This window comes from Psychrobacter sp. TB67 (assembly GCF_000511065.1).
GTDB classification, from domain to species: Bacteria; Pseudomonadota; Gammaproteobacteria; order Pseudomonadales; family Moraxellaceae; genus Psychrobacter; species Psychrobacter okhotskensis.
In genome coordinates this window covers 230,685-288,355 of sequence record NZ_AYYA01000055.1, presented here as the reverse complement: position 1 = coordinate 288,355, position 57,671 = coordinate 230,685, and the positions used below count along the sequence as shown (strand labels likewise).

The following is a 57,671-nucleotide window of genomic DNA, read 5'->3' as shown; positions in this document are numbered from 1 at the left end:
ATCTTTACAGCCATAATTGGGCTACCGCAGGTAGTATAAAGTTAGTAAGCTCAAATTAAAAAACAGTTCTCTTTGCCTTAAGCTTACTCTGAATAGCGCGTTTAGTCTGATAATTTTTACTTTATTTATAGCGTTGCTGTACTGGCTAATATACTAGGGTATATCCTCATAAAATGAGGGTTCAGTTTAAAAAATAATCATTTGTTGATCAAGTAGTTGAATCATACTTATCGATTATTTATAACGGCTTTTAAATTAAGACAAAGTCGCAAAAGACTGCCAAATGCCTTGCTGTTCAGGGTGCAATACCGGTACATCACCTATACGTCGCCACGGCATATTACTACCATGGAAGTCACTCCCTATCGAGGTAACGAGCTGGTGCTCGGCTATGCTGCGATCCACCATTCTACGAGTACTAATCGGCTCACTATTGGCAGGCAGCTCACAAGCATCGCCGCCCAACTGAGCGAACTCTTCGATAAGCTTACGTACTCGTGTCGCCGAGAGCTGATAGCGCGTTGGGTGCGCTAGGACTGCTTTGCCGCCGCAGGCATGGATCAGCTCAATCCCATGCTGCATCGTCAATGCCTCGATTGCCACATAAGCGGGTTTATTGTCCGCCAAATACTTATCAAAGGCTTTTTGTACCGTCTTTACGTCACCGCGCTCAAACAGCACTTGACCAATATGCGCGCGTCCAACCGCTTGTGGATTGCCGCCAGCTTTATCCAGTATCGCTTGCCATAGCGTATCAAAATCAATCTCTAGCAGCGTACTGAGCTTTTCGGCGATACGCTGACCACGAGTCGCACGACTGTCTTGTAATTGCTGCAATGTTGCGTGCATTTTATCAAAATCGGTAAAATCCAATCCCAGCACATGAATGATCTTGTTGGTAGATTTGTTTTTGCCATAACCACCGCTCAGCGTATGTTCACAGCTGATTTCAACGCCGTTAATAAGCGTCATGCCGTAGCCCGTGGCGGTTGCCCTCGCCTCATCGATGCCGGCTAGGGTATCGTGGTCTGTCAATGCCAATACATCGACACCAGCCGCATGAGCACGCTGCACCACTTCCGTTGGCGCATAGGTGCCATCAGAGCAAGTACTGTGACAATGTAAATCGATTTTCATAAAAATAGCCTTAAGGTTTTGAATATGGTAATGCTCATGAGTATGGTATCAATAAAATGCAAGAAAATGGCAAAGGCAGGTCATATAAAACGATTATCGTGTTGATTGCTTTTTTTTGGTGCAGTAGACGTGTAAACTACCCTATACGTTTTGTTGGACATGCCACACGCTATGAAAGCCCTATTAGACTTTATTCCCTTAATTGCTTTTTTTATTGTCGCCCGTACCCAAGGTATTTTGGCGGCAGCAGGCGCTTTACTGATTGCCACGATTGTTGTCTATGCTATTCACTTTATTCGCCAAAAAGGTAAATTTGATAAGCAGCAATGGGTGGTTTTATTATTGACCATCGTATTCTGTGGCGGCACGCTGTTGCTACGCGATGACATTTACTTGCGCTGGAAGTCACCGATTATTAACGGCATCTTTGCCTTGACGTTATTTGTCAGTGCCGCTATTAACAAGCCGTTGATGCAGTTGGCCATGAAAGAGGTCTTTACCCTTACGCTCAGTGGTTGGAAGAAGCTAACCGTCGCTTGGGCGCTGTTTTTTGCCATGATGGGTGTACTACATTATATCACGGCATTTACCATGTCAGATGAGGCTTGGATTAACTTCAAAACTTACGGCTGGATTCCCATTATGTTGGTGTTCGTGGTCGCGCAGTTTGCAGTATTAAAAAAATATATCAATCCAGCGCTGACCGATAAAGCGGCTAAATAAGCACTGGTTAGGTAAATAGTCGCTAGATAAGTAAGCATAAGAATAGTCCAACACTCGCCATTTGGTATGCAAGTTTATTATCTTATAATAACTGATTACTGCTAAATTCTAATATTGATAATGATTAATCAGTAACGATGGTACGGTTTATTATTACTGTTTATTAAGGAATTATTATGTCTTTATTCGCCATTATTGGTCATGACGTTGCTAATAGCAGCGCACAACGGCAGATCACCCGTGCTGAGCACGTCGAGCGTCTGCAAGCATTAGACCGCGAACAACGGTTAATTATCGCAGGTCCGACCCCTATTGAGCATGGTAAAAGCGAGATGTCAGGCAGCTTAATCATCGCTGACTTTGACTCACTTGAGGCAGCACAAACATGGGCAAACGCTGAGCCCTATCTTCGCGATGGTGTGTACAGTCACGTCGACATTAGACCCTTTATCCATACATTGCCCAAGCCAGATGATAGCGCCTCAGACAAAGTAGTCAAATCGTGAATCAGTGCGTATCCTGGTCAAAAAACCGCTACTATCAACGCAGTCTTGCTAGCGTCATGCTAATCACGGCTATGTCAGCAATGACAGCGTACGCTGCGCCAACGGTCACAAATGTGAATACCGCTACGACAGATCCGTTAGCTACAGCGCCGTTAGATGGACAAGCGGCTACCACGCCAGCAATGAATCCTAATTCAAGCCTTGATATTAATAATACCTTGGCAGCACAGTTGCAACCTTCCAACAAGGCGCTAAACGCTGCCAATCAAGAGCTGCTCAGTCGCAATGCCCAACTACAACGACAGGTCAATGACTTGCAGACCCAAGCCAATGTGTTGGTTTATGAGAGTAAAGGTCAGCTGTTTTTATATGGCGCGTTCACGGTATTGATCAGCTTATTGGTAGGTATTTTTGTGTCTTGGTTAGTATTTGTGCGCCGTGAACGCTGGTAATAGCTGCATATCTATACTTAACGGCACTTAACGGCATTTGATGGACTTAAATTTCTCTGATGCTTCCCATATATCGTCAATCCAAAATAATATCAATACAATGAAACCGAGTGCAAGCTATACATGAGTATGGTCAGTGAGGTGGATGCTGTCGTGATATTATGGTTGACATATAGTCAAACTATTCTAAAACGCGATGGTATTGCTGATATCAATTTTTTGTCGCCTCTGTCTACGCGGGCACAGCAAGCAAGAAAAATGGATATCAGCAGTGCCTGATGTGTCGATATTATTCCTCACTCACTATAGCTAAAAACGCTCCTAAGAACTTTGCCATGTCTAACGCTCAAATTAAAAATGCTGAACAGCCCAATATTATTACGCCTGCCAACATCGATTGGCAAACGGATGATACGGGCAATAGAGTGCCGGTATCAGGCGAGTTTGGTGATGTCTACTTCTCACACGCCGATGGTCTAGCAGAGTCGCGCCACGTGTTTTTAGCGCACAACCAACTGCCCGCGCGCCTCGCAAACCTTGCCCCAAAGCAATGCTTTACAATCGCTGAGTTAGGCTTTGGGACAGGACTGAATCTTTTAGCGACTTGGCAACTATGGCGACAGCTGCGTGATAAGCAGCCACACTTAGCCACTGCTCGCCTGCATTTTATAACGACAGAAAAATATCCTATTCCCCTTGCAGATTTAACGCAGATACTCACCTTGTGGGGGCAGCGCGCGCCTGAGCTTACCGAATTCATTGAGCCTCTACTAACGGCATACCCACCCCTTATCGCGGGCTGTCATCGTTTGAAGTTTTTTGAGGATAATCTGACCGTTGATATATGGCTTGGCGATGCGGCCGATAGCTTGGGCAAATTAGCAGTAGATACATCCCTTAAGCCTACGCCCTACATCGATGCTTGGTTTTTAGACGGCTTTGCCCCTTCTTGCAATAGCAGCTTATGGGCTGACGCTATCTTTGCACAAATGCAGCGTTTATCACGACCAATGACTACCGCCGCTACCTATAGCTGTGCCGGTATCGTCAAACGTGCATTGCAAGAGTGCGGCTTTCAGATTAAAAAAGTAAAGGGCTTTGGCCGTAAACGCGAAATGCTAACGGCAGTCATGAGTGATCCTAAGCTCGCAGATGATAACCATAGTATAAATGGTAATGCTGCGCTGCCTAGCGAGCGTGAGCAGAGCCATACCGTCGTTATTGGTGCAGGCGTCTCTGGGCTGCTAACGGCTTGGTCACTGGCCAATCGCGGCATTCAAGTCAGCTTACTAGACAAATCAGCACCTTTGGCGGGTGCCTCAGGCAATCCACGCGCCCTACTCGCGCCCAAAATGACACCGCTTCATCATGTCGACGAGCATCTGCATAGCATAGGCTATCTCTACAGCAGTCGGCTCTATCGCCTATTTAATACCAGGGCTGAGAAAGAAGGCATAGCACCGATAATTGAGCCAACTGGCGCGCTTGATTTGTTAATCAAAGCCAATATCGGTACAGAGCAAATCGCTGATTATCCTGACGATATGGCAACCACACTTTCCTGTGAACAGGCACAAAACGCGAGCGGCTTAAAAGTGCAGAATTTATCAGAGAACTTGTATTTGCCCCAGTCTGGCTTAGTCAATCCGCAGGCTTTAAAAAATATCATACTCATGCATCCGCTCATCCGTTTTCAACAATTAGACGTTAATAGTATTAGCGAAGCGCAGGAGCATGTTTGTATTGAGGGCATTAACCAAGATAAAGGTTTGCTCTCTATTACCGCTGATAATGTCGTCATTTGCGCAGCTTATGAAAGCCATACGCTGGACAAGCGTATTTTTGATTGCCGTAAAATTCGCGGTCAGCTCTCGTGGTTTGTCCCAACCGCTGAGCAGTACGCGAAGCTACCCAAAATACCTTTGAAATATAGCGGTTACTGCGCCTCATTTACCGGGCAAACGGGTGATGAACAATTAAATAAGGTAATAACAGGTGCACCGCATTTATTACTGGGGGCTAGCTTTATACGCGATGACACAGCCACGGATATTCGTCATGAAGAACACAGTATTAGCCGTGAAAAACTAATCACTGCCATACCTGAACTCGCGTCCATTATTCCATCAGATACTTTGCTTTGGCAAGGACGAGCGGGCATTCGCACCCAAACGCCTGATTATCATCCAATCGTTGGACAGTTAGCCCAAAGCAAACGGATGTGGCTTATGAGTGCGATGGGTGCTAAGGGTTATGCACTGGCACCCATATGCGCTGAGGCCTTGGCAGATATGATGTTAGGGTCGTTTCCACCCTTATCGACAGCGATGCTTGCGCGCCTGTCGCCAAATCGTACACGCTTGCAGACGCCGCTCATTTAAGCAATTTGAGCATAGCGAACAAATTTAGCTATACTTTTTACCTATTTTGTTTAGCTGTCTTTATCACTACTGTCCATTCTTGACTTAACCGCACCAAACAATGATTTGCCGGACTCTGATGTATTAGAGTGTTGATTAGATATTCGCGCCGTACTATCACTATCTACGTTTAACGTTGGGGCAATAAGCGTACGAATTTGCGCTTCATCTCGAGTGTTTTTTTGAATCGTCACCGCTGCAAATAGACTCATAGTAAATGCCATCATATAAAAGCCTTTTTCACTTAAGCTCAAACCCCCTGCATTCATGAGCCCAACGGCAATAAGAAAAATCGATACCGCTAGCGCCGCCCAACTTATTAAATAGTATAAGTTGGTGGTTGGAATACCCTCAGCGCGATCACGAATCGTTTTTTGTAGACTAATCGCTGAATATAGCCCAAGTGCCAAAACGGCAAAGTAGTAGCCTTTCTCATTAAGTAGCATACTTTGTGCATTCCATAATCCCAGCAGATAAGCCAATACGCCTACCAGCATCACTGCCCAAGAAGTACCGACATAAGCAATGGTTGGCTTATAAGCCGCTAGCTGACTTTTCGTAATTGTGTCATTATCCATTATCATCCTTAACTACTTATCAATTATTATTTATTAATCGCATCGCTAATAAATAGAGTAATACTTGCCGACTAGTGTTGTACCTTCAGGTAAAATAGCACAAATGTGTTATGTTGTAATATAGAAATATTTTAAATATAGCGATACTCTTATCATCATCGTTTTTATCACGACAGAGTCTAAACATGTCTTTTTTTAGTTTACTGATTTTGCTAAGCCTGATCCTTATTGTGCCGATATTCTTTGTGATGAAAGAAAAGTCTCGACAGTTGCAAATTGATTCAACACAGCGCCATCGCGAGTATCTGGCGTCCGCGACCAAGGCCTCATTAGAGAATAATACTAAAATGGCTACAAGTGAGGTCGCGAATGGACTTGCCGTTATTAACTTCTCATCGCAGCATCCTTTTATAAAACGGCTGTATGATGAGCGCGTACCGTCCGCTTTTCGAGCAATCATGGACGATATTGGTCAACAGTATGAAGGCACCCATCATCAGCAAATAACCGAATCACAATTATTTACTCTCAATAAATTAATAGAAACTCGGATTCCTGAATTGATTGATGACTATCTCAGCCTTGATGCAAACTATGCAAAAACCGTCATTATTGATAGTGATAAAGCAGCGACCAGCTACACCATGGTATTGGAACAATTGCGCTCTATTTTGGACTTTGCACAAAAGCTCAATACCCAAAGTCAAAGTGGCGTCGTCGATAAGCTTCTTGCCAGCCGTCGCTATTTGGATGACGTATATCAAGAGAGCGGAACGACAGCTGATATATTAAAAATAAAGTGAGACCTGCCAATGGCTTATCAACAAACCACCCTAACCCTTCCTGCCTACGCGCGCGGCATTCACATCATAACGCCGCTGATTGAAGAGGCCATTAGTCAGCTCTTACCGAATTCGGCTAAAGCAGGGTTGATGCATCTATTTTTACAACATACCTCCGCAAGCCTAGCCATCAACGAAAATGCTGACCCGGATGTCAGATTAGATACCGAAGACTGGCTGAATAAAATTGCCCCAGCCGATCAACCGGAATATCGCCACATCTTAGAAGGTTCGGATGACCTACCAGCGCATTTTAAAAGCATGCTGTTTGGCGTAAGTTTGACTGTGCCGCTGGTAAATGGGGCGCTAGGACTAGGAACGTGGCAAGGCATTTATTTATGTGAACATCGAGACCATCTTGAAACGTATGGTGGCAATCGCAAAATTATCATTACCGTCAATACTTAATCAATGGTCACCAATGGTAGATTGTTCCTTACCCTTTACTGTGCTTAAATAACCCTCTCTTTACCAATAGTCATCTGCTTATGAAAACCCATCTATTTACGCCAGCCAAGCCTACGCGCTATCTTCGTGTACTGCCTGTTATTTTTTTGAGTATGTTTTTAGTCACTGCTTGTGAAAAGTCATCAGAATCTGAGACAGTTAACGGGACCACCACTGATGCAGCAGTCCAAACGACACCTGTGACCTCTAACATCAATGTACCTGAAGTGACGGATAGAGAGGCAAATGCCGCTGAGACTACTGTAGACTCAGCGCAAGATGTCAGCTTAAACGAGCTTGAGAAAGATCTTGAGCCAACGGATAGCGCAGCAAACAACGCGGCTGTTGCGCCCAATCCAGAGCAAGCCATTAAGGGCGCTCAAATCACTGATGTTCGCTATAAAAGCGCGGCAGGTGAATCGTTATCTGTCGTTTTTGAGACCTCGGCAGCAGGTGTGCTCAATGCTATCGTCACCCTACCCAACAAACCAAAAATGACCCTAAGCGCGCCAGAGGGTCAAGGCAATAACCCGACTTACCGCTCAAGCGATGGTAGTATTCAGCTGGTCAGTCATGCGGGTGGTGGTAGTATTGATTTTATTCGTAATAATAAAGTTACCAGCTTTGATGCGGTCAGTGCTGAAGCGGAAGTCATTACAGAATAACGATGGCAAAAAAACTAGCATTAATAAATAGACACTAAAAAAGCATGCAATAAAAAAGGCGGCAAATATTATAGATATTTGCCGCCTTTTTTAGGCTTGTGGAGCTTTAACCAAAGCCAGTTGTGTTGCCAAACAGACTTACCAGCCAGCCAATCATTGCCCACAGTCCCCAGCCAATCACTACAATGACGAGTAAGCCGAGCATATCGGGAATATGTAGATACAACCATGCAACGACTGGATTACGCCAAAAGAAAGCAAAGCGGCTTTGCTGCTGCTTATCTTCTAATGACTGATGCAAAAACGGTCGATCCATATGCATCGTTTCCGTGATGCCATACTCATCGTGTAGATGCTCATGGACGATGGTCAAGGTTTTGCGACTGGGACGAATAAAGATATCAAGCAACGTGCCAATGCCCGGTACGATACCCACGACCATATCAATCAGTGCCAATCTAACCGCTGGCGTCATCTTATGCGCAGGGACGCCCAACTGCCGACCTAATATAAAAGCATAGCTGGTCAAAGCCAATCCAGCCAAATCTCCTGCCAGCGGAATGGTCGAGAGCGCTGCATCAGCGCCCATGCCTTGCTTGGTAAAAGGCACACGTACCAGCGAATCCATCGTATTGGCAAATTTTGCCAGCTTACGCTCGGTCGCGATGACTTGTGCGCGTGTTAGGCCATGCGCGGCTAGCTTTGCCTGATAATCGATAACTGGCGCATTAATATCAGCGCCCTTTTTCGCTTTTGACTTTGAGAGCTTTTTGAAGTTATCCATTAAAAGTCGTCCATAAACAAGCGATGGCGATAAGAGCAAAGACGTAACGCCCTACCCATATGTTGGCTAAAAACGCCTGAAAACAAGCCATAGCTTGACGACTGGCACAAGCGCTGTTTTGCTTGGCGAACATCATTGCGACTAGTGCCAAACCAAATACGGGTATGACACCTAACGTCGTCGGTGCGAAGTAATGCCACATAACCATGCCCATGATCAGCAAAAACAATGTTTGTAGCAGCGAGATAATAATCACATCGTAGCGACCGAATAATATCGCCGTTGATTTTACCCCAATTTTTAAATCATCTTCACGGTCAGCCATGGCGTACTGGGTATCATAGGCCACTGTCCAGCACATATAAGCGATAAATAACAGCCAACCCCAGATATCAGGTGCGCCCTGTATCGCCACATATGACATCGGTATCGCCCAACCAAAAGCGGCAGCTAAAAACACTTGCGGCAAATGGGTAAAACGCTTCATAAATGGATAAATGAAGGCCAGTATGAGAGCGCCAAGCGACCAATAGAACACTTCAACGGGCAGGAAAAATAGCAAACCAGCACTGAGTGATACCAGTACTAAAAAGGCCGCAATGGCTTCCTTGCCAGACAAGCGCCCATCGGCAAGCGGTCGCCCTTTGGTGCGGCTGACATAACCATCGACCTTGCGATCGGCAAAGTCATTAATCGCGCAACCTGCCGCCCGCATAAAAATCGCGCCTAGCGCAAAAAGTACAAATATCTTGAGGCTTGGCAAGCCTGCTGTTGCCCCTTGCTGCTGCGCTTGACCCATAGCAGCCAGCATCACGCCCCATAGCGTTGGCCAGAGTAACAGCTCAATACCAACGGGCTTATCAAAGCGCGTCAGCTGCAGGTAAGCGTGTAGCTTTTCTTTAAAACTTAAAGCTGAGTGATGGTTGGTCATAGAACCCTTACCTCTAAATATACCTTTTTTAAATAATCAGCATTTCAATGCATTGTCTCTAAGTTTGCCATTTCTTCGCAAACAGTCTCTAAACGTTCTGCCACAGTCGATTTGCTTCGATGAGTGATATCTCAGGATATTGTTTGCGTAAGGCTTTAATCGCAAGGACTTTATCTTTTTGTGCTGCCTGCTTACGCAAAAACGCCAATTGCTCTTGCGGATTGCCTAACTCTTTAAGACGTGCTTCCAGCCGTAGAATTCGGGTGCGCAGGATGATATTTACCAATAGCAAGCCGGCACCCATGATCCATATTATCAACGTTGTCATCCCTGCTCCTAAACTTAATAGCCTTAAATTTAATACATTTAAAGTTAGCAATCATAAAGTTAACGATCGGAAACCTGCTCACTAAGCACATTTATGATAATCAAAAACAGCTATTAAAAAGCAGTGATCAAAAAACCATGTTTGAAAATAACAGCCATCAAACAAAATAACCATCAAAGCGTACGGCTTCGTTATGCCAGCTTTCACTGGGTTGTTGATTAGCGAGTAACGGTGCCAACTGCGGGCGCTTGACGACTACGCGACCCCGTAGTTGTGTGTGTTGCCCATTTTGACGAACGACTGCTTGCGCAGATTGTAGCAATTGTAGTTCTTCCTCTGAGGTCGGCGGGCTAGCCAACTGATGCAATGCTTGCATATGCTTGCCCACTTTAGCACCTTTACCTGTTTTACTATCTTGGTAACTGTCCTCTGGAAACATCGGATCCAGATATACCACATCGATTGCTTTCGCATCGACTTCTTTAGCGTTATCCGCATCAGCTTGTAGGCTTGCAAAATAACTATTTTTAAAATAACTGAGCGCATCAGTATTGATAATCTGTAGCCGACTCATAAGCTTTTGCCAATTTGCTAGCGCACTCATACGCTGCTGTTCTGCTAGCAAAAGCAGCGCCATCAAAGGCTGCTGCTCGAGCATAATGACCTGTGCACCCGTACTGGCCAATATCAAGCTGTCATGACCAAATCCCGCTGTGGCATCAATAACCTGACTATCCGATGTAATTTTTGCCGCTTGTAATAATAGTTCAGACTTACGCCCCGCACTCACCACACGGCGTTGCAGCTTATCCCATTCGGGTGCAACACTCAGTCCATCGCTCAGCCATGATAGCTTGTTTTTGTCATCTAATAGTAAGATAGGTTGGGTGGCTGTCTGGCTTAATTGCTGGCGACGTTTTTGATTAAGCTTAGCAGTAAACAACTCAAGGTGTAAAATAATGGGCAGCTGATGAGCAATTATCAACGCTTGTATATCTGCAACCTGACTATGCTGAGACTCGCTAACGTAGACAAGTTGGCAATGTGTAAAGCTATTAGATACTGGTTGCAAACTGCTCATAATAGCCCTTCCTTCTTACCACTCAAAACCGCATGTATTATCATAAAAGCCTATTTCATCATAAAACTTAGACTGCCATTTGATAACCAAAACCCCAAGCAGCGACCAAGACGATGACGCCAGTGACAATACGTAGCCACGCAAAGATTTTGAAATCACGACGACTTACCCACGCAACCAACAGGCGAATACATAATAAGGCAACGATAAATGACACCACTGTGCCGATGCCGAGTACTAACCAATCTTCACTGTTGGTTAAGACGTCATGATGCTTGAGCAAATCTAATAATGCTGCACCAACGATGACAGGAATACCCAAAAAGAAAGAGAACTCAGCGGAAGCTTTACGCGAGACACCGAGCCATAATGCACCGATAATAGTGGCACCCGAGCGCGATGTTCCGGGTATCAATGCCAGACATTGCAGCAGACCTATCATCAATGCTGTTTTTAAACTGACGTCTTCTGCTTCTTGCGCAATAATCGTCTTAGGGCGATTTTCGACATAGAATATCAGCAGACCACCGATAATCAGCATAATTGCTACGACGATAGGATTAAACAAATAAGCCTTGATTTCGTCAGCGAAGGTAAAACCAACGATCATCACTGGAATAGTCGCCACAATTAAGCTAAGTCCTAGCTGTCTTGGATTACTCATACCTTCTGCTTTACCTGTCAGTAAGCCCATCAGTGATTGCCACAGTCTGCCCCAATAGTCATAAATGACCGCCAAGATAGCGCCAAGCTGCACGACTACCACAAACAAATCGACTTTTTCTTTGGTCCAAAAGCCCATCAAATCGGCTGATAAAATCAAGTAGCCAGTGCTAGAGATGGGTAAAAATTCAGTGATACCTTCAACGATACCCATGATGACAGCTTGAATTAATAAAATGATATCCACGATGGCTTTCCTAGATACGGACCGGTTGGTTAATAGCGTTTTTAGAGTATTGTTATATGTTATATAGCGCTGATAATGGCTGGCATTAATATGATGGTTACGCCTTACCTTGCTCTTTTAGCGTTTTCCACGCTTGATTGCGAAGATACTTTGGTAAAGCTTGTGAGGCTTCTGTACCACCTGTCGCCATGAACTGAGCAATACCAAGCTGCCCTATCACAGTAGCGTCAGGGTGAATATCTGCCTGAATTATCTGACCGTCACGTAATGCTAATAGCGACGCCCCATTACCAGCGATAGGAATATTAAGCATCGTCTGGCTGTCATAATCGAGCAACTGCTCGGTATCTTCGCCATTTTCTTGATTAACCGCCTGCATCAGGTCATCTGTTGCAGCATATTGCCCAAAATAAACTTGCTGCATACGGGCGTCAAGGGCGCTATAAACGTCGGTCTGACCGTATTTCTGATACGCACATTGAGCAATCGCTTGTAGGCTTGAGACACCCACACAAGGAATGTCATGAGCAACAGACAATGCTTGCACGACTGCCGTATTAATGCGTATACCGCTAAATGCACCAGGGCCACGGTTGAATATCAAGGCTTGCAAATCAGCAAGATTGAGCTTAGCTTCGGACAGTGCCGCATCAATCATCGGCAGGATTTGCTGCGTTTGCTGGCGTTTACCCGTCTCAGTATGACTCGATAGCACTTGACCACTGACATCTAAAATCGCGATCGAACACTGATCGAACACGGTATCCATTGCTAAAAACATCATAACCTCGGCTTATTCGCTTGGTATTATAGAACAGCGCCTATCATAGCATTTAGGATGGGCAAATTTTATTAATTTCAAAATTTTCATACTTAATCCATCGATATTCATTTAAGTATGACAGACATGAAAACCCCCAAAGCGACTGGCACCTTGGGGGTTTTATTAACAACTACTTATTTAATCAACAACCATTTAAAAACGTTTTTTGAAGCCCTTCGGCGCTTGGTTTTGCATCTCCGCCATTTGCTTTTGCATCTCTTCGGTACTTGGCATATTGTTTGGATCCAGACCCATCTGTTTGGCCATCTGCTGTGGGTTCACGTCTTTAGCGCCGCCTTGTTGACCGCCGCCGAATAAAGGACCGCCGCCACCTGCTCCACTGCCGCCGCCCATCAATCCTTGCATCGATTTCATCATCTTACTGATGCCTTCAGGCTTGGAGATCATTTTCATCATTTTTGCCATTTGCTTGTGCTGCTTGAGCAAACGATTGACGTCTTGAATCTCGCGACCTGAACCTGCGGCAATACGGCGTTTACGGCTTGGATTAATCTTATCAGGGTTTTTACGCTCAAACGGCGTCATTGAATTAATCAATGCTTCCATTTCACGCACTTTTTCTTCTGGCTTAGCATCTTCAACCGCTTTTTGCATGTCAGAGCCGCCCATACCTGGCATCTTATCCAAAAAGCCTGCCATACCGCCCATACTTTTCATTTGTTGGAACTGAGTCAAGAGATCTTCAAGGTCGAACTCGCCGCCCTTTTGCATCTTTTTCGCCATTTTTTCGGCTTTATCACGATCGATTTTTTGTTCAACTTCTTCGACTAGGCTTAAGACGTCACCCATGCCAAGAATACGCTGGGCGATACGCTCCGGATGGAACAGCTCTAGCGCGTCTAGTTTTTCACCGCGACCTAAGAACTTAATCGGCTTACCAGTGATCGCGCGTACAGACAGTGCTGCACCGCCGCGAGCATCACCATCCGTTTTAGTCAGGATAACACCCGTTAATGGCAGCGCATCGTTAAAGGCTTTGGCAGTATTGGCCGCATCTTGACCGGTCATCGCATCGACGACGAATAAGGTTTCAGAAGGATTGACCGCAGCAGTTAATGCTTTGATCTCCTCCATCATCGCTTCGTCGATAGCCAGACGACCGGCAGTATCAATAATCAAAATATCTTGATACTGGATTTTCGCTTCTTCAATAGCGCGTCGAGCGATATCAATCGGGTTTTCGTCGCTACTTGAATTGACGAATTTGGCATTCACCTGACCTGCCACTTGCTCAAGCTGGGCAATCGCTGCCGGACGGTAAACGTCAGCAGAGACTAGCATCACCTTTTTCTTATGACGCTCTTGTAAAAACTTCGCCAATTTACCGGCCGTGGTGGTTTTACCCGCCCCTTGCAAGCCAGCTAGTAGATAAACAACTGGCGGTTTACCCGTCATCTCAAGCTGCTGATTGGCACTGCCCATCATTTCGGTCAGCTCGTCATGGACAATTTTGACAAATGCTTGACCCGGTGCCAACTCTTTGAGCACTTCTGCACCAAGCGCTTGCTCTTTGACGCGCTTCACAAAATCACGGGTGACCGGTAGCGCCACATCCGCCTCTAACAATGCCATGCGCACTTCACGCAAGGTGTCTTTGATATTGTCTTCGGTCAGTTGCCCAGTCCCGACAATATTGCGCAGACTCGACGATAAGCGTTCTGTTAAAGTATCAAACATAAATAACTCTCAGTTAAAGTGATTCGCAGTTAAAGTAATTCGCAGTTAAGATAGTTGTTGGTTAAAATAATTGTTAGTCAAACCAGTTCTTAGGTAAACCATGAAAATGGCTTATAAATAATATTAGGATGCATGCTTAGGTTTGGGTGCAATGCTGGCAAATAAAACTGCCTATTATCAATACTATAGCATTAAGACGGCTAAAAATTTATAGACGTTTTGCAAAATGCTTGCTTGGTTAACTTATCAGTGACCGATACAAGGTCTTATTTATCCTGCCATCGTTACGCATTTATGAGGAATAAATAAGATGATACTCAATTGACTGCCATTTTATGATAAATTGGACGATTATTCTAATCCTTCTGTCACAACCACTTTAGCATTATATTGAGCGGCTATTTTACGCTCATGATGAGATGAGGCTTTTTACCTGTGCACTTTGCATTCTTACTTGCTAGTATGGCTTATATCATCGTCAGCTTCCACATCGGTTGGGCGCTGATTCAGGACAAACCTATCCATAAAGGCGTGAGCTTAGGCTTATTATTGGTCGGTATGCTCGCGCATGCGACGCTACTCTACCCTTACGTCGTGACCTTATACGGGCTAAATTTTAATCTGTTTAATGTGCTGAGCCTCACCAGTTTGTTTTTCTTATTCTTTTATGTACTGTTCTGTCTCTATCGCCCTATTCTGAGCCTCGGTATTTTGGCCGCACCGACTGCCCTGATAGGATTGACAGTCGGCTATGTCGGCCGCGCGCCTTATCAACCACTTACGGATATCAGCGTTGGCCTTGAAGCACATATATTGCTATCGCTGGCCGCCTATTGTGTGCTGCTGATGGCAGCGGTGCAAGCGCTATTTTTGCGGCTGCAAATTCGTGAGCTTAAGCATCAAAGCATTCACCGCTTTTGGGTCAATAAACTGCCCTCACTACAAAGTATGGAAAGTCTGTTATTCGACATGCTGTTGGTCGGCTTTGTCCTGCTTAGCATCGCGCTGGGTATCGGCTTTATTTACGTAGAAGATCTCATGGCGCAGCATATCGTGCATAAGACGGTGTTTAGCTTGCTATCATGGTTATTGTTCGGTGCGCTACTGTTCGGTAATTGGCGCGCTGGATGGCGTGGCAAACGTGCTGCCAACATTACTATTTATGCCTTTATCTTATTGGCCATTGGCTTCGTCGGTAGCAAGTTTGTGTTAGAGATGCTGTTATAAACTTAGATTTACCGTAGTAATGTGATTAAAAACGGAGCCGCCAATAGTATTATCTAATACTATTGGCGGCTTTTTATTAGCTCTGTATTCAATGCATACCTTTCACTTTAAAAATGCTCTAATCAAAAGCTAATTAAAAACCACTGTTTTATTGCCAGTCACAATCACGCGGTTTTGCACATGCCAGTTAACGGCACGTGCCAACACATTGCGTTCGATATCACGACCAATAGCCCGCAACTCTGTCACACCTTGACGATGGGTCACACGGTGTACGTCTTGCTCAATGATAGGCCCTTGATCTAATTCAGCAGTGACATAATGCGCGGTCGCGCCGATAAGCTTGACGCCTTTGTCATAAGCTTGACGATACGGATCAGCCCCGACGAAGGCTGGCAAGAACGAATGATGAATATTGATAACTTGCATCGGCCAACGCTTGACAAAATCAGAGGACAGTATCTGCATATAGCGCGCTAATACTAGCAAGTCATTGCCTGCCATCAATTCGTGAATCTGCTCTTCCGCCTCTGCCTTATTGTCCTTGGTCACTGGCACATAATGAAAATCAATGCCAAAGTTTTCTACCGCTTGGCGTAAGTCTTCATGATTACTGATGACCGAAGTAATCTCACAATCAAGCAATCCACGCTGATGCCGCCACAATAAATCCAACAACGCATGATCAAACTTGGAAACTAAAATACCGACTTTGGTTTGAATGGCATTATCGTGCAAGCGCCAAGTCATATTGTGACGCTTGGCAACCGTATGCCCAAAGCTGACTTCGAAACTTTCGATAATCTCACTTAACCCTGATAGCGCAAACTCTAAGCGCATAAAGTATTGTCCGCCTTCATGAGCGGTTGAATACTGATCAAGGGAGATTATATTACCGCCATAGCGATGGATAAATTCTGATACGGCTTGGACAATACCAGCCTGATCCTTGCATTTGATCAAAAGCGTGGCAGTATCAATAGCAGGATTAGCGCCAGAGGTTTTAGAAGATGAAACCGTTATTGTAGTGTCTGATGTTGTATTACTTAACATAATGTGCCCAATGTAAAAATTAAATCAAAGCTTACTACTGATTGTAGAATCTATTACCAGTATAAGAAGACAGCTATTTTAATCGCTTTTACGATATTTTGCTGAGCGAGTTGGTTGTTTTTGGTTATTCAGTATACTAATGCAAAAACCCCCAACGCGTGGTTGGGGGTTCGTTCTAAATGCTAATCTTCTGAATAAGGGTTATGAGCCATTATTCAACCTTAATGACTTTAGAGAAACCGAAACCATTATTATTTACAGTAACGGTTGAACCAAGTTCAAACGCTTTGTTAAAGTCTATGATATAGGTATTAAAGCCAGCACTTGGAGCATTGGCCGTTCCCTGACCGTCAATAGTCACGTTATAGTTTGGTGAATATGGCGATAAAGTAACTCTAGTACGTGGCGTATTTTCGTTAATTGTAACATTTAGGCTGTTTGTACATGTAGCACCACCAGTACCAAATGGACTTGCATTACCAATCCAAGGAGTTATCAGAGTCGTATCATTTATTACTAAATCATCCACTGATGTTGGTAATTGATAGTTGATACTCTGAGTGTTTTCACTACCATTTACAAAGGTGGAAGCATCAAAGCGCACCTTCACCCAATTTGAATAACGCAACGGGTAGCGAATTTCAAAGTCAGCGCGACCTTCCTCATCTGTGATAAATGAATAACCATCATCTGAAACTTCGCTACCAAGAATAGTCACTGGATTAATAGCTTCAAGCTTACCACTAGAATTCTTATCTTCGTTTAATGTAGGATCAGAATCTTGATCTAGCGTGTAGTTGTAATTAGCATCCTCCGTAGGATACCAGTCAGATTTTAAAGGTACTGGCGTTTTTTCAGAGAAGACTTTCGGTTCTGGTGTGGTAGTCTTTATCACATTGCCAAACTCATCAAGCTCATCAATATCAGCAGCTTGATAAGTAGTTGTACTATCTAGTAAACAATATACACCTTGAGCATATTCCGTTGCATAAGACTTAATTGACACTTCTTGATTCGCTACAGCACGACCTGAGCCATCCATGACAGATATCGAACCCCGTACCGTATAGTAAATATCATCAGAAGATAACTTATTAGAGAATGCTAAAGTGGTGTATACAGCCTCTTTCGATACAGTGAGATTAGTGGTCTTACTACCAATATTTGCATTATCTTGTAATAAACGCGCATTAATAATTACTCCGCCGATAGGAGAGCTAGCATTGGCTTGATAGACCACACGCGCCTCACCTTTACTATCAGTAATAGCCGTTGCCGCAGACAAGCGTCCTGCTGACGAGTCTGACGCACGGCTAAATACGACGGTTTGACCTTCGACTGGCACATCATTTTTATCTTTTACCGTAGCGACAATTTCAGTGCTACCACCCGGGGTAATGACAGATTTCACCGCTTGAAATAACATTTTAGCAGGTGTTGTAGCACGGAAACGTGCATCAACTGTCGCACGATAGCGCGGCTCACCGTTTGGTTGAGTTTCACCCAGTATAGTTGCCTGTAGTGCAGTAATACCAGCAAGCTCTGATGTCAAGGTAACTGGTATCGTAATAACATTACCACTTATATCGGTGGCAGCAATGGTTTTAGTAACGATGACATTGTTACTAGCAGCACTACCATTAGTAAACTTACCTAGTGTCGTTTGTACTTCAACTTGCTTACCGATTAGTTCTGCTGCTTGTGCAGCTGTATCACGACGGATCTGAACATTGATAGTCTGCGCTTTATTAACATCGTAGACATCTTTAATATCTATAAAGCTAATGCCTGCCTGCGAGACTTTGATTAGCTCAATACTATTTAGACTACGCTGAGTATTAATGCTATTTTCACCCAAGGCGCGGGCAAATACACGTAAGTTACCATTATTATCAAAGAATAAATCGCTTTCACGGACATTAAAACTGGCATTACCATCTGCATCGGTAGTCGCAGTAGCACTGGTGGCAATAATATCACCGTCTTCGCCTACTAGTTCCATACTAGCATTGGTAATAGCACGTCCTGCACCATCTACCAACGTGGTCGTGATAGTAGTAGAAGCATCATCTTTCAGATTGGCTTCTGTAGCTGCAATAGTAATTTCTGTACCGATAGCTGATAGGCTTAATGACTTCTCTTCACGCACTTGCATGCTGACATTGCCATCTGCATCGTATTGCGGTGTCACGATTTTAGCATTAATCACTACGCTATGATTCAGACGGGAATTGATAGAGTTGGCTGCTAAGATGACGCCGACATCGATCTGACCATTAGCATCAGTGGTTACCATACTTGGTGTGGTTAACGCTGCACCACTTGCCTCTAAGTCTTCAATACTTAGCTGTACAGGTACTCCTGCCAAGATACCGCCTTTGCTGTCGGTCACACGGAAAGTAGCATTGGTCTGATCACCACCAGTATTCAACGTAGACTTGTCAGAGGACGCTATGAGCTGATAACTATCAATCGTAGCAGTATCTACTGCAACGATATAGGTCTGTGGTAGCTCGACACCTTCTGCAGTCGTCGTGGTAGCTGTCAGCTTGATGCCTGCTTCTAAGATAGCTTGGTTGACGTTAGCACCATCTGTAAGTGTTAAGTCAAAGGTTGCTAAACCATCACCGTTAGTCGTAGCTGTGTTGTTGCTAACAGTTACGCCAGTTTTGATAGGGTCATCGACATTTAAGCGAACTTCACGATTGGCGATAGCGCCACCTTTATTTTCTAAACGCACGAATACTTTGAAGGTATCGCCTTTAGTATTGACGACTTTATTTGCGCCGATGGTTAGGCTTTCTTGTGTACCGCTTGGATCTGGAGTGACTGTCTTAACAGTACTGGTTTTTGTGGCAATGTTAGTATTCTCATCCGTTGCTGAGAATACAACTGCAAAGCTACTACCAATGGCTGATTTTTGCTCATCAGTAAGACCAGCTGGCACAGCAAGCGTAAAGCTAGCTCTGCCCGACTCATTCGTGGTTTGTGTACCACTGGTTACTAAGCTAACACCTTGAGCAGCAATCGCAGCAGGAAGCGCTAAGTAAACTGACTTACCTGCAATGACATTGTCTTTGCTGTCTTTGGCTATCACTTCAACTTGAGTCTCACCACCGTTTAGATTCAGTGCTTTCGGTGTGATGGCTATTAAATCAATAGCAGCTTTGGTTGACTGTACATTAAACTGAATTTCTTGTTTTTTACCTGTTAATGTTTCCGTCAAAGTAGCTGTCAGCTTTTGGTTTTTTAGAGCAGCTTTTTGCGCTGCCGTTAAGCTACTCGGTACAATAATCGTGAAGCCTGCTGTGCCTGTAGCGTTAGTACTTACAATATTGGTAGCTGAGCCTGACTTACCATTTACAAGTAATAACGCTGATAGTTCTTTGTTAGCAAATTCCAGCTGGATAGGCTGATCACTGATACTGATGTTGGTGTTTCGGGTACTTAGTGCCGCATTCACAACAACGTTACCACCTTCACCATTCAATGTGTAGAAAGGACGATTATTAATAAGGTTTGGCGGATTTAGTACCGTCAAATCAACTGCTGGGGTTAGAATATCTACTTGTTTTATAACAGAGGTATAAGTCTCTCCTTTTTCTACATAAGACAGCTGATAGTTAATACCTGTACGCTTAAGCTCAGAACGCTCTTTTGCTGTCAACCCTTCTGGGATAGTCACTATAAATGTCGTCTCACCACTAAAGTCAGTAGTCGCTGACTCTGCATTGACAGTAACGCCGTAATCGAGCGCTGCTTTACCCAATTGGATAGCAACTGCTTGCCCTTTAACTGGTGTTTGGTTTCCTTTGGTCAATAGCTTGATACTGATAGTACCCTTACCGCCAAGTTCACTAACAGAAGGCGTGAGAATAGAGGCAAACTCTAAGCTCGTTGCTGGTTGTGCTACCTTAATAACTGCATTTTCAATTTTTGCTACTGTTCCATCATCATCTGTTAAAGTGGCATTATATTTAATACCTGATTCGATTAGAGCTGTACGTTGTGTTGCTGTTAGGTCTTGACTAAGGTTGACGGTAAATACCGCATTACCAGCTTCGTTTGTTGTTAATTCATTCCCTTGAATGCTGACTCCTGCCACATCACTGATTTCAAGCTTTACTTTTTTCCCGACTGCGACATTACCATTAGGACGTTTAGCAGATATTTGAATAGTAAACTGCTTATCTGTCACAGTCACTACTTTAGGTGAGCTAGTCGAGGTTAGTTTGATATCGCTTTTTGCTACTTCTGAACTGATTTTTATAGCTGAACTGCTGATGCTACTACTCGCACCTGAGGCTTCAACTGCTTTAGCAGTTAGCCTAAAGTCTGGTTTTGCTTCCAGCGCATCTCTCTGTGACTTAGTCAAACCTGCTGGAACGCGAACCGTGTAGCTCACCATCCCTTTACTATCAGTTACTTGCTCAGAGCTACCTTCAATACTCAACAACCCCTGTTGAGTTAAATTACTAGGTAGGCTTGCTGTGACCTTCTGACCTTCAATAGCACCACCATTTTTGTCATTTACACGGAAGCTAATGATGGCGCTACCACCTGAACTTGACAACTGAACTTTATCACTGGCACCAAAATTAATTTGATATTGTGCCGCCGGAATAATGACAGAGGCGTTATAATCACTGGTAACCACACCATCGTTATCAGTTAAACTGGCTGTATAAGTAATACCTGACTTCACCAATGCTTCACGTTGAGCTTGGGTCAAGTCTTGGCTTACATTTACGATGAATGTCGCGTTACCTGAGGCATCAGTCTTCTGTTCGTTATCTTTAACTGTAATGCCTGCTACTTTATTAAGCTCTAGCTTGACAACTTTATCAGCTGCAGCGCTACCATCTTTGCGCTTACCCGATACTCGAATCGTAAATTGATCTTTTAAAACGTTCACTACCTTAGGATTGGTCTCTGAGGTTAAGACCGTCAAACTTTTCTGGATTTTATCGCTTATGCTGATAGGCGCACTATTGGTACTAGTACTGGCTCCAGATGCCTCAATCAGGTTGGCCGTCAAGGAAAATCCGCTGGCTTTTTCTAATGCTGATTTTTGTGCAGTCGATAATCCAGTAGGGATACGAACGGTATAGCTCACGATACCTTTGTCATTCGTTGTCTGAGTAGTAGCGCTATCTAGGGTCAATAGCCCAGCATCAACTAAAGACTTCGGGAGACTCACTGTGACTTTTTGATTGCCTATAACGCCACCGTCTTTATCATTCACTCGGAAGCTAACGACAGTACTGCCACCTGAGCTTGATAATTGCGCATTGCTGCTGCTACCAAAATTGATTTTGTACTCGGCGTTAGGGACAGATGCTTTCACACTGTAGTTTTCAGTGGCAACACCATCGTCATCAGTCAATGTGGCTGTATAAGCAATGCCTGTTTTTTCAAGCGCTTTACGTTGCTCTAAGGTCAATGCTTGGTCTATATTTACGGTGAACACCGCATTACCAGCACTGTTAGTGGTTTGTTCACCACCTTCGATACTAACGCCCTTGACGTTATTAATCGCAAGCTTTACAGATTTACCTGCAGCAGCACTACCATTTGGACGCTTGGCAGATACTTGAATCGTAAACTTGTCTTTTAAAACGTTCACGACGCTAGGAGTGGTTTTTGCCGTGAGGATAGTTTTACTTCTACTAGGGTCAGCAGTCACTGGGATACGGTTACTACTTACATTGATACTTGCACCTGATGATTCAACCAGACGAGTATTTAGCACGAACCCACCAGCTTTTTCTAACTCTGCTCTCTGTGTAACAGACAGCCCTGCAGGAATGCGAACCGTGTAACTTACATTGCCTTGAGCATCAGTTGCTTGGCTTGCGGCATTTTCAAGTGTTATCAAACCCTTTTGAGTCAAGCTGGTCGGTAAGCTTGCTGTTACGGTCTGATTGGCTATTACGCCACCATTTTTATCATTAACGCGGAAGCTTAGGGTCGTGACACCACCTGTACTTAGCAGCTTACTAACACTGCTACTGCCAAAGTTTAGCTTGTATTCAGCCACTGGAATGATAACTGGCGCTTTATACTTATTAGTAGCCACACCATCATCATCAGTCAGAGTTACCGTATAAGGAATGCCAGACTTCACCAAAGCTTGGCGCTGTGTTTCTGTCAGATCTTGGCTTAAATTAACAGTAAATGTGACATTACCTGAGGCGTCTGTCGTTTGCTGGCTACCTTGAATACTTACGCCTGTGACATTGCTAATAGCCAACTTCACTTCTTTACCAGCTGCCGCACTACCATCTGGACGTTTGCCTGCCACTTGAATTTGGAATTGATTTTTTAATATATTAACAGCACTAGGGATGTTTTTTACATTTAGGATTGTTTCACTTGCAGCAGTGACTTGGATACGCTCACTGTTGATAGTGCTACTGGCTCCTGAGGTCTCAGTAACCTTAGCCGCTAAGATAAAGCCACCGATACCTTCTAGTTTTGCTCTTTGTGCAGCAGTCAAACTTGCTGGCACACTCACATTATAACTAACCATGCCTTTACTATCGGTTACTTGAGTAGCGGCACTGTCTAAATTCAATAACCCTGTTTTGATTAGATCTTGAGGTAAGCTGGCGGTTACTTTTTGATTGGCAATTGCGCCACCATCTTTATCATTGACACGGAAGCTGATAATGGCCTCACTACCAAAACTAGAGATTCTATCTTTGTTTTTCGTCGCAAACTTTATTTGATACTGAGACTCAGGAATATATGCTTCACTGCCATATGTATCCGACGTTACTGCGCGGTTAGGCTCTGATAAAACCACAGTATAACTCACGCCTTTCTCTACAATCTCTTTACGCTGATCTGCAGTAAGCGTAGGTGCTACGATGAGATTTACAACTACCTTTCCAGTCGCATCAAAGACAAAGGCCTCTGTACTCAGCTTGACCCCAGTAATTGGGTTATTAAGCTTGATTGTACCTTTTGCTCCATTGATAGAGGTTGGTACTTTAGCGTTTTTGGTAGTTGCTGTGATAGTTAGAGGTTGCTCATCTCCATAGGCATTGAGCACTACATCGCTACCTTTTACATCTAGCACATAATCTGAGACTGGCAACTCTATTGATAGATTGCCTGTTTCTTGCTTGGTAGCACCATCTGGCTCTTGGATGCTAATAGCATACGCAATACCTTCACCTTGAAGAAGTGCATCGCGCTCAGCTTTCGAAAGATTTTCGTCTATTTTAATGCTGAACGTTGCGATACCATCCGCATTTGTAACTTTACTACTGCCACCTACGATAGAGATGCCTTTAATACTATCAATACCCAGTCCAACTTTTACATCTTGAACACGGGCACCATTGCTATTTTTAGCAATGACGGTCAATTGGGCATTATCACCATAAGGGTTTAGGGCATTGTTAGAAACTGAACTAGTGCTCAACACAGATGTGATATCAAGTTTACTTTCGGTAACTTGTGTGCCACCACCACTGCCTTTTTTGCTCACTGAAACTTTCAGCTCTTGCGGTGCAATAGCAGTACCATCTGCTTTTTTGGCAGTGGCTACTAAGGTGAAGCCTTCTGCTACTAGCGCATCTTTATCAGCAACAGCTTGCGGATTGAGCTTGAGCGTATACACAGCATTACCATCGCTATCAGTAGTCTGGGTGCTCTGCCCTTCAATAGTAATACCATTATTTTCAGAATTGACTACTTTTAAGGTCACGGCTTTACCAACCATTGCGCCACCAGAGCTTACTTCAGCAGCTTTGACAGTAACACTGAAGTTCGTTTGCTCATTTGACAGCTCGATAATAGTAGGCGCTGTACTAAGTCTTTGCAAAAAGAAATCAGGCTCAACCTCTGGTACCTGTTCACCACCGCCGTTATTGCCATTGCCGCCACCATTACCAGGCTGCTGAACACCCAAATCGGGTTCAGGTGCGATAGAGTCGACCGTGTCACCATCACCGCCGCCACCGCAACCTGCTAGTGCCAGAGCGCAAGTCAAAGAAGTAAGCTGAAATAATTTAGAAGTAAAAGGTAGTGAACTATATGACATGTTTTGAACTCCGCATTGGCAGTAATTTATTCGAGCAAATAAGTAAATTGTCATTACACCGAATTACAATAGATTGGTGATGATACATAGATTTACATTAAGGTCAGTTGTATTAACAGATTGTATTAATTTTATAACAGCAACTTTACTGACTTTTGTTATAACTTACAACTAAAAATTACTCTTTACCGTTAAATAATCAATCACATAGCCCGCTCATTTCAGGTATAATAGCTCGCGTTGAAGCAGACATTTATCATAAAAATATTTGAGTATTCATTACTTTTATGGTATAAATGTCGGCTTTAAAATTTTCTGAATTGGTTAGCCTGTTATTTGCCTTTAGATGACAGTCATATCAGCTCAACCTTCATATAGTTTTGTTTGGTGCAAAGCTGCCGCTTGCTGTGTCCATGCCGCAAATACGTGCAACTTGCCCAGACTGGTATGAGAAAAACTCATACCTCATAGATTAGGAGTTCGCCATGTCTAGAGTTTGCCAAGTGACTGGAAAGCGCCCTATGGTGGGTAATAATGTTTCGCACGCAAACAACAAAACCCGTCGTCGCTTTCTACCAAACCTTCATAACCATCGTTTTTGGGTAGAGTCTGAAAATCGTTTTGTACGTCTACGTGTGTCTACCAAAGGTATGCGCACCATTGACAAACTTGGTATCGATAAAGTGTTAGCAGATATGCGCGCACAAGGTCAAAAAGTATAAGTGACGACTGGTAGCTTAAGGACATCGATTATCTTTGTTACTTAAGCTGCCATTCTGCTACATTTATTGTAGCCACTTAATTTTTTAGATCCGTACCTATCGTTTGAAGACCCCTCATTTACAGGAAAGCTATCATGAGAGATAAAATTAAGTTAGTATCAACCGCTGGTACTGGGTATTACTACACCACTACCAAAAACAAGCGCACTATGCCTGGCAAAATGGAAATCAAAAAGTTTGATCCAAAAGTACGCCAGCATGTGATCTTTAAAGAAGCTAAAATCAAATAATTGCTATTATTTGAACAAAAAAAAGGGTATATCAATTGATATACCCTTTTTTATTGCTGATGTTTTGGCTATTTGTGCTTAACTTGCCTTACTAAGTTACTCGCTATTATTAATAGCTATACAGAAACAGCTGTGCAGATTGAATTAACTGTAGTGCGTTGGCTCTTTATCATAGACATGCGCATGCCATTGGCTCATCTGCTTTTGCATGATAACTTGAATCGCCGCATGAATCATGTGCTGACCGATTGCTTGCGTATCACTACCAAGCAACTCTTTGAGTTTTTCAGAGAAATCAATGGTCATCAGCGGCGCTTCATCTTGTTCAGCGTCACGCAATAGCAATCGACCATCATCCGCCTCTACTAGCTCGAGTGTGGTCTCTTTGGCAAATCCTGCAAATTGATCGGTGCTTTCGTTGTCTACTTCTATTTCATTATCAATGTCGTATGGCATTCACGTTATCCTTATTAACCCGTTTATCGCTGCAAAGAAACCCTAATAATGCATTTAATAAAGCTAGCAATTTACAGTAACGCGGGTAAAACTGTCTTACTCATACAATGGACGCTTTGACCTTAGAATTCAAGGGCTGTCACGCAAGTCTTACATATAAATGCGACTTTCGTCTGCTGACACTGCAAACCAGTTAACGCCAATAGCGTAGTTTTGCAATGGTAAATAAGAAGGCCACAAACATGCCGAGGTAATACATGAGCTTTAACTCGAGCGTCGGATCTCGATATTTAAACGGCAAGGCAACGGTAGCGGTAGCCGTCGGAAATATCAACAGCATAAGCAGCCAGTTTTCGATGACATTCAGCCAGCCTTGAAAATCTGTACCATGACGCAGTGACGCCAGCCCTAACAGTAAACAGGCGATAATTAAGCTGGTAAATAAGCCATTTGGTAAGTCTTTTGGATAGATAATGTTGGCAATCTTGGTCGGTATGATTCGCATGTAAAATTCCAGTCATGCTTAAAAAGCCTGACTTAATGATGAAAAAGTGTGTAAAAACCGCTTATAAAAAATATTGCCCCATTATATTCATAAGGTTATATTTATTCAGCAACCTCATCTTGGCGACTAAAAAATTAACTATAAGTACCCATCAACCATAGTATCGATATACAAGAGGTTAAATAGCCCAAGCTAATCGCATTCCAGCCTTCTATATGTGTGCCTTTAACCTTGTTAAATATGCGTGACCCTATCCAGAACAAAAGCGGAATACCCAGCATAAATGCAGGCACGATGACCGCAGCATGACGTAATACTTCGCCAGTATCATCACCTACCATGAGACGAAAGCCATAGCCTGCCAAGCTTAAGACAAGCGCAAACATAGCCAAGCCAATGGTAATACCTTTGGGTACTAAGCTGCGTGGTTGCAAATCTTGGTTTTTATGTTCTGCATTTTGTATATTCATATGGCACCTTTAGCTGACGCGTCGCTTGATATAGTCAGTCATACAGCGGCTATCAGTAGTATGTAACTCTAATATTTAATAGTATATACCTTACTATATGGGGCGTTACTCCCCATTTGCCAAGGCAAGCTCTGCACGCATCGCATCGATAGCCGCTTTATAGTCTTCTTGGTTAAATATCGCAGAACCAGCGACGAACATATCAGCGCCCGCTTCAGCGATGGCTCGGATATTACTGGCTTTGATACCACCATCAACTTCTAGTCTAATTGGGCGACCACTAGTGATGATACGTTGACGGACTTGGCGTACCTTGTCCAGAGTACCTTCAATAAACGACTGACCACCATAACCAGGGTTGACACTCATCAGTAAGATTTGATCCACTTTATCCATGACATAGTCTAGATAATGCAGCGGTGTAGCTGGATTCAATACCAAGCCACATTCAGCGCCGCCATCTTTGATGAGCTGCAAAGAGCGATCAATGTGCGCGCTGGCTTCTGGATGAAAAGTGATAACACTCGCACCTGCCTCTAAGAATTGCTCAATCATGCTATCCACCGGCGATACCATCAGATGAACATCGATAGGTGCATCGATACCATAATCACGCAGCGCTTTACAGATCATACTGCCAAAGGTCAGATTGGGGACATAATGATTGTCCATCACATCAAAATGAATGACGTCAGCACCTGACTCCAATACTCTTTCAACTTCTTCGCCCAGTCTGGCAAAGTCGGCAGATAAAATGGAAGGAGCGATAAGATATGGCTTAGAAGGACTGATCATAATTGAGCTACCTAATTTTGTTGAAATAAAGAAATACTAGGGCGTGTCTTCAACTCACTCGATAGTCATCTAAATGAGTTAAAAATGGCTAAATCTTGCCAAACATCGTCAAATAGCTGGTTAATATCCCGATATTATCTGCGCTATTTTTCTTGTTTGACGGCAATTTATCTCATTTTTACCATCATTTTTGAAATGAAGACACGCCCTAGGAACTAACTTAAAAAACTTAAGCCTTTAAAGCAATAATCTTAAGGATTCAAACCCCTAGCGCTGTTTATATTGGGTTTTACAATAGGCGCGACCAACTGCAAACTCACGTTTCGCTTGATGCTTGGTAGCGCGATTACTCACACGCTGACGCCATAACCGAAAAGACGACGGCTTTAGCGTTTGGCGCATGAGCTTAATAACCCCCGCTTCATTAAGGCCGTAGCTGTGCTCGATCGCCCCAAATGGGGTTCTATCCTCCCACGCCATCTCTATAACTCGTGAGACTTGGGTCTCATCAAGCACTCTGTCACCAGCGTCATTGATATTTTTCGCGATGAACTCATTTAAGTTAGCTTTAGAGACTGGGTCACTGTTGCTATGCTGCTTCTTTTTTAGCGCCGCATCCATTTCGGCTTGCATAGTCGCCAGCGCTGATTCAGCTGAGGAAGAATCTAAGCTTTGTGCTGTTAAATCTTGATAACTTGCCATAATTTTACCTTTTAAACATTAGCGCGTGTTGAGCGGCTTATTGAAAAGAGTTCAATATAAACGCTTAGCTAAGTTGTGCCATGCGCCAATGATGTTCGATATGGTCGTTGATAACACTCTGAATAAAATAATAACTATGGTCATGACCTGCCTGATAACGCAATGTTAAAGGCTGCTTGGCTTTTATACAAGCGTCTTGAAGTTTGGCTGTTTGCAACTGACCTTCTGCCAAGAAATTATCCGCAGCGCCTTGGTCAACCAAGATGCTGGCATACTGCTGGCCGACCTTTTCGATCATCTGCGATGCATCTGCTTGCGACCATAGTGAGTGGTCCTCACCGAAATACTCAGTATAGGCGGCTTGCCCCCATGCTGACTCACTGGCAGCACAGACAGGCGATAAGGCGGAGACGCTGACAAACTTGCTCGGGAATTTAAAACCTAAAAGTAATGCCCCATGACCACCCATCGAGTGTCCAGTAATGCCAACGCTATGAATAGGAAATTCTGAGCGTAGCAAATCGTATAGCTCATCGACGATGTAGCTTTGCATATTAAAGTTGTCTGACCAAGGCTGCTGGGTGGCATCCACATAGTAGCTCGCGCCCTGACCAACAAAATAGCGCTCATCGTTCGGCACTTCACTGCCCTCACTAGTTCTAGGAGAGGTATCTGGCGCGATAAATATCATGCCAAGCTCGCTACATTTTTGTTGAAAATGCGCTTTATGGGTGACGTTATCGGCATTACAGGTCAAACCCGATAGATATAAAACCGCAGGACATAACCGCCCTGCCAGCGCCTCATCTGGTAGATAAATACTGAACGTCATCGGTGTCTTAGTCGCTGTCGACTCATGACTATAGTAATGTTGCTCGCCATCAAAGCAGCGGTTCACACTCTGTTGCGTGAGCTGGCTATTAGCAGACAAGCTTTTATTATAAGTATTATTCATCATTAACGTCCTTTTTATCCAAGGTAAAATAAACAATGGCTTGTGAAAAATGCTTTATAAGGCAAAAAGCGCATTGATAATCAGTCATATAACACTTAAATAGTTAATTAATATCATTGGTAGCCTCTACTCTTGTATTTGAAGCAGCAGCATCAGGTACGATATTTACGGCAGTAGAGCCAGCACTATTGGTAATGCCGGCAATTGGTAGACGGGTTTTATCAAACAATACTTGCTCAAATGCTGGCAAGGCGGTTTCCATTAAGCTACCAATCACCATCTGCGGCTCTGATGGCTCAAAACCCATTGCGCTCTCACGCTCATTGACACGTATACGAGCCTCCTTAAAAGCCGACTCAAAACTGGTGTTTCCTCTCAAGCTTTCAGCAAAAAATGCTTGACCAAAATACGTCATCTCAGCCGTATTGGTACAACCAAACGATGCCTTATCAGCGGCTGATGCCGTTATCACCACTGTGGTCGGAGACGCTAGTTCATCGATGAATGATCCCGAATAACAAGAAGATACCACAATCACACGCCAGCGAATACCTGAGGCGTCCAGTGCTTCACGAAGCCATGCAGCATCTAGATTATCCATCGCGATTGGCGGATTCGCTAACTGAACGATATCCTCGTTACCATGTGAGGATAGCGTGAGAAATAACACGTCTTCATCGGCATTCATCTGCTGACCAATTCTTTTTAAGCCGCGTAGGATACTGGTCTTGGTCGCAATCGGTTCATCGAGCCAACTATACATATTGTTAATAAGGGCAAGCGAATGACCGCTGGTACCAAAGCGCACATCGAACAGCTCACGTACTTTATTAATCTCCGAGCGAAAAACGTTCTGATCAGAAAAGCCCGCCACACCCATAAAATACCAGTCGGTTTTGCCATCGACACTTGGATCAATACCGTCCAGCGCTTGTTGTAACAGCCTTGGTTGCTCGTACAATGCGGCTTCTGCTAACACAGGCTCTACGGGAATTTGCTTAAATATGGGCTGATCAGCGACATTGCGCTGCCAAATCGTCAACAGTGCCACTGCGCCTACCAGCACAATAATACGCTCCCACCATGGTGTGCGCAGGCGACGAGAAAAAATCCACAATAAGGCAAGCGTCTGCCATAAGAACAGCACTAAAAACAGAATGGGTAAAAATGAATAACTCCAGTCCGGCAGCCAACCATAACTGCCAAAAAACTGCACCAGACTTTGTAACAATGCCGACAAGGTGTCAGCAACCAACCATAGCACCACCGGCACAAAAACCAGCGCTTGATTGCCCGCGCGCCTAGCCAAAATGATACCACTCAATAAGATAATCATCGGCCAGATTAAATAACTGACCAACCCTTGCTCATTAAAAATACTGCCACTTTCGGCAGCCAGCCACGAAAAAAGCACGTTACTACCAAGTGCCAATAGCGCGAATACCGCAAACTGAATAAAGGTGGGCTTAACCCAAGAAAACGCCCGTGTTGACCCCACCAGCATCCATAAGGTTGCAATAATATTGGCAGCGAAATTAAGTGAAAAGCGCTGAAGCGATACGGTTTTTAGCGACGCAAGTGACAAAGACTTAGACCTCTAGCCAGTCGAAAGAAATAAAGCGAGCCAATAATAAATTTTTGATGCAGCAGCCGTTTCATAGTATTCAATTGCATTTTTACGCGGCTGACACAAATCTATTTTATATTTGACTCACTATAGAATAATTATAAGAAGCGAATAGCGTAAACCAATGGTCTAGAATCAATGTTCTATACTCAATAGTCTAGCTTGCTAATCTATCGCGATTGTAACGGATTGTCGGTTAAGAGGATAAGGCTGATTTGTAAAAAATCGCTTAAATCAAGGCAGAAATAGCATAAAAAAAGGAGACCTTGAATACAAGATCTCCTTTTATATCAAAGCATTCTACCAAACCATAAACATTATCTCATCAATAGCTCATTGACGCGTTTTAGATAAGCAGCGGGGTCGTCTAATTGACCGCCATCTGCTAACAATGCTTGGTCAAAAATCACTTGCGCCAGCTTGTCAAAATCGATGTCAGACTGCTCGCTACTCTCTAACTTTTTAATCAATGGATGATCAGGGTTGACCTCGAGCGTCGGCTTACTCGCTGGGACATCTTGACCCATTTGCTGGAGCATTTGAATCATTTGCGGTGACAACTCACCTTCACCAACGACTAGGCAGGCTGGGCTATCGACCAAGCGTGTAGACACTTTCACGTCTTTAGCACGCTCGCCTAATGCTGCTTTTAGCTTATCAACCACAGGCTTCATGGTCTCTTGCGCTTTCTCAGCTTCAGCCTTTTCAGCTTCGTCCTGCAAGTCGCCCAAATCAACCGCACCTTTGGCGATGTTTTGTAGCGGGGTCTCATCAAATGAGGTCAAGAAGTTCATCGCCCATTCATCGACACGGCTGGTCATCAAGATAACTTCGATGCCTTTTTTCTTAAATAGCTCAAGTTGTGGGCTGTTCTTTGCCGCCGCCAAGTTGTCAGCCGTTATATAATAGATGGCCTTTTGCCCATCTTTCATACGCGCTTTATAGTCTTCAAAGCTGGTGGTCACACTATCTTGGGTGCTGGTCGCATAACGTAGCAATTTGGCAATGCGTTCCTGATTGCCCATATCTTCGCCCAGTCCTTCTTTGATGACATCACCAAACTCAGCGTAGAACTGCGCGAACTTCTCTTGCTTATCACTGTCTTCGCTATTAGCAAGGCTAGCTAGCAAGGTCAAAATACGGCGCGCATTACCATCACGGATAGACTTCACATCACGCGATTCTTGCAATAGCTCGCGGCTGACGTTCAATGGCAAGTCAGCTGAATCAATCACCCCTTTGACAAAGCGCAGATACATTGGTAGCAGCTGCTCTGCCTCGTCCATGATAAAGACGCGTTTGACGTACAGCTTAAGCCCATGTTGCTGCTCGCGCGTGTATAAATCTACCGGCGCTTTTTTTGGGATATATAATAGCTGCGTATACTGCACGCGGCCTTCGACACGATTATGCGTCCATGCTAGTGGCGCATCCATATCATAAGAGATGTTTTTATAAAAATCGACGTACTCATCATCTTCAATCTCAGAGCTTGAGCGTGTCCACAGCGCGCTGGCCTTATTAATGGTTTCCCATTCGTCAGTCAACACCATCTCGCCGCCAGCAGAGGCTTGTTCATCAGCGTCGCCTTCTTCTTTTACATCTTCTTGCCAAACTTCTTTACGCATTTGAATCGGCAAGCTGATGTGGTCTGAGTATTTATTCACCAAACGCTTGATTTTACCGCGATCTAGATAATTGTCTTCGCCCTCACTATATTGCTCTTTTAAATGCAAAGTAATGGCAGTGCCGCGCGTCGCTTTATTGATCGGCTCAACGGTAAAGCTGCCCGTACCATCTGATACCCAGCGTACGCCTTGATCAGTAGGCTCGCCTGCTTTACGTGATTCTACGCTAATCGTATCTGCCACGATAAAGCCTGAATAGAAACCAACGCCAAATTGACCAATCAATTGACCTTCTTGCTTTTGCGATTCAGACAGCTTGTCTAAGAATGCTTTGGTACCTGATTTGGCAATCGTTCCTAAGTTTTCGATGGCATCCGCTTCATTCATACCGATACCATTATCAGTAAAGGTAATGGTTTTGGCGTCTTCATCAACAGCAATGCGAATACGTAGCTCGCCATCGTCTTCGTACAAACTGTCATCATTGGTGGCTTCAAAGCGCAGCTTATCGCAAGCATCGGAGGCGTTTGAGACCAACTCACGGACAAAAATATCGGCATTAGAATACAGAGAATGCGTCACTAAATGTAGCAACTGCGCCACTTCTGCTTCAAAAGTATGTTTTTTTAGTTCAGGGCTGCTTTTATTAACGTTGATGTCATCAGCATTTTTATTAGCCGCTTGGGTCTGTTCACTCATAAAAAACTCCTTTAATTTATGTCAAAAACTTATTGTAAAACAGCAGCAGTCAAACCATTTTTGCTCAAATGAATATGAGAAAAGCACGATTTGGATACCGCTAAGCTGTTTATACTAATAGGGGCGCAGCGGAAAATTTCAAGCTAAAAAGTTCAATTCAACAAAAACACCGCCCTAGTTTCCTAAAGCGGTGTTTTTGTATCAGCAATCTATTGGCATAATGTTTAGGGCGTGTCCTCATTTTAAAAATGGTGATAAAAATGAGGTAAATTGCAGTCAAACAAGGAAAATAGTGCAGATAATATCGAGATATTACCTAGCTATTTGACGATGTTTGGCAAGATTTAACCATTTTTAGCCCATTTAGATTGCTATCGGTTGAATTGAGGACACGCCCTAGAATATCAAGGTTGATAACTGCCTAAATCATTAATAACCGTCTGAATAATTATAAGCAACTAGGTAAATCACGGGCAGGATCAGTCGCGCGCGCTGCCATTGCGTCCTCGACCGTTAGGCCTAATGCCTTGGCCACGCCTGCGCCATAAGCGGGGTCACACCAATTACAGTTGCGAATATGGCGATACTGAATAAAGTCAGGCACACCTGATAGGTTGCCAGCAGTATTTTCAAACAGTACTTGTTGCTGCTCAGCGCTCATCAAATTAAACAGCGCTCTAGGTTGGCTGAAATAATCGCTGTCGTCTTCGCGGAAATCATAATGCGCGGCATCGCCATCAATCTTTAATGGTGGCTCAGCATAGTCAGGCTGCTCTTGCCACTGGCTAAAGCTGTTTGGCTCATAGTGCGGACGACTGCCGTAGTTATCATCGACGCGTCCTTGACCATCACGATGATTGCTCATCACAGGGCAACGTGGCTTATTCACCGGAATCTGCTGATGATTGACCCCAACACGATAACGCTGTGCATCAGCGTAGTTAATCAAACGATTTTGTAGCATTTTATCTGGTGAGACGCTAATACCTGGTACTAGGTTACTTGGCGCAAATGCGGCTTGCTCCACATCGACAAAGTAGTTGTCAGAGTTTTTGTTTAATTCAAACTCGCCCACTTCGATCAGCGGATAGTCGCCTTTTGGCCAGACCTTGGTCAAGTCAAACGGGTGATAAGGGACAGTGTCAGCCTCAGCTTCTGGCATGATTTGCACATACATTTTCCACTTCGGGAAGTCGCCATTTTCGATGGCATCGTACAGATCTTTTTGATGACTTTCACGATCCATACCAACGACATCCGCCGCTTCTGCATCGGTCAAGTTTTTAATGCCTTGTTGCGTGCGGAAATGGAATTTTACCCAAAAACGCTCATTGGCTGTATTCCAAAAGCTGTAGGTATGCGAGCCAAAACCATGCATGTGTCGATACGATGCGGGCAGACCGCGATCACTCATCACGATAGTAACCTGATGAAATGCCTCTGGCAGTAAAGTCCAAAAATCCCAGTTATTGGTCGCCGAACGCATATTGGTACGTGGGTCGCGTTTAACGGCTTTGTTTAAATCTGGAAACTTGCGAGGATCACGTAAAAAGAACACTGGCGTATTGTTGCCGACCATGTCCCAGTTGCCCTCTTCGGTATAGAACTTCAACGCAAATCCGCGAATATCACGCTCGGCATCAGCCGCACCGCGCTCGCCTGCCACCGTACTAAAGCGCGCAAACATCTCCGTTTGCTTACCGACTTCGCTAAAAATATCAGCGCGGGTATATTTGGTAATGTCATTAGTGACGGTAAAGGTCCCAAATGCGCCGGAGCCTTTGGCATGCATACGGCGCTCTGGAATCACTTCACGGACAAAGTTACCCAATTTTTCATTTAGCCAAATATCTTGTGCCAATAGTGGTCCACGCTTGCCGGCGGTAAGACTGTTTTGGTTGTCAGCAACTGGTGCGCCATTGCCCATGGTCAATTGGGTCGGTGCGTAAGGACATTTTTTAGCGCTCATTTCATTGCTCATAGTGATACTCCTTTGAAAGTTAAATGCATTAAAGTACAAAATCTATTCTGAATAAGCCTCAAGCAACAGTTCCAGAATAGTTGTCAGCATGTTCGAAAAACGGATTGTTTTTTTCATAGGTAATGTCTAATTGGTGGTCAGATTCTGTTATTGAATGCTATTACAACCGATTACCATTTATTTGTATAATTAATTAATTACATGCTTTGGTTTTGTTTTTCAGAACAATCTGGCTTGTTTTGACCGATTTAAATTGCTTTACTTCTTTGGGTAACTTTGATTAAAAGCTAGGGCGTGTCCTCATTTTACAAATGGTCATAAAAATGAGATAAATTGCAGTCAAATGAGGAAAATAGCGCAAATAATATCGAGATATTAATCAGCTATTTGACGATGTTCGGCAAGATTTAGCCCATTTAGATACAATCGCTTGAATTGAGGACGCGCCCTAGTTATTTACATACTGCTTAGCAATTAACGAGGCATGGGACGAATTGTCAAAATCTGCTCGCTACGACCAAAAGGCCCATGTATATCGTGTAATACGGCACTGGTAAGCCCTATTCCGTCAGCGCCATACTGTTGTACAGCTTCAATGCCAAGCCAACGACCCTGCGGTGAGCGATGCATATGAATCTGCAAATCTGTATTGGGAAACATCCATTCCAACGTTGTGAGGCCAAGGCCAAGCCGTGGTACTACACCATTCGCAGTGTCGACCATACCCAATAAATGCACCAAATCATCTGTTGGCTCACCTGCTACCATTTCAACATCATTGGTGATCCAGACCATACCACGACCAGCACGGCGATCGGCATCAGTGACTAAGCGCACTGTTTCAATAAAACCACCTGGCCAACCTTTCATCCCATCCCAGTCCGCTAACTCTTCAGGTTGATACTGCGCTTTTTTGTCCTCTAGCCCTGCAATCTCGCTGGTATCTTGCGTCATTAATCGCCATGCACGTGCAATAATTGCATCACGACCGCCACTACTCATGACCGCCTCAACCAGCTCAATAGTTTTACCCGGACGAATACAACGAGTGGTAATGGTAAAGTCATCAAAGGGTATCAGTCCCAAGATGTCAAGGCTAATACGAGCAATACGCGTATTTGCTTGCGGGGCATATTTACTGAGCTCAGCGGTCAGTATTCCTGTGGCTGGTGCCATATGTTGCTCATGCTCATTCCAAGCACCTTGGACGTTCTTCGTTGGTTGGTAATAGGCGACTACCACACCATCGTCTTGCTGCTCGCGTTTAATAAAGTTGTAATAAGCTGACATGGATATCCTTGATTTTCAATCGAATCCCTCTCATTCATCCAGCGCTTTTGACTGCCGTGAGAAGTGGTGATGGTTATATAAAAAATACGCTTTACCAGAGCGTGTTAAACAGCCGCTGGTAATTTTTAGACTGCGCTTACCTTTACTGTTTATTTAGTAAGCGCTTGCTTTCTCATAGTAAGCAGCGTGCGACTCTTAGCCATTATAAAGAGGAAAAAAGCCATGATGGCAATGAGAACAGCATATAACAGACTATAATCCTTCATAAATTGCGCGGTGTTGAGAACCAACATCGATATCAGTACGACAATGACCAGCATGTTGATTTTCAATTGCTTATTAATGTCTTCAACAGAGGCTTCTGCCAGTACGAATTTATTTTTCTGTTTTTTCATGTTATTTACCCACTTGTGTGACCGGAATACGTAACGCTTTGGGCAAGCTGAAAGTAACGTTTTCTTCGATCCCTGATAGCTCACTCGGTAAATCACCACCCCAATCCTGTAGCTGCTGCAACACTTCTTGAATCAATACTTCTGGCGCTGAAGCCCCTGCGGTGACACCCACACTGTCGATACCGTCGAACCAGCTGTTATCCATTTCGCTAGCATTGTCTATCAAGTAAGCACGGCAGTTCATCCGCTCTGCCAATTCACGCAAGCGATTGGAGTTTGATGAGTTTGGCGAACCGACCACCAATACTATCTCGCAGCGACTGGCCAAGTCTTTGACCGCATCTTGGCGGTTTTGGGTGGCGTAACAGATATCGTCTTTACGCGGCCCTTCGATACTAGGGAACTTGTCACGCAAGGCATCGATGACGCGAGCTGTATCATCCATCGATAAGGTCGTTTGGGTCACGAATGCCAAACGCTCGCCATCCTGCACAGTTAGCTTTGCGACATCGGCTTCATTTTCGACCAGATGAATCTCCCCACCATGGCGACGATTAAAGCGTCCCATCGTGCCTTCTACTTCAGGATGACCTGCATGGCCGATCAATACCGCATCCATGCCATCTTGGGCAAATTTAGCGACTTCGATATGTACTTTGGTAACGAGCGGGCAAGTGGCATCAAAGACGGTCAGGTCACGACGCGTCGCCTCATCTTCGACCGCTTTTGAGACCCCATGCGCCGAGAAAATGACAATGGCTCCATCCGGCACTTCATGTAGCTCTTCGACAAATACGGCACCGCGATTGGCCAAATCCGAGACCACGAATTTATTATGGACGACTTCATGACGGACATAAATAGGGGGCTCAAAGCGTATCAACGCTTCGTTGACAATCGCAATCGCACGATCAACACCAGCACAAAATCCACGTGGATTGGCAAGATAAATTTGCATAAGATGGCCTATCATTAGATAATTTGTATTTATAGCTTAACGTCAAAAGTTTAACGTTCAAAAGTTGGGATGCATTCAATACCCTACTTTAGCATAATTTGCTTTTATTGCCTTTTAAAATACTACCGTGCAGTCGTAATAGACACAGTTAATCTTTAAAAAATAACGGTTGGTCTTTAAAAAATAAAAGTACCAAAAGCAGTTTATAATTATACAGCGGTTACGGTTTCTCTAACCTTACATGATGGCATTTTATATTTTTACCAGCCTTTGACGCTTTGGCGGTTTACTAACACACACTTTACTAAGACGTACTCCATCAGGACGCACTCCATTAGGAAACATTGTATGACAGGTTCATTATTTATTATTACCGCCGCCTCCGGCACGGGCAAAACTTCATTGGTAAAGCAGCTACTTGCCACCACCAATGACTTGACCGTCAGTGTGTCGCACACGACTCGTGCCCCGCGTCCCGGTGAAATTGATGGTCATCATTATCATTTTACTGATGTTGATACATTTGTGGCTGCTATCGGTGACAATAAATTTTTGGAACACGCCGAAGTGTTTGGTAATTATTATGGCACCTCAGAACAAAGCGTGCGTGCGCAGTTAGACGCCGGTGTCGATGTGATTTTGGAGATTGACTGGCAAGGGGCGCTACAAGTCAAAAAAATATTTACCGATGCGACGATGGTTTTTATTCTGCCGCCAAGTATTGCTACTTTACGCCAGCGCTTATCGACTCGCGCGCAAGATACCCTGGAAGTCATAGAGCAACGCCTAGCGGGCGCGGTAACAGAGATGGCGCAATACGTGAATTTTGATTTTGTCATTATTAATGACAATTTCGAAGTCGCCTTGACTGAGCTAAAGGCCATTATCGTCGCCGATAGACAGACCTTAAAACGTCAACAGCAGCGTTATCATCGCACCATTACCAACTTACTCAATCCCAAAGTAGAAGAGTAACCGGAAAAATAGGTGAAGGCTAAAATCGCACTATCTGCCCTCTTATCTGAGCATTGTGCGCGCCGCCTTCGATATAAGTAGCAGCAGACATAAAAAGCAACCACCTACCTAGGCAAAAAATGCTACAATGTCTAGCTATTCCCCTTTATATTTTTGATATTATTTTTATTGAGTGGCGGGCCATGCCCGTGACTGATAAAAACAACCGAGGTAGCTATTTATGGCACGAGTGACGATTGAAGATTGTTTGGATAATGTTGATAATCGCTTTGAGCTGGTTTTGGTCGCAAGTAAGCGCGCCCGTCAGTTGGCCAAAGGTATCGCTGAGCCGTTGGTTGAAGTCGATAACGACAAGCCTACGGTACTGGCTCTACGTGAAATTGCTGCTGGCAAAATCACCCGCGACATTCTAAATCAGCCAGAGCATAACTTTGCCACGAGCTCACTAGACTTAGCATTGTCAGGCGATCATAGCTTTTAATAAGAACGGCTCGAAACGCATCTGCATATCGATGATAAAACCACAGCTTATGCTGTGGTTTTTCGTTTATACAAGTGTTCTTTTGCCGATTACCAATGCCATTTATACCCGAAATCGTACCATTGGGTTGGAATTTATGAATTTTTTCCTAGCACCTGTGCTTAGCAGTTGACATTGAAGGCGATTTACGATTAATTAGAGGGTGGTCTAGCCTTTCTACTGCTCTCTATTATAATTATCGCGCTCTTTTACAATGATCGTTTTCTTTTATGATATGGTCGCTGCAATTTAAAAGCGTGACAGTATCAACCTTGTGAACGATACGCTAGTACAGCTTGCATGCGGTTGCATTTATATCCATATATCCATGCACCGATATTATTTTTTATAAGATAGATTAGGGCGAGTCCTCATTTTAAAAATGGTCATAAAAATGAGATAAATTGCCGTCAAATGAGGAAAATAGCGCGAATAATATCGGGATATTAATCAGCTATTTGACGATATTTGGCAAAATTTAGCCATTGTTAGCCCATTTAGATACAATCGCTTGAATTGAGGACATGCCCTAGTATTCATTCAGTCACCATTTACCTTAACAGCGCTCAATCAATGATAGATAATGGAAAATAGGATCGTCACTTTATGAGTCAAACCCTCCCCAAACTCAGTCATCACCTAGTCGATGATGCTCAATATAATTTGCTCCGTTCAGTTGGCTATCTGACTGCTGCTGAACGCCGTGACATTATTGATGCTTGTGAGTTCGGCGATATTGCGCACATTAAAGACAAGCGTAAATCAGGGGAGCCATATATTACTCATCCGATGGCGGTCGCTGAGATATTGGCGGGCTTTCGCTTAGATCGAGATACAATTATTGCGGCGATTTTACATGATACGGTCGAAGATACCGAGGTCAGTGATGAGCAAATTGAGCAGCGTTATGGCAAAGTCGTGGCGAGGCTGGTCGATGGGGTCACCAAACTAAAATCCTCGTCTCATAATAAGCAACAGAATAAAGCTGCTACCTTTCATAAAATCCTGACGGCTACCCTTGCTGATCCACGAGTGCTCATTATTAAGTTGGCCGACCGCTTACACAATATGTCGACGCTGGATGCGGTACGTCCCGAAAAACAGCGCACCACGGCGCAAGAGACATTAGATTTTTATGTGCCATTTGCCCGTCTGATGGGTCTCAATGACATTGCCGATTATATCGAGGTGCTATGTTATCGAAATCTTGATTCTGGGATGTATAACAAGATTTCGGATAAGCTACTGCAACATGGGCTGGGACGAAACTTCCAAAGAGAAACCATTCATAGCTATCTGACTATTGTCTTAAATAATCTAGGGCTCAATGGCCTCGTGAAAGTATTAGACAATCGTGTGGTGATATATCGGCAGTTTTTCCGCAATCGCGGTGAGATTAATGCCCTGCTCCGTCACTACGCTTTTGAGATTGTGCTCGATAGTATCGAAGAATGTGACAAGCTTGCTTATTACCTAATCAAAAAATATCAGATCGATGACGGCCATATCGCTGACAATATTCGGCGTCCATTACCAGGTGGCAACCAATCACTGACCCTTATTTATGAGCGCGATAACGACTTTGTAAAAGTCACTATCTTGACCAAACAGATGCAAAATGCGGCAAGGCTGGGCGTCATTGGCGCAGAACACGCCTCCGATGTCAGCCAATCAGTCATTCAAGCATCGCTGCGCAATATGAAGGACTTGGTGGATGAGGACAGCCTTAATCAACACAGCCCTGACTTTACCGCTGCGGTCTCGACGATTAATGAGCTGATGGATTATTTGCATTCAAGCAAAATCATCTGTTATAGCCCAAAAGGTCGTGCCTATGAGCTACCGCAAGGAGCCACAGCGCTTGACTTTGCCTACGCTGTTGGACCTATGGTCGGCAATGTCGCCGTTGGTGCCAATATCGATGGTAAAAAGGCCAAGCTGGGTACGGTGGTCAAAAACGGTCAATTGGTCGAGATAGAAGTGAATAGCCACTCGGAACCAAAAGCCGAATGGTTAGGATTTGTGGTAACCAATAAAGCTCGTGAAGAGATTTTACGTTGGTTTAAAGATTTATCTGCAGCTGATAAGCAGCACCACGGTCAACAAGCCTTGGATCGCGCGCTAAAAACCTATCAAAAAAGTCTCGATGATTTAACCGATAGCGACTGGAAAAACTTGACAGAATGGCGCGGTCTGGCAGAAAAAAGTGCGCTATTTGAGCAGATCAGCTCGGGTACGCTATTGCCTCAGCTGGTAGTCACGCGGCTATTTAGCGATGAAGTCAGTGACTTGCAGGCCAAAGAACACAGCGATGATACGGCGCAACCGCAGCAATTGATCGTCAACGCCTCAGGGGTTGAGCTTGATTTTGCCAATTGCTGTCATCCGATCTATGGCGACCCTATCGTTGGCCATTTATCGCGTCATGGCTTGGTGGTACATCGCCATAAATGCTTTTCGCTCGATGATATTCGTAAGGACAACCCTTACCAAGTGATACAGCTGCGCTGGCGCAATGATAAGGCTATCAAACAAAATGAGTCCGGTGAGCACGCTAGCAAAGTCCGTTTTTCGGCTTATTTAAAGCTGTCTCTTGCCCTCAGCGACGAACAAATTAGCGAGGTTATCTACCATCTGCGCCAGTTAAATATGGGGGTCGAAACGGTCGATGTGCGCCATACTGACACCATCATCCATATTGTGGTGCGTAGTCGCAATCACTTAGCACAAGGCATTCGCGAGCTGCGCTCACTACTGGGATTTCCTAATATTATGCGACTTTATCAGCTATAGCTATAAGCGCTATTAATGCTTAATACCTAACTTTTTTGCTGATTGAAGAAGCACTAAACCCTTATAGAGTTAGCCTTAATTTTTAGAAAAAACCAAAATAATGATAAACTTTGCTACTTCGTTTTTAGTCAGTAAATCCAATCAATCAAACGAAAAAAATACGTTAAGGATATAATATGAGTCGTCAAACCATTCAAACAGATAAAGCTCCTGCCGCTGTTGGTACTTACTCACAAGCAGTAAAGGTCGGTAACACCGTCTATATCTCAGGTCAGCTTGGTTTTGATCCTGAAACCATGGAACTGCGCGAGGGTTTTAAAGCACAGGCTGAGCAAGTGTTTGAAAACATTAAAGCCATTTGTGAAGCCGCGGGTGGCAGTCTAAATGACGTGGTTAAATTCAATGTATCTTTGACTGATTTGAATGACTTTGCCACCTTAAACGAGGTATTCATTGCCAACTTAAGCGAGCCATACCCTGCCCGTGCAGCGGTACAAGTAGCCGCACTACCTAAAGGCGGTGTGGTTGAAATTGAGTCTATACTATACATTGAATAATACGGAAGTTATTACACTGAATGCTTAAGTGAATGCGTCAAAATAACGGTTGTTAGCGTAAGCCCAAATATCATTATTTGGGCTTACTGTTATTATCCTCATCGAGTTTATTATTTAGATACCCAAAAGTTAGGAATGCATTTTATGTTGGTACAAGTTGCGCTGCCTGTGCCCCTTTATCGGGTATTTGATTATAGCCTACCGGCAGATATGAACATTTCACTAAATGAGGCTGCATCACAACTACCGCCAATTGGTAGCCGCGTCGAGGTATCATTTGGTCGTCAGACTTTAATTGGTATCGTCATTGCTCATATCGCTGCAGCAGATAGCAGCGTACCAATAAAAAAACTCAAACCTATCAATAAGTGCTTAGATGCCGAGCCGATTTTGGACGCCAGCATGCTAAAGCTGGCTTATTGGCTGGCGAGTTATTACCACTATCCACTCGGTGATGTATTAGCAGTCATCTTGCCCACCCTCGTTCGTCAAGGCAATCCGCTAGACTTATTGATTACCCATTGGCGAATTTTGCCGCATGCGAATGATGATGACTTTCGTGCCAATGCCAAAAAACAAAAGCAGCAATTCGATATGCTTAAACTGCATGGCGAACGCGGTGCGAGTGAAGATACTTTGTTGTTGGAAGGCATGCAAAGAGCCTTCTTAAAGACGCTGGAAGAAAAAGGCCTTATCGAACGCTATATTGAGCCAAAACAAGCACCTGCCCCTGTCAAACTCGCGAAAATGCCACTTGATCTGAACGATGAGCAACAGCTTGCTGTCGACGCTATCATTGCTGCCCACGAAGCTAAGCGCTACACGGGATTTTTATTAAACGGTATTACCGGTAGTGGCAAAACCGAAGTTTATTTGCAAGCGATGCAAGCGGTCTTAGAAGCCGGCAAGCAAGTTTTGATTTTGGTGCCAGAGATTGGACTCACGCCGCAGACGCGCGCGCGCTTTGCCAGTCGCTTTGCCGCTCATATTGTCTTATTGCATTCGGGTATGAACAATACCCATCGCCTACAAGGCTGGCAAGATTGCCGTACCGGTCATGCGCAAATTATCATTGGAACGCGCTCAGCGGTGCTCTATCCCTTTGCAGATTTGGGCTTAATTGTGGTTGATGAAGCGCATGATGGCTCCTATAAGCAGCAAGATACGCTGCGCTATCATGCCGCTGACGTCGCGCTTTATCGCGGATTACAAGCCAATATCCCCGTCGTACTTGGGACCGCCACCCCGTCTCTTGAGCATCTAAAACTGGTCGATGACGGTAAACTGGTAGAGTGCCAATTGCAAACTCGCCCCGGTAATGCCAAGCTTGCCAGCATGCAGCTGATTGATGCGCGCCTGCAAAGTACGCATCAACAAACGACGAACGAAGGCGCACGCTATGATACTGGTCTGACCGATGCGCTTATCGGCGCAATACGGCAAACACTAGAGGCTGGCGATCAAGTATTAATATTTTTAAATCGTCGCGGCTATGCACCAGTTTTGCTATGCGAAGCTTGCGGTTGGCAAGCAGATTGCCCGCGCTGTGATGCCCATTTAACTGTCCATTATAATAGCCAATCGCCATCTAATTCCTATTCAAGCAGCTCATATTTAAAATGCCACCATTGCGATTGGCAAGCCTATATTCCAACGGTTTGTCCTGATTGTGGCAGTCAAAATTTGGATGCCAAAGGAATGGGCACTACAAGGCTCAGCGAAAACTTGCATGCGATTTTTGCCAATCCGCAAACCAGTAAAGAGCTTTACCCTATTATCCAAATCGATCGCGATACCACCAGACGTAAAGACAGCTGGGAGAATATCTATCAACGTATCAATGAAGGCAAGCCTGCCATCTTAGTTGGTACGCAAATGGTCGCCAAAGGTCATCATTTTCCTAATGTTACGCTTGTTTGTTTGCCCAATGCTGATCGTGGCTTTTTATCAGCCGATTTTCGCTCACCGGAACATACTGCACAACTCATGATTCAAGTCGCAGGGCGTGCCGGTCGCGGTGATAAATCGGGGCGCGTATTGATTCAAACGCTGCAGCCCGATAATGAGCTGTTATTAAAATTGGTAAAAGATGGTTATCTGTCATTTGCTCGTGAGCTATTGCAAGAGCGTAAAATGATGGGCTTGCCGCCGCATAGTTATGCTGCCCTAATACGCTGTGAAGGCAAAACCCTTGCCGCCACGACGCAAGCGCTTAAAGATGCGATTGCTATTTTGCCAAATGGGCATAATCTTGCTGTCCTCGGTCCTATCGATGCGCCAATGAGTAAAAAGAACAGTCGCTACCACGTGCATTTACTGCTGTTAGGCAAAGACAGACAGCAATTGCATCGGGTATTACATCACTGGTGGCAACCTGTACTTACCTTGCCAAGCGCCAAATATCTGAAGCTGACCTTGGATATTGACCCTGTTGGTTGGTAATATCCAATTTCTTAGCATGGTCCTTTAACTCGAATCATCACGCTATAGTCGGTACTAAATAAAATGGATACGTTATCTGACAACGTGAAACTGGTACGAATTTTTCTAGCTTGCTGTGCCTACGCCGACAGAGGCTACAAAAAATTCATTCCAGTTTCACTGTATCTTCTTTATGTGGAGCTGACTATATAGATATAGCTTACAGTCACTAACCAACGCTTTTCAAAATAGGCATTTCATCGTTTACCGCCTAGATACAGCAAGCATTTATTAAATGTGCTAAATTATTTATATCTGTCTGGTTTTTATACAGCAAGCACAGCTTTATAAGCAATCAAATTTCACCTTCTATCATCCTGAGTGTTGTTATGAATCAAAATCACCCAAAATCTGAAAAGAATGACCATTCTCATGAGAATACTGCGGCTGATAATCATAAGCACGGTCAAAAGGATGCAGAAGGTCATTATATTAAAGACAGTTATACTGATAATAATCAAGACAATCACGACCACGATGAACACCTAGAACAGACAGTCGCACCGCGCGATACCAAGGGCTATCAGCGTACGTTACTCTTTAGCTTTGTCATTATTACTGGCTATATGTTTATCGAAGCCATCGGTGGCTGGCTCACGGGCAGTTTGGCGCTATTGTCTGATGCTGGTCATATGCTCAGTGACGCCGTAGCCCTTGGCGCGACGTTAATGGCGTTCAAAATTGGTGAAAAAGCAGCCACTCATCAAAAGACGTTTGGCTATAAACGCTTTGAGATTTTAGTGGCAACAGTCAATGGTGCGACGTTGGTTATTATTGCCATTATGATTTTTTATGAGGCGATTAAGCGCTTTAATTCGCCGCCTGAGATTGCGACCCAAGGCATGCTTATCGTTGCTACCATTGGTATGTTGGTCAACATTTTGGTCGCTTGGCTGATGCACCGTGGCAGTCGCGGCACAGATGCACATGGTCACAGTCATGCAGGTAGTAACAAGGACAGTCAAGGAAAAAATGCGGGTAAAGCACCGGTCAATCTGAATATGCAAAGTGCTTATTTGCATGTGTTAAGTGACTTAATGGGTTCGGTTGCCGCTATTGTTGCCGCGCTTTTGATGATGAGCTTTGGCTGGATTTGGGCGGATGCGGCGGCCTCGGTGATTGTCGCCATATTGATTTTGTTTAGTGGTTACCGCGTCGTCCGTGATTCGGTCCATATCTTGATGGAAGGTACGCCAGAAGGTATATCGCTAGTTGAGGTCGAAGACAAATTACTTGCCCACCCGCAAGTACGACAAGTCCATGATCTGCATGTTTGGAGTATCACCAGCGGTCTCAACGCCCTATCGTGTCACGTGGTCGTCGATGGCGAAATGAGTATTTATGAATCCAGTATCCTGATTACCAGTTTAGAGCAAAGCCTCCTTGAGCTTGATATTCACCATGCGACCATTCAGGTTGAAAGCTTAGCGCATCCGCAAACCAAGACGCATAGCGATGCTTTAGTTTGCGATATCTCACAGCAGGCGACTGATACCAATAGTCATATTGGTCACAACCATTAAGCGTAAGACATTAAACATAAGACATTAAATCATATAATTATCAATTAAGACGTCGCCTATCTGGTTGTTAGTTATGAGCGACGTTTTAATTGATATTTTTTTATAAAGTACTGGCAATAACGCAGTATTAGCCAAATTATCCACAGCGCTGTTATGAGCCAAGTACTTAGCCCGAGCCCCAACAGCGTCATGCGAATCCAAAAATCTAGCGCACCGTTCATGAGGTGCGGCAGATAAGCCGGTCCCATATTGGATGCCACTATTAACCAAAACCCAAATAGCAGCGCCAGTCCTGCACCGATAATCCTTAAAATTATTTTACCGACAGTTTCTAATAAGCCACGCCAGTTATCATATATGGACGAAGGAGGTGAATGATGATTCATAAAAAAGCGCCTAAAAAGTGGCTTAAAAAAGATAAATAAAAGACCTTTATTGCAAATCAGCTTATATCAGGCAGATTTTTATCATTGTAAGAGCATGTTAAAAATAATGGAAAATTTGGCCGCGCCGCCATATTTTTCCTATAAATTCTGTATACTTAAGGCTTAAAACCCTTATTCATAACCAATTGATGACCTTCTGCCATGTCGAGACGCTCAGCTCCTTTCGTTGCTCCTAGCTACATTGATGACCCTATCTCAAGTGAGGGTAAAAAGCATGCCAAAACATTGCTATCAACGCTGCAAGAAGACATTGCTAGCTTTCGAGATGCGCAGTTCCCGCCTGATATTTTGCGTCAAATCCGTGATATGCCTATTTATGAAGGCAATCTAGCCGAAGTCCAAGCCTATCAACAGCGTTGGCAGACGCTGCTCGAACGCGCGATGGCCTTTTATCCGGCGGCCAATCTACCGCCCGATTATCTGCCATTACCTGCCAGCCTCGAGATACCTCAATTTATCTATCATGTTCAGCGCCTGCATCTAACCAAAACTCATGCTAAAGAATCTAAGAGCTTTGGCTCAGTAGGTGCACTTACTGATAAATGCGGGGATTATAGCGCTGATGAGATTGCGCGTATGGCTGCCGTATTGGAGAAGGATGATGAGGCACGTTTGGTGGCGCATCGTGAATTTATTGACTTGCGTGCGTACGTCTTTTGCCGCGATAGTATGGGTGAGATGCTAGAGCCCGAACGTGTGCGCTTTTATCGCACTGGACTTATCGTTCATGCACTGCCCAATTTTAAGATGATAGACAGTCGGCAGACACCGCGTAAGCGTCGTAATGATGCTTATAACAATCCGCTTGCTGATAACGGCGTGTGGAAGATTTATCGCAAAAAATAAAGTATGCTAGCGTTATTTATTATTGTCCTTCTTGTTTTATATTGACTGTTTTACATTGCTTATTTTTTTGCCAATTTTGAGGATTCCAGATGTTCGCTGCCGCCGCCGGCTCACCAAATTTAATGTTACAAGCTACAATTTTCTTAGGAGCTGCCCTGCTCTTTGTACCCCTTGGCAAACGCTTTGGTATTGCGACCGTCCTTGGTTATTTAATCACCGGATTGATATTAGGACCAAGTGCGCTAGATGTGGCGGGCGACGCTGAGAGCTTATTACATTTTTCTGAATTTGGCGTGGTGATGCTGCTATTCATCATTGGTCTTGAGCTCCAGCCTTCACGGCTTTGGGCGCTACGCCGCTCAATATTCGTCCTTGGTGGCTTACAAGTCGGTCTGTCTGGCACCTTATTGATGAGTATCCTCTATCAATTTTTCTCCTTACCACTCGATACGGCTTTTATTGTCGGCTTCGGCTTAGCGCTCTCCTCCACCGCTTTTGTGCTACAAATACTGACCGAAAAACAGCAGCTATCTAGTACCCATGGTCGTGAAGCGTTTACCATCTTGTTATTCCAAGATATTGCCGTGATTCCCTTATTGGCGGTTATTCCATTTTTGTCAGGGGTGCGCGAGCAGAGCTACGACTTAATCTATTTCGGCAAAGTATTTGCGGTTTTCGCCGGACTTATTTTTGCTAGCCGCTATATCATCCGACCTTTCTTTAAATTTGTGGCATCTAGTGGCGCATCAGAATTATTAACCGCAGTTGCTCTATTTATCGTCATGGGCGTCTCTATTTTGATGGGGCAGATTGGTCTATCGATGGCGCTTGGTGCATTTTTGACTGGGGTTTTGCTGGCGGATTCGGAGTACCGTCACGAGTTAGAAGCCAGTATTGAACCTTTTAAAGGGTTATTACTTGGGCTATTTTTTATGTCGGTCGGAATGCTGACTGATGTCAAACTCATTTTGGCCAAGCCCATCTTTATTATCGGCTGTGCGATGGCATTGATGTTTATCAAGTTCAGTGTGGTCACCGCTATCGCAAAAATATCTGGCAATCGCTGGCCAACCAGTATCAGGTTAGGGGTTACTCTTGCTCAAGGCGGTGAATTTGCATTTGTTTTGTTCAGTGTGGCCACCGCTCAAAATGTCTTGCAACCTGAGCTGGCAAACACCCTAAACCTCATTGTGACCATCTCTATGGCGCTGACGCCGCTGGCATTCTTATTATTAGAAAAAATAGGAGAGCCGTTATTCGCCAAAAGCAAACCCAGCCGTGAGTACGATACCATTCCTGATCATGAGCATCAGGTTATTATCGCTGGTTTTGGTCGTGTCGGTCAGATTATCGGTCGCGTATTACGCATGCACAATATCGAATTTACAGCCATCGAACGCTCCGCCAATCGAGTGGATTTCGTCCGGCGCTTTGGTAACCAAGTCTATTACGGCGATCCAAAAAACCCTGAGATATTGCGCGCCGCTGGTATCAAAAAAGCCCGCGTCTTTATTCTGGCGATTGACGACCTAGAGCGCTCTATTACCACCGCTCAATACCTGCGCAAAAACTACCCTGACTTAATTATCTTGGCACGCGCTCGTGACCGACAGCACTATTACCGTCTCCGTGAAGTTGGGGTTCGTCATATCTGGCGTGAGACTTATTTATCGTCTTTAGATATGTCGCGTGAGTCCTTGCAGCTGCTTGGCATCTCTCCTGAAAAAGCGCGCGAAACCGTGCAAACTTTCCGTGACTATGATGATGATTTGATTGAGCGTCAGCAAGCCATCTATGATGATGAGGCCAGCCTGATAGAGTCAGTACAGTCCTCAATGACAGAGCTTGAGAGCTTATTCGATGAGGATATTGGTAAGGCACGTAAGATGGACTTGAGTGAGTTCTCTGACGCCCTAAAAAACCAAGCCGCGCCCGTTGATGAAAACTAGAATATCGCTACTAACCCCAAAGGATAATTGCCGTTTAATCCGGTGAGCAGTTTGGCGGCGCAAGTTTTTCATTTAGCGAGCTGGTACATTGCCAACTGTTGCTATCTTTCACATGATAAAAAGCGACTGTTTGCTCATTGAGATAACGCAGTGGGAATTTAACGTTATGAATCGTTCCTATGACGGCACAATCTGTTTTAGGAACGCCCGGCACTTGAGTATCAATACGCATCAGCACCTGCGGATCATCTATGTTAAATGGCAAATTAATGGGACACTGCCCGGTCTGTTGGTAAATGACCGCCACACGATTCTGCGTCGTCTTGGTGATGTCATAAGCATTAAACAATACCTCATTGGCTTTTGGCTTCGCAATAATAGGTAAAAACTGCACCTTAATCACCAATAAAGCAAAAGCAAAGAGCCCAAATCCCAAGCCCAAACCAAACAAACTGACCCCGCCCTCTCGGCGCAGATGTGCTTGCTGCGCCGCCTCGTCTCGCGGATAATCCTCAATCGCATCAGCGATTTCGCGCCGTGCCATCCGGTAGTAATAAGCGTCTGTCCAACGTGCCACCATAGACGCCCAAAACAGCCAAATAATCGCCGCAATACCCAGTCGCGTTGCCATTTGATATGCATCTGGAATATAAGACATCGCTACAAATTCAAAAGTGACCAGCACAATAGCAACATTAAGCTGAATAAAAGACCAGCCTGCTACGCTGTAAACAATTGCATCCATATAGCGCTTGCGATATAACAGCCAAGGAAAAGTAATAAAAAATGCGGCCCAGTGCCATTTTGGCGACAGATAACCTTGCTCATCAAACTCTGAGAAGCGCTTGAGATAATAGCGCTGGGTACGATGACTGATAAACCATTTATCCAACTGCTCACGCTTGGCAGCTGTCAGCTGTTCTTGGTAAAACGGTGGTGGCGAGTCCGTCTCAATAAATAACATGGTGACAAGCCTTACTTATTATTAAGCATAAATGTTAACGCGCGGATTTTTATATCTTTTTTTATTCAACGATTCTCATTAAGTGGTTATTTTTAAACCATTATTTTAAAACCACACTTGCTATATGATAACGCCAAAAGCCCTGCGTAGAAAACCCATATATATGAAACCTGTAGACACAAACAGTGTATAAATATATAAAAATTATGGCAGGCACGCTAAAATTGGATTGTGCGTTCACAGCGGTGACGATTTCACTTATAATGAGGCAACTTTACCCACCTAATTAAGCCTTGTTAATCCTATGAGTCAACATCCTGAACACAATGACATCAATAGTAGTCATGATACTACTGATGCGCAAAATCCCAATACTGCTGACACCATGAACACAGACATGCCAACGGACAAGCATATTCGTATTGTTAATACCTTTATGAAACGGCGTACGCACATGAATAAAAATGCCGAAATGGCTCTTACTGATCCAGAATTTGCGCATTATTTGGTCAATAACAGCTTCGGTGATGGCAATCTCGACGGCATCGAGGACTTGCGGGTGTTATTCGCGGATAGCCCTAATGGCAGTGCCGCTCCGCTTACTTTAGAGATTGGGTTTGGGCTGGGTGATTCATTCATCGAGATGGCCGCCGCCGAGCCGACGCGCAATTTCGTTGGCGTCGAAGTCCATGAGCCAGGTATCGGTAAATGCGCTTATATGGCAGGTACGCAAGAGCTAAACAATGTCAAAATCATTAACGGTGATGCCATTCAATTACTCAAGCAATTACCAGAAAACCATATCGACCGCATCCAGCTTTACTTTCCTGACCCATGGCAAAAGAAGCGCCATTATAAGCGCCGTTTTGTCAGTCCTGAGCGTATGGCGATTGTCACGCGCAGTTTAAAGCAAGGTGGCTGGTTCCATACGGCAACCGACTGGGAGCATTATGCCTTTTGGATGGTTGAGGTTTTAGATGGTTTTTCAGGGCTAACCAACCAAGCAGGCGCAGGCAACTTCACAGACCGCCCTGACTTTCGTCCAATGACCAAGTTTGAGCGCCGTGGTTTAGAGCGCGGACATGGTGTCTGGGACTTGATCTATATTAAAGAGTAAACGTTACCACGTTACCCTTAATGGTTTTTCGACAAAGCGGCTAAGATATCTAGCCGCTTTTTTGTACTATCGGTATCGCTTTTCCTCATTCTATCTAAATATATGTAGCGTTTAATTGGCTGAACCCTCTGTCTGAGGTGCTTTGAAGAATTTTATTTATCCAAATTAACAAAGCAGCAATATGTGAAACATAGCCATTTCGACGAAATTTACAGAAGAAGAAATAGTTGCATAATAGCAAAAATGTATAACTGAGTGATTTTCTGCTCCTACTTATTCATACAAACATTGATACTATAAGGGCTGCATGAGTTCTCCCCATAAGCTGTGGATAACCCTGTGTATAAGTCACCACTTGACAAGAATTTTCCTAGGTAGCTTAAAGGGTTAGGTAAAATCGTTCATTTTTTATACAATTTAAAAACCCTTAATATTCAATATCTTAGACATCATTTGAAATCATAATAATTTATTTTTAATATTTTTAAATATTATTCAATTATCAAAGATGTTTCACACACGACGAATAAACTTTGATTATTCGTTGTGGACAACTTATAAATCTATTGACAAACCACCCTGTTATCCGGTCTGAAATAACAGATAAATGCTAGCATGGTTTGTATAAAGTCATCGTTGTTTATCACGCGACAATTAGTGTCGTTTAGCGTTTCCTAACCCTAAAGCCAGTCCTTGGATTTTGTTATAATTGCCTTATCTAATCAATAGTAGTACAAAGCATATGCTTTAATTAATTCACTATTGATACGCCAAAGTCTCCTATAATCATAGATGATTATGAACTTTTTTTTACTTATCTCATTATTTAATTTTACTGTATAGTAGAGTGATATATTAGCTATTACTTACTAATTACCACCTATTACAACGTCGCTAGCCTATTTAAAGGCTGAATCTTTCTTATGATTTAGGTCATTCCTATTATTAGCCTCACTACCCTAGCGTTATATAGTAGCAAAGACATCTTATTTACCATTTCAAAATAATTATTGAATAAAAGGAATCCAGTATGGACGACAATAAAGCCAAAGCACTCAAAGCAGCCCTCGGTCAAATCGAAAAGCAGTTTGGCAAAAACACCATCATGCATCTAGGTGACGACTCAGCCATTATGGATGTTGATGTGGTATCAACAGGCTCACTAGGTCTAGACATTGCGCTCGGTATCGGCGGTCTGCCAAAAGGTCGTATCGTTGAAATTTATGGCCCAGAAAGCTCTGGTAAAACGACTATGACGCTGCAGGCGATTGCAGAATGTCAAAAGCAAGGCGGGACCTGTGCCTTTATCGATGCTGAGCATGCGCTTGACCCTGTCTATGCACGCAAGCTTGGGGTAAACACTGATGACTTATTGCTCTCGCAGCCTGACAATGGCGAGCAAGCACTTGAAATCACCGATATGTTGGTACGCTCAGGCGCAATCGATATGATCGTGATTGACTCAGTAGCTGCCTTGACGCCGCGTGCTGAGATTGAAGGCGAAATGGGTGACTCACATATGGGTCTGCAAGCGCGTCTGATGAGCCAAGCCCTACGTAAAATCACTGGTAACGCCAAACGCTCTAACTGTATGGTGGTGTTTATTAACCAAATCCGTATGAAAATTGGTGTGATGTTCGGTAGCCCTGAAACGACGACTGGTGGTAACGCGCTGAAATTTTACGCTTCTGTACGTATGGATATTCGCCGTATCGGTGCGGTCAAAAATGGTGATGAAATCATCGGGAACCAAACCCGTGTCAAGGTCATCAAAAACAAAATGGCACCGCCCTTCCGCCAAGCAGAGTTTGAAATCACTTATGGTGAAGGTACCAATCATTTAGCCGAAGTGATTGACTTAGGCGTTGAGATTGGGGCGGTTGGTAAAGCAGGCTCTTGGTATAGCTATGGCGATGAAAAAATTGGTCAAGGTAAAGCCAACTCTGTACTGTTCTTAAAAGAAAATCCTGCGATTGCGAAAGAGATTGAAGATAAAATTCGTGATGAAAAACTTGGATCGAAAAAAGAAGCCAAAGCAGCGGATACTAATGAAGCCGATGTAGAACCCGCTTCTGAACCTGTTCAATAACGGCTCCATTATTCACCGTTATCAATGATCATGACTTGTTATGAAAATTAAATTGTTATGAAAATTAAAACTCTAGCTGAAATACTTGCTGAATCGGACACCGATTCAGCGAGTAGTGCTAATACTAACTCAAAAAATTCTGCCCAATCTTCTAAGACTTCTCGGCATTCATCTAAAGACAAGCCTAAACAGTCGGCTAAAACACATAAGCGCTCGACCTACTCTCGTAAAGCTACTTCGTTATCTGATGACTCCAGCTTTGAGATAGAATCAGTTGACGCACCCCCTTCTACTAGCAAAAACCCTACTAAATCCAAAAAGCGTAAAAAACGCTTTCACCCAGCGGCTAACTTTAGCCCTGAGCCTAGTGATGTGCCCGCTTATCAACCACCTGCAGCGCAAAGCATTAGAGAGATGCTAGCAGAGGTCAAACACAACGTTCATGGTGAGCAAAACGATAGCGCTGCTACTGGTGATGACAATAGATTTAATAAAGAATCAAATCACATAGCAGATGCAACCGCTACCACCACTTCTACGCATAGCGTAGTAGACAGCCATACAGATAACCTACCAGCGGCGCTTAAAGCCTACTTGCGTACCCCTGAACAACGTCAAGCGGATATTGATGCAATCAAAGCCGAAAGTCGCTTACGCTGGTTGGCGTTTTATTATTTATCGCGACGTGAGTATGGCAAGGCTGAGCTTAAGCAAAAGCTGCTCGATAAAGAGCAAGACCCAGAAAAAGTTGATGCGCTGCTTGAAGAGTTTGCAGAAAAAGGCTATCAAAGTGACTATCGCACTACCCTCATGCTGATTCGCGAAAATATCCGCAAAGGTCGTGGACGAGGACGTATCAAGCAGGAGTTTTATCGTAAAAAAATTGCCATGCCGGGTAATATTGATGAGCTAATCGATATGGCGAATGCAGAGTCAGAGGAGTTTAGCGAATTCGTAGATGACAGCGCTGACAATTTGGTCGATGGTGTCGATTGGCTCAAGCTCGCTGTTGCTGCTCGCACCAAAAAGTACGGCGACGACATTCCTACTGAGCAAAAAGATAAAGCGCGCCAACTACGGTTTTTGCAATATCGTGGCTTTAACACCGATATCTGCTTTGCGGCGCTCAACTACACGCTAGACACGTTAGATGAGCGCTTTTAGGATAGTGACTTATAACGATTGATTAATAATAGCCGAGCACCTTCCACCAAATCAGACCAGCACCTATCCAAATCACCAAATTGACCACACTCATTATCGCGCCAATACTCCACCATTCTCTTAACGTGACATAACCTGAGTTAAAGATAACAGGTGCGGTACCAGTCGCATAGTGGGTAAGCGTCATCATGATGTTCCCTGCTGCGGCCAAGATTAACGCATACAACATTGGCGGCGCACCTAACGTCAATCCTACTGCATAAAAAGCCGCAAATAGTGCGGTAATATGCGCGGTGGTACTAGCAAAGAAGTAATGGATATATAAATAAACCAAAGTCAAAATAGTCACGGCACCGATCCAGCCTACCCCAGTTGTACCAATCAGAGACTCAATATTGCTTGAAAACCAGCCTATCAAACCAAGCTCATTGAGATATGCTGCCATCATAATGAGCGCACCGAACCAAATAATGGTATCCCAAGCAGATTTCTCTTTTAGGATATCATCCCAAGTCAGCACACCCGTTAATATTAAAGTCGTTAGACCAATAAAGGCCGTGGTGGTAGCATCAACACTATATTCTTCACCTAAAATCAATGCCGGTATATTTGCCCACAACAGCAGCATCAGAGCAAACACCCCGAGCATGATTTTTTCTTGGCGACTTATTTTGCCCATTTCTGCCAAATTGTCCTTGGCAAAACCTTTTGCATCGGGTGTGACTTTGACATCAGGTGGATAAACCATATAAATAACTAAGGGCATGATTACCAAGCACAGTATCCCCGGTACAAACATCGCTACTGCCCACGTCGTCCATGACAGCTGAATGTCACCGCCAGTCGCCTTATTAACTAGGTCTACGACTAAAGGGTTGGGCGCAGTAGCTGTAATAAACATACCAGAAGTGATAGGGTTGGCATGATAGTTAACCATTGCCAAGTAGCGACCAATTTTATTTTGCGTACCCTCTTCTGGAGTGGAATGAAAGCTCTGAGCAATGGACTTCATAATAGGGTGGATAATACCGCCGCCACGCGCCGTATTAGAGGGCGTAATGGGCGCTATCATCAATTCAGCCGCAGTCAAAGAATAAGCCACGCCGATCGTTTTTTTACCAAAAATAGAGATGAAATAATAGGCGATACGTCGACCTAGACCTGTTTTTATTAAGCCACGAGATATCATTACCGCGATACCAATCAGCCAAATTAGCGGGCTTGAGTAGCTTGATAAGGCATCGCTAATGGCCTGTTTTGGACTATCACTTGTCACACCCGTCAGTGCCACTAGAGTGACCGCAATAATAGCAATCGCTCCAATGGGCAATACCTTGCCTATAATAGCGACGATAGTGGCAATAAATAATGCCAACATGTGCCATGCTTCAGGCGTGACGCCAGTCGGAATTGGAATGACAAACCAAATAATAAAACCTACTAAAATAGCAATCGCCGCTTGGACAGGCTTAAATGGCATGAGTAGTTTTCCTTATTGAGTGATTGATTTTATAAAGTGCTTACATCATTACATCGTCATATCTTATAGCCAAATCCATATAAATCCGCTATATCGTCATACTCGCTGACCATACTCATGTATAGCTTGCACTCAGTTTCCTTGTATGGAAATTATTTAAACTCAACTATAGTCAAAGCATCCTAAAAACGCGACGGTATTGCTAATATATCGATATTAATTTTCACTCACTATATATGGAACAGCCACAATATGGTGGCTGTCATAAAACGAGATTGGATGGCTCGTTTAATTCTATTATAAATTTTATATTACTCTCGTGCTATTGTTTACCTTTTTTAATATATCTATTTAAATTTTAGAAAGATTAATGAACAGATATTTACACTGTCGTTTAAACTGACTTTATTATATTGATAAAAAAAAGAGCCTGCCGTTAGACACACTCTTTTTTTATTAAACTTGATCGATACTGGTTTGTTTAAAAAATTATTTTAACATGGTTATTTTAACGTATTGAGTCGACTCGATAGCTGCCCAATGATCTGATCAATCTCTTGATTGGCTTCAGCTTCATTGTCTAGATTACCATTCGGAGTCAATTGATTCATCACTTCTGGGAGCAATTCGGCAAGC

The 57,671-nt window shown here is 43.9% G+C and carries 49 protein-coding genes (2 of these 49 cut by a window edge); 21 read left to right on the top strand and 28 right to left on the bottom strand.

The window, feature by feature from the left end; genetic code table 11:
• Both W293_RS0110920 and W293_RS0110915 read right to left on the bottom strand, forming a co-directional pair.
• Positions 1 to 14: the start of a sensor domain-containing diguanylate cyclase gene (locus W293_RS0110920; RefSeq protein ID WP_198015444.1), read on the bottom strand. It extends 1,432 nt beyond the left edge of the window; the window shows 14 of its 1,446 coding nt (coding positions 1–14); the start codon lies at positions 12 to 14; its stop codon lies beyond the left edge, outside the window.
• Between the two features lie 241 nt (positions 15 to 255).
• The gene (locus W293_RS0110915) at positions 256 to 1,137 is read right to left on the bottom strand and encodes a PHP domain-containing protein (protein ID WP_025652474.1); all 882 of its coding nucleotides are present in this window, start codon (positions 1,135 to 1,137) and stop codon (positions 256 to 258) included.
• 171 nt (positions 1,138 to 1,308) lie between these two features.
• Here W293_RS0110915 and ispZ point away from each other — a divergent pair, with 171 nt between their 5' ends.
• The 4 genes from ispZ to mnmD all read left to right on the top strand — a co-directional run bounded on the left by ispZ (position 1,309) and on the right by mnmD (position 5,199).
• A complete protein-coding gene (ispZ, locus tag W293_RS0110910) occupies positions 1,309 to 1,860 on the top strand; it encodes a septation protein IspZ (RefSeq protein ID WP_025652473.1) in 552 nt (183 codons plus the stop codon).
• A 176-nt stretch (positions 1,861 to 2,036) separates the two neighbouring features.
• Positions 2,037 to 2,366 (top strand): YciI family protein, encoded by a 330-nt coding sequence (locus W293_RS0110905; RefSeq protein ID WP_025652472.1) that lies wholly within the window; start codon positions 2,037 to 2,039, stop codon positions 2,364 to 2,366.
• Positions 2,363 to 2,818: a hypothetical protein gene (locus tag W293_RS0110900; RefSeq protein WP_025652471.1), complete on the top strand. Its 456-nt coding sequence runs from the start codon at positions 2,363 to 2,365 to the stop codon at positions 2,816 to 2,818. Before W293_RS0110905 ends, W293_RS0110900 begins: the two co-directional genes overlap by 4 nt.
• A gap of 335 nt (positions 2,819 to 3,153) precedes the next feature.
• Positions 3,154 to 5,199 (top strand): tRNA (5-methylaminomethyl-2-thiouridine)(34)-methyltransferase MnmD, encoded by a 2,046-nt coding sequence (mnmD, locus tag W293_RS0110890; RefSeq protein WP_025652470.1) that lies wholly within the window; start codon positions 3,154 to 3,156, stop codon positions 5,197 to 5,199.
• Positions 5,200 to 5,249: 50 nt separating this feature from the next.
• On the opposite strand, the gene yiaA is transcribed toward mnmD, so the two are convergent.
• The gene (gene yiaA / locus W293_RS16370) at positions 5,250 to 5,816 is read right to left on the bottom strand and encodes an inner membrane protein YiaA (protein ID WP_025652469.1); all 567 of its coding nucleotides are present in this window, start codon (positions 5,814 to 5,816) and stop codon (positions 5,250 to 5,252) included.
• 185 nt (positions 5,817 to 6,001) lie between these two features.
• On the opposite strand from yiaA, the gene W293_RS0110880 reads away from it, so the two are divergent.
• The 3 genes from W293_RS0110880 to W293_RS0110870 all read left to right on the top strand — a co-directional run bounded on the left by W293_RS0110880 (position 6,002) and on the right by W293_RS0110870 (position 7,770).
• Entirely contained in the window at positions 6,002 to 6,619 is a 618-nt protein-coding gene (locus W293_RS0110880; RefSeq protein ID WP_025652468.1) for a hypothetical protein, read from the top strand.
• A 9-nt stretch (positions 6,620 to 6,628) separates the two neighbouring features.
• On the top strand, positions 6,629 to 7,066 hold the full coding sequence (locus W293_RS0110875) for a secondary thiamine-phosphate synthase enzyme YjbQ (RefSeq protein WP_025652467.1): 438 nt from the start codon (positions 6,629 to 6,631) through the stop codon (positions 7,064 to 7,066).
• A gap of 80 nt (positions 7,067 to 7,146) precedes the next feature.
• Positions 7,147 to 7,770 carry a hypothetical protein gene (locus W293_RS0110870; RefSeq protein WP_025652466.1) on the top strand — a complete coding sequence of 208 codons (624 nt, stop codon included), beginning with the start codon at positions 7,147 to 7,149 and terminating at the stop codon, positions 7,768 to 7,770.
• Positions 7,771 to 7,876: 106 nt separating this feature from the next.
• Here W293_RS0110870 and W293_RS0110865 read toward each other — a convergent pair whose 3' ends face one another.
• The 7 genes from W293_RS0110865 to ffh form a co-directional block, all read right to left on the bottom strand.
• On the bottom strand, positions 7,877 to 8,554 hold the full coding sequence (locus tag W293_RS0110865; RefSeq protein WP_025652465.1) for a DUF4112 domain-containing protein: 678 nt from the start codon (positions 8,552 to 8,554) through the stop codon (positions 7,877 to 7,879).
• Positions 8,547 to 9,485 carry a 4-hydroxybenzoate octaprenyltransferase gene (gene ubiA, locus W293_RS0110860; protein WP_025652464.1) on the bottom strand — a complete coding sequence of 313 codons (939 nt, stop codon included), beginning with the start codon at positions 9,483 to 9,485 and terminating at the stop codon, positions 8,547 to 8,549. Before ubiA ends, W293_RS0110865 begins: the two co-directional genes overlap by 8 nt.
• 88 nt (positions 9,486 to 9,573) lie before the next feature.
• The gene (locus W293_RS0110855; RefSeq protein ID WP_025652463.1) at positions 9,574 to 9,813 is read right to left on the bottom strand and encodes a hypothetical protein; all 240 of its coding nucleotides are present in this window, start codon (positions 9,811 to 9,813) and stop codon (positions 9,574 to 9,576) included.
• 157 nt (positions 9,814 to 9,970) lie between these two features.
• Positions 9,971 to 10,894, bottom strand: a complete 924-nt coding sequence (locus W293_RS0110850) for a class I SAM-dependent methyltransferase (RefSeq protein ID WP_025652462.1) — start codon at positions 10,892 to 10,894, stop codon at positions 9,971 to 9,973.
• Between the two features lie 67 nt (positions 10,895 to 10,961).
• Positions 10,962 to 11,804, bottom strand: a complete 843-nt coding sequence (locus tag W293_RS0110845; RefSeq protein ID WP_025652461.1) for an undecaprenyl-diphosphate phosphatase — start codon at positions 11,802 to 11,804, stop codon at positions 10,962 to 10,964.
• A gap of 97 nt (positions 11,805 to 11,901) precedes the next feature.
• Positions 11,902 to 12,585 (bottom strand): tRNA (adenosine(37)-N6)-threonylcarbamoyltransferase complex dimerization subunit type 1 TsaB, encoded by a 684-nt coding sequence (gene tsaB, locus W293_RS0110840; RefSeq protein WP_025652460.1) that lies wholly within the window; start codon positions 12,583 to 12,585, stop codon positions 11,902 to 11,904.
• Between the two features lie 195 nt (positions 12,586 to 12,780).
• Positions 12,781 to 14,325, bottom strand: a complete 1,545-nt coding sequence (gene ffh / locus W293_RS0110835; protein ID WP_025652459.1) for a signal recognition particle protein — start codon at positions 14,323 to 14,325, stop codon at positions 12,781 to 12,783.
• A 462-nt stretch (positions 14,326 to 14,787) separates the two neighbouring features.
• On the opposite strand from ffh, the gene W293_RS0110830 reads away from it, so the two are divergent.
• Positions 14,788 to 15,552: an inner membrane protein YpjD gene (locus W293_RS0110830; protein ID WP_037025430.1), complete on the top strand. Its 765-nt coding sequence runs from the start codon at positions 14,788 to 14,790 to the stop codon at positions 15,550 to 15,552.
• Positions 15,553 to 15,681: 129 nt separating this feature from the next.
• On the opposite strand, the gene purU is transcribed toward W293_RS0110830, so the two are convergent.
• Together purU and W293_RS0110820 are read right to left on the bottom strand one after the other, a co-directional pair.
• Positions 15,682 to 16,605 (bottom strand): formyltetrahydrofolate deformylase, encoded by a 924-nt coding sequence (gene purU / locus W293_RS0110825; RefSeq protein WP_025652457.1) that lies wholly within the window; start codon positions 16,603 to 16,605, stop codon positions 15,682 to 15,684.
• Positions 16,606 to 16,816: 211 nt separating this feature from the next.
• The gene (locus tag W293_RS0110820; protein WP_025652456.1) at positions 16,817 to 24,658 is read right to left on the bottom strand and encodes a hypothetical protein; all 7,842 of its coding nucleotides are present in this window, start codon (positions 24,656 to 24,658) and stop codon (positions 16,817 to 16,819) included.
• A gap of 485 nt (positions 24,659 to 25,143) precedes the next feature.
• Between W293_RS0110820 and rpmB the strand changes: the two genes are divergently transcribed.
• A complete protein-coding gene (gene rpmB / locus W293_RS0110815; RefSeq protein WP_010201401.1) occupies positions 25,144 to 25,380 on the top strand; it encodes a 50S ribosomal protein L28 in 237 nt (78 codons plus the stop codon).
• Between the two features lie 134 nt (positions 25,381 to 25,514).
• Positions 25,515 to 25,670, top strand: coding sequence for a 50S ribosomal protein L33 (rpmG, locus tag W293_RS0110810; RefSeq protein WP_010201403.1), 156 nt, complete (start codon positions 25,515 to 25,517; stop codon positions 25,668 to 25,670).
• 144 nt (positions 25,671 to 25,814) lie between these two features.
• Here the strand turns inward: rpmG and W293_RS0110805 are convergent, their stop codons facing one another.
• The 12 genes from W293_RS0110805 to ispH all read right to left on the bottom strand — a co-directional run bounded on the left by W293_RS0110805 (position 25,815) and on the right by ispH (position 38,131).
• Positions 25,815 to 26,126 carry a hypothetical protein gene (locus W293_RS0110805; RefSeq protein ID WP_010201404.1) on the bottom strand — a complete coding sequence of 104 codons (312 nt, stop codon included), beginning with the start codon at positions 26,124 to 26,126 and terminating at the stop codon, positions 25,815 to 25,817.
• 193 nt (positions 26,127 to 26,319) lie between these two features.
• On the bottom strand, positions 26,320 to 26,631 hold the full coding sequence (locus tag W293_RS0110800; protein WP_010201409.1) for a hypothetical protein: 312 nt from the start codon (positions 26,629 to 26,631) through the stop codon (positions 26,320 to 26,322).
• A 134-nt stretch (positions 26,632 to 26,765) separates the two neighbouring features.
• A complete protein-coding gene (locus W293_RS0110795) occupies positions 26,766 to 27,101 on the bottom strand; it encodes a hypothetical protein (protein WP_025652453.1) in 336 nt (111 codons plus the stop codon).
• Between the two features lie 105 nt (positions 27,102 to 27,206).
• Complete coding sequence (rpe, locus tag W293_RS0110790; protein ID WP_025652452.1) at positions 27,207 to 27,896, bottom strand: ribulose-phosphate 3-epimerase; 690 nt, start codon at positions 27,894 to 27,896, stop codon at positions 27,207 to 27,209.
• 267 nt (positions 27,897 to 28,163) lie between these two features.
• The gene (locus W293_RS17525; protein ID WP_198015446.1) at positions 28,164 to 28,517 is read right to left on the bottom strand and encodes a TIGR03643 family protein; all 354 of its coding nucleotides are present in this window, start codon (positions 28,515 to 28,517) and stop codon (positions 28,164 to 28,166) included.
• 145 nt (positions 28,518 to 28,662) lie between these two features.
• A complete protein-coding gene (gene fghA, locus W293_RS0110780; protein WP_025652450.1) occupies positions 28,663 to 29,553 on the bottom strand; it encodes an S-formylglutathione hydrolase in 891 nt (296 codons plus the stop codon).
• A 103-nt stretch (positions 29,554 to 29,656) separates the two neighbouring features.
• Complete coding sequence (locus W293_RS0110775; protein WP_025652449.1) at positions 29,657 to 31,138, bottom strand: C13 family peptidase; 1,482 nt, start codon at positions 31,136 to 31,138, stop codon at positions 29,657 to 29,659.
• Positions 31,139 to 31,497: 359 nt separating this feature from the next.
• Positions 31,498 to 33,507, bottom strand: a complete 2,010-nt coding sequence (gene htpG / locus W293_RS0110770; RefSeq protein WP_025652448.1) for a molecular chaperone HtpG — start codon at positions 33,505 to 33,507, stop codon at positions 31,498 to 31,500.
• Between the two features lie 448 nt (positions 33,508 to 33,955).
• Positions 33,956 to 35,476 (bottom strand): catalase, encoded by a 1,521-nt coding sequence (locus W293_RS0110765; protein ID WP_025652446.1) that lies wholly within the window; start codon positions 35,474 to 35,476, stop codon positions 33,956 to 33,958.
• Positions 35,477 to 35,962: 486 nt separating this feature from the next.
• The gene (locus W293_RS0110760) at positions 35,963 to 36,778 is read right to left on the bottom strand and encodes a thioesterase family protein (protein WP_025652445.1); all 816 of its coding nucleotides are present in this window, start codon (positions 36,776 to 36,778) and stop codon (positions 35,963 to 35,965) included.
• 149 nt (positions 36,779 to 36,927) lie between these two features.
• On the bottom strand, positions 36,928 to 37,173 hold the full coding sequence (locus tag W293_RS0110755) for a hypothetical protein (RefSeq protein WP_025652444.1): 246 nt from the start codon (positions 37,171 to 37,173) through the stop codon (positions 36,928 to 36,930).
• 1 nt (position 37,174) lies between these two features.
• Positions 37,175 to 38,131: a 4-hydroxy-3-methylbut-2-enyl diphosphate reductase gene (ispH, locus tag W293_RS0110750; RefSeq protein WP_025652443.1), complete on the bottom strand. Its 957-nt coding sequence runs from the start codon at positions 38,129 to 38,131 to the stop codon at positions 37,175 to 37,177.
• A gap of 348 nt (positions 38,132 to 38,479) precedes the next feature.
• On the opposite strand from ispH, the gene gmk reads away from it, so the two are divergent.
• The 6 genes from gmk to W293_RS0110720 all read left to right on the top strand — a co-directional run bounded on the left by gmk (position 38,480) and on the right by W293_RS0110720 (position 46,980).
• The gene (gene gmk, locus W293_RS0110745; RefSeq protein ID WP_025652442.1) at positions 38,480 to 39,106 is read left to right on the top strand and encodes a guanylate kinase; all 627 of its coding nucleotides are present in this window, start codon (positions 38,480 to 38,482) and stop codon (positions 39,104 to 39,106) included.
• Between the two features lie 220 nt (positions 39,107 to 39,326).
• The gene (gene rpoZ / locus W293_RS0110740) at positions 39,327 to 39,587 is read left to right on the top strand and encodes a DNA-directed RNA polymerase subunit omega (protein ID WP_025652441.1); all 261 of its coding nucleotides are present in this window, start codon (positions 39,327 to 39,329) and stop codon (positions 39,585 to 39,587) included.
• A gap of 645 nt (positions 39,588 to 40,232) precedes the next feature.
• Positions 40,233 to 42,419 (top strand): RelA/SpoT family protein, encoded by a 2,187-nt coding sequence (locus W293_RS0110735; RefSeq protein ID WP_025652440.1) that lies wholly within the window; start codon positions 40,233 to 40,235, stop codon positions 42,417 to 42,419.
• Between the two features lie 176 nt (positions 42,420 to 42,595).
• A complete protein-coding gene (locus tag W293_RS0110730) occupies positions 42,596 to 42,976 on the top strand; it encodes a RidA family protein (RefSeq protein ID WP_025652439.1) in 381 nt (126 codons plus the stop codon).
• Positions 42,977 to 43,120: 144 nt separating this feature from the next.
• A complete protein-coding gene (locus W293_RS0110725; protein WP_025652438.1) occupies positions 43,121 to 45,418 on the top strand; it encodes a primosomal protein N' in 2,298 nt (765 codons plus the stop codon).
• Between the two features lie 368 nt (positions 45,419 to 45,786).
• Positions 45,787 to 46,980 (top strand): cation diffusion facilitator family transporter, encoded by a 1,194-nt coding sequence (locus W293_RS0110720; RefSeq protein WP_025652437.1) that lies wholly within the window; start codon positions 45,787 to 45,789, stop codon positions 46,978 to 46,980.
• A gap of 71 nt (positions 46,981 to 47,051) precedes the next feature.
• On the opposite strand, the gene W293_RS0110715 is transcribed toward W293_RS0110720, so the two are convergent.
• On the bottom strand, positions 47,052 to 47,366 hold the full coding sequence (locus tag W293_RS0110715; RefSeq protein WP_025652436.1) for a hypothetical protein: 315 nt from the start codon (positions 47,364 to 47,366) through the stop codon (positions 47,052 to 47,054).
• Positions 47,367 to 47,567: 201 nt separating this feature from the next.
• On the opposite strand from W293_RS0110715, the gene W293_RS0110710 reads away from it, so the two are divergent.
• Both W293_RS0110710 and W293_RS0110705 read left to right on the top strand, forming a co-directional pair.
• Positions 47,568 to 48,272 carry a hypothetical protein gene (locus tag W293_RS0110710; RefSeq protein ID WP_025652435.1) on the top strand — a complete coding sequence of 235 codons (705 nt, stop codon included), beginning with the start codon at positions 47,568 to 47,570 and terminating at the stop codon, positions 48,270 to 48,272.
• Positions 48,273 to 48,361: 89 nt separating this feature from the next.
• A complete protein-coding gene (locus W293_RS0110705) occupies positions 48,362 to 50,221 on the top strand; it encodes a monovalent cation:proton antiporter-2 (CPA2) family protein (RefSeq protein WP_025652434.1) in 1,860 nt (619 codons plus the stop codon).
• A 34-nt stretch (positions 50,222 to 50,255) separates the two neighbouring features.
• Here W293_RS0110705 and W293_RS0110700 read toward each other — a convergent pair whose 3' ends face one another.
• On the bottom strand, positions 50,256 to 51,185 hold the full coding sequence (locus W293_RS0110700; protein WP_025652433.1) for a DUF2628 domain-containing protein: 930 nt from the start codon (positions 51,183 to 51,185) through the stop codon (positions 50,256 to 50,258).
• A gap of 385 nt (positions 51,186 to 51,570) precedes the next feature.
• Here W293_RS0110700 and trmB point away from each other — a divergent pair, with 385 nt between their 5' ends.
• The 3 genes from trmB (at position 51,571) to W293_RS0110685 (ending at position 55,555) form a co-directional block, all read left to right on the top strand.
• On the top strand, positions 51,571 to 52,302 hold the full coding sequence (gene trmB, locus W293_RS0110695; protein WP_407074181.1) for a tRNA (guanosine(46)-N7)-methyltransferase TrmB: 732 nt from the start codon (positions 51,571 to 51,573) through the stop codon (positions 52,300 to 52,302).
• 1,030 nt (positions 52,303 to 53,332) lie between these two features.
• Positions 53,333 to 54,391: a recombinase RecA gene (recA, locus tag W293_RS0110690; RefSeq protein WP_025652431.1), complete on the top strand. Its 1,059-nt coding sequence runs from the start codon at positions 53,333 to 53,335 to the stop codon at positions 54,389 to 54,391.
• Between the two features lie 57 nt (positions 54,392 to 54,448).
• Positions 54,449 to 55,555 (top strand): regulatory protein RecX, encoded by a 1,107-nt coding sequence (locus W293_RS0110685; protein WP_025652430.1) that lies wholly within the window; start codon positions 54,449 to 54,451, stop codon positions 55,553 to 55,555.
• Positions 55,556 to 55,577: 22 nt separating this feature from the next.
• On the opposite strand, the gene W293_RS0110680 is transcribed toward W293_RS0110685, so the two are convergent.
• Together W293_RS0110680 and W293_RS0110675 are read right to left on the bottom strand one after the other, a co-directional pair.
• The gene (locus tag W293_RS0110680; protein ID WP_025652429.1) at positions 55,578 to 57,035 is read right to left on the bottom strand and encodes an anion permease; all 1,458 of its coding nucleotides are present in this window, start codon (positions 57,033 to 57,035) and stop codon (positions 55,578 to 55,580) included.
• Between the two features lie 503 nt (positions 57,036 to 57,538).
• Positions 57,539 to 57,671, bottom strand: the final stretch of a protein-coding gene (locus W293_RS0110675) for a YidB family protein (RefSeq protein ID WP_025652428.1). The gene runs 581 nt beyond the window's last position; only the last 133 of its 714 coding nucleotides appear in the window; its start codon lies off the right edge, out of view; its stop codon occupies positions 57,539 to 57,541.

Excerpts from the sequence above, each read along its gene's own strand:
- W293_RS0110855 (WP_025652463.1), bottom strand. The coding sequence starts at position 9,813 with ATGACAACGTTGATAATATGGATCATGGGTGCCGGCTTGCTATTGGTA.
- mnmD (WP_025652470.1), top strand. The coding sequence starts at position 3,154 with ATGTCTAACGCTCAAATTAAAAATGCTGAACAGCCCAATATTATTACG.
- ispZ (WP_025652473.1), top strand. The coding sequence starts at position 1,309 with ATGAAAGCCCTATTAGACTTTATTCCCTTAATTGCTTTTTTTATTGTC.
- W293_RS0110820 (WP_025652456.1), bottom strand. The coding sequence starts at position 24,658 with ATGTCATATAGTTCACTACCTTTTACTTCTAAATTATTTCAGCTTACT.
- W293_RS0110880 (WP_025652468.1), top strand. The coding sequence starts at position 6,002 with ATGTCTTTTTTTAGTTTACTGATTTTGCTAAGCCTGATCCTTATTGTG.
- ubiA (WP_025652464.1), bottom strand. The coding sequence starts at position 9,485 with ATGACCAACCATCACTCAGCTTTAAGTTTTAAAGAAAAGCTACACGCT.
- ispH (WP_025652443.1), bottom strand. The coding sequence starts at position 38,131 with ATGCAAATTTATCTTGCCAATCCACGTGGATTTTGTGCTGGTGTTGAT.
- W293_RS0110915 (WP_025652474.1), bottom strand. The coding sequence starts at position 1,137 with ATGAAAATCGATTTACATTGTCACAGTACTTGCTCTGATGGCACCTAT.
- W293_RS0110765 (WP_025652446.1), bottom strand. The coding sequence starts at position 35,476 with ATGAGCGCTAAAAAATGTCCTTACGCACCGACCCAATTGACCATGGGC.
- htpG (WP_025652448.1), bottom strand. The coding sequence starts at position 33,507 with ATGAGTGAACAGACCCAAGCGGCTAATAAAAATGCTGATGACATCAAC.
- W293_RS0110875 (WP_025652467.1), top strand. The coding sequence starts at position 6,629 with ATGGCTTATCAACAAACCACCCTAACCCTTCCTGCCTACGCGCGCGGC.
- yiaA (WP_025652469.1), bottom strand. The coding sequence starts at position 5,816 with ATGGATAATGACACAATTACGAAAAGTCAGCTAGCGGCTTATAAGCCA.
- W293_RS0110715 (WP_025652436.1), bottom strand. The coding sequence starts at position 47,366 with ATGAATCATCATTCACCTCCTTCGTCCATATATGATAACTGGCGTGGC.
- W293_RS0110730 (WP_025652439.1), top strand. The coding sequence starts at position 42,596 with ATGAGTCGTCAAACCATTCAAACAGATAAAGCTCCTGCCGCTGTTGGT.
- purU (WP_025652457.1), bottom strand. The coding sequence starts at position 16,605 with ATGTTAAGTAATACAACATCAGACACTACAATAACGGTTTCATCTTCT.
- W293_RS0110805 (WP_010201404.1), bottom strand. The coding sequence starts at position 26,126 with ATGCCATACGACATTGATAATGAAATAGAAGTAGACAACGAAAGCACC.
- W293_RS0110870 (WP_025652466.1), top strand. The coding sequence starts at position 7,147 with ATGAAAACCCATCTATTTACGCCAGCCAAGCCTACGCGCTATCTTCGT.
- W293_RS0110700 (WP_025652433.1), bottom strand. The coding sequence starts at position 51,185 with ATGTTATTTATTGAGACGGACTCGCCACCACCGTTTTACCAAGAACAG.
- W293_RS0110755 (WP_025652444.1), bottom strand. The coding sequence starts at position 37,173 with ATGAAAAAACAGAAAAATAAATTCGTACTGGCAGAAGCCTCTGTTGAA.
- W293_RS0110760 (WP_025652445.1), bottom strand. The coding sequence starts at position 36,778 with ATGTCAGCTTATTACAACTTTATTAAACGCGAGCAGCAAGACGATGGT.
- recA (WP_025652431.1), top strand. The coding sequence starts at position 53,333 with ATGGACGACAATAAAGCCAAAGCACTCAAAGCAGCCCTCGGTCAAATC.
- rpoZ (WP_025652441.1), top strand. The coding sequence starts at position 39,327 with ATGGCACGAGTGACGATTGAAGATTGTTTGGATAATGTTGATAATCGC.
- W293_RS0110795 (WP_025652453.1), bottom strand. The coding sequence starts at position 27,101 with ATGAATATACAAAATGCAGAACATAAAAACCAAGATTTGCAACCACGC.
- W293_RS0110710 (WP_025652435.1), top strand. The coding sequence starts at position 47,568 with ATGTCGAGACGCTCAGCTCCTTTCGTTGCTCCTAGCTACATTGATGAC.
- W293_RS0110850 (WP_025652462.1), bottom strand. The coding sequence starts at position 10,894 with ATGAGCAGTTTGCAACCAGTATCTAATAGCTTTACACATTGCCAACTT.
- W293_RS0110735 (WP_025652440.1), top strand. The coding sequence starts at position 40,233 with ATGAGTCAAACCCTCCCCAAACTCAGTCATCACCTAGTCGATGATGCT.
- rpmB (WP_010201401.1), top strand. The coding sequence starts at position 25,144 with ATGTCTAGAGTTTGCCAAGTGACTGGAAAGCGCCCTATGGTGGGTAAT.
- W293_RS0110685 (WP_025652430.1), top strand. The coding sequence starts at position 54,449 with ATGAAAATTAAAACTCTAGCTGAAATACTTGCTGAATCGGACACCGAT.
- ffh (WP_025652459.1), bottom strand. The coding sequence starts at position 14,325 with ATGTTTGATACTTTAACAGAACGCTTATCGTCGAGTCTGCGCAATATT.
- W293_RS0110800 (WP_010201409.1), bottom strand. The coding sequence starts at position 26,631 with ATGCGAATCATACCGACCAAGATTGCCAACATTATCTATCCAAAAGAC.
- fghA (WP_025652450.1), bottom strand. The coding sequence starts at position 29,553 with ATGAATAATACTTATAATAAAAGCTTGTCTGCTAATAGCCAGCTCACG.
- W293_RS17525 (WP_198015446.1), bottom strand. The coding sequence starts at position 28,517 with ATGGATGCGGCGCTAAAAAAGAAGCAGCATAGCAACAGTGACCCAGTC.
- W293_RS0110865 (WP_025652465.1), bottom strand. The coding sequence starts at position 8,554 with ATGGATAACTTCAAAAAGCTCTCAAAGTCAAAAGCGAAAAAGGGCGCT.
- W293_RS0110905 (WP_025652472.1), top strand. The coding sequence starts at position 2,037 with ATGTCTTTATTCGCCATTATTGGTCATGACGTTGCTAATAGCAGCGCA.
- W293_RS0110720 (WP_025652437.1), top strand. The coding sequence starts at position 45,787 with ATGAATCAAAATCACCCAAAATCTGAAAAGAATGACCATTCTCATGAG.
- gmk (WP_025652442.1), top strand. The coding sequence starts at position 38,480 with ATGACAGGTTCATTATTTATTATTACCGCCGCCTCCGGCACGGGCAAA.
- W293_RS0110705 (WP_025652434.1), top strand. The coding sequence starts at position 48,362 with ATGTTCGCTGCCGCCGCCGGCTCACCAAATTTAATGTTACAAGCTACA.
- W293_RS0110725 (WP_025652438.1), top strand. The coding sequence starts at position 43,121 with ATGTTGGTACAAGTTGCGCTGCCTGTGCCCCTTTATCGGGTATTTGAT.
- trmB (WP_407074181.1), top strand. The coding sequence starts at position 51,571 with ATGAACACAGACATGCCAACGGACAAGCATATTCGTATTGTTAATACC.
- rpmG (WP_010201403.1), top strand. The coding sequence starts at position 25,515 with ATGAGAGATAAAATTAAGTTAGTATCAACCGCTGGTACTGGGTATTAC.
- tsaB (WP_025652460.1), bottom strand. The coding sequence starts at position 12,585 with ATGTTTTTAGCAATGGATACCGTGTTCGATCAGTGTTCGATCGCGATT.
- rpe (WP_025652452.1), bottom strand. The coding sequence starts at position 27,896 with ATGATCAGTCCTTCTAAGCCATATCTTATCGCTCCTTCCATTTTATCT.
- W293_RS0110680 (WP_025652429.1), bottom strand. The coding sequence starts at position 57,035 with ATGCCATTTAAGCCTGTCCAAGCGGCGATTGCTATTTTAGTAGGTTTT.
- W293_RS0110830 (WP_037025430.1), top strand. The coding sequence starts at position 14,788 with ATGGCTTATATCATCGTCAGCTTCCACATCGGTTGGGCGCTGATTCAG.